The following is a 55999-nucleotide window of genomic DNA, read 5'->3' as shown; positions in this document are numbered from 1 at the left end:
AAAGCAGCCGGCGAACCATGAAAGAACGTGGATGACGGTCGTCGGCGACGATCAGGCTTTCATCCTTAACGGATATCTGACTGTTGCCGACGCCATCGCGAACAGCGGTTCAATCCGGCGTCTGACAGCCGGAGCAGATGCCGTAGACAACCAGCGAGTGCTCCTTGATCCGGAAGCCGTGTTCAGCGGCAATGGCGCGCTGCCGCTCCTCGATCATGGCATCGACGAACTCGACGATTTTACCGCATTGGATGCAGACCAGATGGTCATGGTGACCACCGCCATCCAGTTCGAAAACGGACTGGCCCCCTTCAAAATGGCGCCGACAAACCAGTCCGGCGCTTTCAAACTGGGTCAGGACACGATAGACCGTCGCCAGCCCGATGTCTTCATCGTGACTGAGCAGTTCGCGGTAAACATCCTCGGCGCTCAGATGGCGCTTGCCGCTGTGTTCCAGAATGCTCAGGATCTTGACCCGAGGCACCGTGACCTTGAGTCCGGCCTGTTTGATCTGTTGATTGCTCAATTCGGTCTCCCCATCGCCCGCTGGAGCGGATAAATCCACCCGTTCCAGTCTTTGTTGACATGCGCTCCCCCTGTGATCGGGAGTCAACGCTGCTGTATGATGCTGTGGTTTATCGCCAAGTCGCTGTCAGAATTAAACCGTGTCTCAAGTCAGGCCATGCATGACAGCAAGCTCAAGTGCTGCCACAAAACGACGAATTTCACTCTGGACGCAGTTTAAGATGCGAAAGATTTTCAGTTTTCCGATGATCCTTTGCCTGGCGGCCTGTGCCGCCAGCGGTTGCGCACGGGACAAAAAGCCGGATGGCGACCAGTCATCCATGCTTGAAGACCTGCCATTCGTTTATAAGATGACGGTGCAACAGGGAAATATCCTCACCGAAGAGATGGTGGACAGTCTCAAGCTCGGCATGACCAAACGTCAGGTGATTTTTGTGCTCGGCACCCCGCTGCTGACGGATTTTTTCCATACTGACCGCTGGGATTACGCCTACACCATCCAGCGCGGACATCAGCCCATGGAGAAGCGCATGCTGACCCTGCATTTCCAGGATGATGCACTGGTTCGCATGGAGGGCGACATGCAGCCGAATCCTCAGCGCGGCGAATCACGGGAACGTCAGGAAATCGTGGTGTCGGTTCCGGATTATCAAGAGCGTAAAGGATTTTTGACACGGGGTCTGGAGGCCGTCGGTCTCGAAACCAGGGATTAGCCCGGCTGACCCGCTGTGTTTTCGAGCACCCTGCTGTCTGCGGCCCGGCGTTTGCGTGCCGTCTTCGGGTCGGCGATCAGGGGACGATAAATTTCCACCCGGTCGCCATCCTCCAGCGCCTGATCCAGTTTCGCCATTTTACCGAATATCCCCACCTTGTTGACAGCCAGATCGATCTCCGGACACTGCGACAGAATCCCCGATTGCTCGATCACCTCCATCACACAGGTTCCGTTGCGCGCCTCAAGGTTGCGCAGGATCTGTTCACTGGCACCGACATAGGCGACCGACACATGCAGATATTCAGTCACCATAGACCTCTTCGGCGCGCTTGCAGAAGGCGTCCACCAGCGTGTTGGCAATCTGGTTGAAGACGGTGCCGAATGCCCGATCGATCAGACGCCCCGAAAACTCGAAATCCAGTTCCAGTTCAACCTTCGAGGCATCCGCACGCAGAGGCGTGAAACACCAGGCGCCGGTCAGTTTGCGGAAAGGACCGTCGAGCAGATCGATATCCATGCGCCGATCCCGCTCGAAACGGTTGCAGGTACTGAAGGTCTGGCGAATACCCAGACGGGCCACTTCGAGCAGTCCGCAGATCTTCTCGTCGGTCTCCGAAATGACCTCGGCGCTGTGACACCAGGGCAGAAATTGAGGATATGACCTGACATCGTAGACGAGGTCGAACATCTGCGATGCCGAGTAAGGTACCAATGCGCTTTTTCTAACGATAGCCACAATAAATCCAAGGCTTAAAGACTGATCTGTTCGCGAACCGCAGCGGCCAGCCATTCGGCAAGCCGACTGACCTGATCACCATCGACACCCTCGACCATGACCCGCACCAGCGGCTCGGTCCCTGACGGACGCAGCAGCACCCGCCCGCGCCCATCAAGCTCATGCTCGGCGGTCGCCAGCGCATCCTGGACGGCGGGCAGCCCCAGGATGTCACGGCGGGCATCCAGACGCACGTTGATCAAGACCTGCGGGTAGCGTTCGACTTCGGCGGCGAGGTCATCGAGACTGACATCGAGCCGCTGGAGCGCGGCCAGCACCTGAAGCGCCGCCACGATGCCATCGCCGGTCGTGGTGCGGTCGCGGCAGATGATGTGCCCCGACGGCTCGCCGCCGAGGATGCCATCGGCGCGCTTGAGCTGCTCCATGATGTAGCGGTCGCCGACCTGGGTGCGCACAAAGCCGATCCCCAGTCGCTGCAGGGCATGCTCGAACCCGAGATTGCTCATCAGGGTGCCGACCACCTCGCCGCGCATACCTCCCGCCAGCAGACGGGATTTGGCGATTACATAGAGCAACTGGTCGCCATCGATCAGGTTGCCCCGCGAATCGGCCATCAGTACCCGGTCGCCGTCGCCATCGAAGGCGATGCCCAGATCGGCCCCGTGGTCAACCACGGCGCGGCAGAAGGCATCGGGGCTGGTTGAACCCACCTCGCGATTGATATTGAAGCCGTCCGGCTCGGTGCCCATCCGCACCACGCTGGCGCCGAGTTCCTCGAAGACATGGGGAGCGGTGTTATAGGTCGCGCCATGGGCGCAATCGACCACGATCTTGAGCTCGCGGAAGTTGATGGACGAGGGAATGGTGCCCTTGCAGAACTCGATATAGCGCCCGTTGGCGTCCTCCACCCGCTGCACCTTGCCCAGCGCGCTGGACTCGACGGTGCGCAGCGGTTTGTCGAGTTCGGCCTCGATGGCCAGCTCCACCTCGTCCGGCAGCTTGTCGCCCTCGGCGGAGAAAAACTTGATGCCGTTGTCGTGATAGGGATTGTGCGAAGCAGTGATGACGATCCCGGCACTGGCCCGGAAGGTGCGGGTCAGATAGGCCACGCCGGGCGTCGTCATGGGACCGAGCAGGCGGATGCCGACACCGGCTGCCACCAGTCCCGCCTCCAGCGCCGACTCGAACATATAGCCGGAGATGCGGGTGTCCTTGCCGATCAGTATCTTGCCGCGACCATTGCCCAGCACGCGCCCGGCGGCCCAGCCGAGCTTGAGCACGAAATCCGGGGTGATGTGTCCCTCGCCGACCCGCCCGCGAATCCCATCGGTTCCGAAATAGTGACGCATCGGGATCAATGCTCGCCCGCCGGACGACCGACCTTGGCGATTCCGGCAAAATCCTGAGTATCATCGGAATGCGCCGCCGGTCGGCGCGGCTCGTCGTCTTCCCAGTCCTTGGGCGGACGGGGCGTGCGGCCATCCATGATGTCATCGATCTGATGGGCGTCGATGGTCTCGTATTTCATGAGCGCATCCGCCATGGCGTGGAGCTTGTCCAGATGCTCGGTCAGCAGCACCCGCGACCGCTCATAGTTGCGCTCGACCAGATGACGGATCTCTTCATCAATCAGATGCGTGGTCTCGTCCGAGACGCTTTTGTGCTGGGTCACTGAGTGTCCGAGGAAGACCTCCTGTTCGTCTTCACTGTAAGTGAGCGGCCCCAGTTTGTCGGACAGCCCCCACTTGGTCACCATGTTGCGCGCAATCTCAGTGGCGCGATGGATGTCATTCTGCGCGCCGGTCGTCACGCTCTCGGGGCCAAAGATCAGCTCCTCAGCCACACGCCCGCCAAAGAGACTGGAGATATTGCTTTCCAGACGCTGCTTGCTGTAGCTGAAACGGTCATCCTCAGGCAGGAAGAGCGTCACACCAAGCGCCCGCCCGCGCGGGATGATGCTGACCTTGTGCACCGGATCGTGATCCGGCACCAGTCGCCCGACGATGGCGTGCCCCGACTCGTGATAGGCGGTCAGACGCTTTTCGGCCTCGGACATCACCATGGAGCGCCGTTCCGCGCCCATCATGATCTTGTCCTTGGCCTTTTCCATGTCGTCCATATCGACCAGCTTCTTGTTGAGGCGCGCGGCGAACAGCGCCGCTTCGTTGATCAGATTGGCCAGATCCGCCCCCGAGAAGCCGGGCGTGCCGCGCGCCAGCACCGATGCCTTGACGTCTTCCGCCGCCGGAATCTTGCGCATGTGGACCTTGAGGATCTGCTCACGTCCGCGCACATCGGGCAGCGGCACCACCACCTGACGGTCAAAGCGACCGGGACGCAGCAGCGCCGGATCGAGCACGTCAGGCCGGTTGGTGGCGGCGATCACGATCACGCCCTCGTTGCCCTCGAAGCCGTCCATCTCGACCAGAAGCTGGTTCAGCGTCTGTTCGCGCTCGTCATGACCGCCGCCGAGACCGGCGCCGCGATGACGGCCCACGGCGTCGATCTCATCGATGAAGATGATGCAGGGCGCGTGTTTCTTGGCCTGCTCGAACATATCGCGCACCCGCGAGGCGCCAACGCCGACAAACATCTCGACGAAATCCGAACCCGAGATGGTGAAAAAGGGCACCTTGGCCTCGCCCGCGATGGCGCGCGCCAGCAGGGTCTTGCCGGTGCCGGGCGGGCCGACCATGAGCACGCCCTTGGGGATCTTGCCACCGAGCTTCTGGAACTTGGCCGGATCGCGCAGGAAATCGACCATCTCGGTGACTTCCTCCTTGGCCTCCTCGGCACCGGCGACATCCTGGAAGGTCACTTTGACCTGATCCTCAGAGAGCATGCGCGCCCGGCTCTTGCCGAAGGACATGGCACCACGACCACCCGCCCCGCCCTGCATCTGGCGCATGAAGAAGATCCAGAGACCGATGAGGATCAGCAGGGGGAACCAGTTGATCAGGATCTGCATCAGGATCGACTGCTTCTCCGGTGCGGCGGCCTTGATGATGACGTTATTGTTCAGCAGATCGCCCACCAGACCGTCGTCGCCGGGACTGTAAGTGGTGAAGCGCTGACCGGACGTGTTGACGCCTTCGATGGTCCGTCCCTGGATGACGACCTCTTTCACCCCCCCCTGCTTGACCTGTTCGATGAAATCCGAATAGTTCAGGCTGCGCGGAACCGTTTGGGTGGTCGTGAAATTATTGAAGACGGACATCAGCACGACAGCGATGACCACCCAAAGAAGTATGTTTTTCGCCATGTCACTCACGGCTTTTGACCCCTGCTGGTTGTGGATCGACGCAACGACGCCGACATCATGCGGTGGAAACTAGCATCGACGGCTTACGGATGAAAGCCTTTCGCGACCAAATAGACTTCGCGGCTCTCCGCTCTGGAGGATTTGGGCTTGCGACTGACGACCCGGTCGAAGCTCCGGCGCAGATCGCGGAGATAGGCATCAAAGCCCGCGCCCTGGAAGGCTTTGACCACCAGTGCGCCACCCGGTTTCAGTTGCTCGCGGGCCAGTTCGAGGGCCAGTTCCAGCAGATACACCACTCGCGCCTGATCGGTCACGGTCGTCCCGGTGATATTGGGGGCCATATCCGACATCACCAGATCGAGCGGCAGTCCACCGAGGGTTTCGCGCAATTGCGCCAGCACTGCATCCTCGCGGAAATCGCCCTGCAGGACGGTCACGCCATCCAATGGAACCATCGGCAGCAGATCGAGCGCAATCACCTGTCCGCCCGGACCCACAGCCCGGCTGGCGATCTGTGACCAGCTACCCGGCGCCGCCCCCAGATCCAGCACTCGCATCCCCAGCGCCAGAATCCGATCCTTCTCCTGAATCTCCAGGAGTTTATAGGCGGCGCGCGAGCGATAGCCGTCCTGTTGAGAGCGCTTCACATAGGGATCATTGACGTGACGGTCAAGCCAGCGTCGGCTGGATTTGCTTTTGGCCATTTAAACCGCGTTCAGAGCGAGAGCATGAGTTTCGAGTGAATTCGACGCTTGGCGCATCGACGGCTCTTGGTGGGGCGTCGTTTAAACCGCGTCTGGAGTAAAACGAGAAACGGGGCCAGCGGCCCCGTTTCAACTGACCTCAGTGGATCGAGTCAACCGGGATCAGCCGGCCTTCAGGGTCCAGGACTGGCACCAGCCGTTGGCAGAAACCAGCTTGCCGGGGAACAACTGGCAACCCAGCCATTCAGCCGAGGCACCGGCGGCGTCGGCCTGCGAGAACTGGCAATTGGCGCAATGCTGCTGGTCGGCAGGCAAGCCGGGACGCGCCTGCGCCGCACGGTCGGACTCGGCAGCGTTTGCATGATACTTGAGCGCAACCGCCGTCGCATCGTCGGCGGCAACTGCGGTTGCGGGAGCCTGCGCACGCGCGGTACCGAAGCCGACCAGGTTGATCATGGGGATGGCGGCGGCGGCGCCCAGCATCACTTTGACAGCGTCGCGACGGCTCTTGCAGATTGGCTTATCGGACATGGAGTCACTCCTAATTGGTTTGTCACATGGTGAACTCAAACACTCCCAGCCTGATTGACGCCGGAAGCCGCTCAACATTGTGCAACAGGCGACTGAAAAAGGCGACCGAAAATCGGCGGACGCCTCAATTCAGATAGGTTCCCGCGCCAAGATAGCGCGCCTGCCAGTAGGGTTTGTCCAGCCGATCCAACCGCACCTGACCCCGCGAGGTCGAGGCATGCACGAAACGCTCCTTATCCACCATCAGGCCCACATGATAGGTGCTCGGGCCGGTCTTGAAAAAGACCATGTCGCCGGGACGCGGGCGGTTCCCCTTGACCGGTTTCGACGCCTGCTGCTGCTTCCGCGCCACCCGAGGGATCGTCAGACCGGCTGAGTGATGGGCGTAATAGGTCAGGCCGCTACAGTCGAACCCCTTGGCCGGACTGGCCCCGCCATAGACATAAGGTGTGCCGATCTGCGCCAGACCAGCCTGTACCACTTCGGCACGCCGGCCATCCACCTTGGTCGCGCAGCCGGACAGACCGGACAGCGCCAGCAGCAGCGACCCCACAACCAGCACTCGCCAGGCGAACCTCTTCATCAATCACACTCGATTTATGCTCTAACAACCTGTCTTGATAGGTTTTAGACTGCACAAACCCAACTGTCAATGGCGGCCCGTCAATAGAGAGCATCGAGCCCTGCGGCAGCGCCTGCTTTACGCCATTTCGGCCAACCTTTACAGTTGCCCAACTTGAAGGCAGCCCTGCCTGCCATCCAATTCGGCCTGCGATGCGCTGCCCGCAGGACCGGCCACGCGCTTTGGAGTGCTCTGCATGCTCGAAACCAAACACTGCCGGCTGCTGATCCTCGGCTCCGGACCCGCTGGCTATACGGCTGCGGTCTATGCAGCCCGCGCCAATCTCCACCCGGTTCTCGTCACCGGACTGGAACAGGGCGGCCAGTTGATGACCACGACCGATGTCGATAACTGGGCCGGCGATCCGGACGGCGTTCAGGGACCGGAGCTGATGGAGCGGATGCGCCGCCATGCCGAACGATTCGAGACCGAGATCCTGTTTGATCATGTCAACGCGGTCGATCTCGGCCAGCGCCCCTTCCGACTCACCGGCGACTCGGCGGTCTATACCTGCGACGCGCTCATCATCGCCACCGGCGCCAGCGCCATGTATCTCGGCCTGCCGTCGGAGCAGGATTTTCGTGGACGCGGCGTCTCTGCCTGCGCGACCTGCGATGGCTTTTTCTATCGCAACCAGAAGGTCGCCGTCATCGGCGGAGGAAATACGGCAGTCGAAGAGGCGCTGTATCTCTCGAACATTGCCACCGAAGTCACCCTCATCCATCGCCGCGACGCGCTGCGCGCCGAAAAGATCCTCCAGCGCCAGCTCTTTGAGAAGGTTGAACAGGGCAGGATCAAGATCGCCTGGAATCACATCCCGGATGAAATTCTCGGCGATGCCACCGGCGTGACCGGCATCCGCATCAAGAGCACGCTCGACGGATCGACGCAGGATCTGGATCTGCATGGCGTCTTCGTCGCCATCGGCCACAAGCCCAACACCCAGATCTTTGAAGGCCAGATCGACATGGCCGGGGGTTACATCAAGGTTCGCAGCGGCAGTCAGGGCAACGCCACCGCCACCTCGGTGCCCGGCGTCTTTGCCGCCGGTGATGTCATGGATCCGATCTATCGTCAGGCCATCACCTCCGCTGGCTCAGGCTGCATGGCGGCACTGGACGCGGAAAAATATCTGGATGCGCTGGCGGTGACTTCGGAATAGACCGGTTTAAACCGCTCCCGCGCGAACGGTCGTCGATTCTGCCAAGGCCGACTCAATCCTCAACGATCACATACCGCACCGGGCGCGGTTTAACAGGATTTCACAGGCTGGACAGGATCTTTCAAGTGATTGTTTTGATCCTGTCCAATGACGGTGTTTCAGGGGCATGAAGCTTCCCGGAAAGCGCCTCAGTCCGCCGCACCGATCTCCAGCAAGACCTCATCCGGATTCACCACATCGCCCTTGATCACAAAGACGGCGGTGACGGTGCCGGCGATGGGCGCCTGGATCTCGGTCTCCATCTTCATGGCCTCGGTGACCAGAACCGGCTGACCGGCAGTGACCGTGTCACCCTCCTTGACCAGCACATCGACGATGTTGCCCGGCATCGAGGTCGTGACATGACCGGGCAGGCTCGGCTTGGGACGACGACCGGAGATAGCGCGCTGAACCCCGCCATCGGCACCGCCGGTCAGCACCAGCTCGTCGAGCGTTTCGACCACCACCTCTTCCGGAACGCCGTCAATGGCGAAATAGAAATGGCGCTCCGCCTGATTCTTATGGCCCGCGCCCGTCACCTTGACATGGTAGGTCTCGCCATGGACGGCGATGTTGAATTCAGTCGGTGCGGTCTGTGATCCGGCATTGCTGGGCGGCGGCTCCAGTGGCTCCGGGGTCAGGGTACCGGCAGCACGCTGTTCGAGAAAGGCGCGACCGATCTCGGGGAACATGGCATAGGTCAGCGCATCCTCATCCGAGGTGGCGAGTTCGCCGATGTCGGCGATGAGCCGCTCCAGTTCCGGTTTCAGCAGATCCGCCGGGCGGCAGTCGATCAGATCCTCGTTGCCGATAGCCTGTTCCTGTAACGTCGGATTGACCGCTGCCGGCGCCTGTCCGTAGCGCCCCTGAAGATAGAGCTTCACCTCGTTGGTGATGGTCTGATAGCGCGTGTCGGTCAACACATTGAGCACCGCCTGGGTGCCGACGATCTGCGAGGTTGGCGTGACCAGCGGCGGATAACCGAGATCCTCGCGCACGCGCGGAATTTCTTCCAGTACGGCGCTCATGCGATCCAGCGCGTTCTGTTCCTTCAACTGGTTGGCCAGATTGGAGATCATGCCGCCCGGCACCTGATTGATCTGAACCCGGGTATCGACGCCGGTGAAATCGCTCTCGAACTGATGGTATTTCTTGCGCACCTGATAGAAATACATACCGATTTCCTGGATCGCCTCCAGATCCAGCCCGGTGTCGTACTGGGTGCCGCGCAGCGCCGCGACCATGCTTTCGGTCGGCGGATGCGAGGTGCCGCCGGCCATCGACGAGATCGCGGTATCGATGGTGTCGCAGCCGTTCTCGATTGCCTTCAGATGACACAGATCGGCCAGACCTGAGGTCGCATGCGAGTGCAGATGCAGCGGCAGATCCACGCTGTCCTTGAGCGCCTTGACCAGTTCCGCCGTGACATAGGGCGTCAGCAGTCCGGCCATGTCCTTGAGCGCGATGGAGTCGCACCCCATTGCTGCCAGCTCCTTACCCATCTGCACGAAACCGGCCACGGTGTGAACCGGGCTGACGGTATAGCAGATGGTGCCCTGTGCATGCTTGCCAGCGGCCCTGGTCGCCTCAATGGCGGTTTTGAGATTGCGCAGGTCGTTGAGCGCATCGAAGATGCGGAAGACATCCATGCCGTTCTCGGCGGCACGACGCACGAAGGCGCGCACCACGTCATCGGAATAATGCCGGTAGCCGAGCAGATTCTGACCCCGCAGCAGCATTTGCAGGCGCGTCTTCGGCAGCGCCTCGCGCAACTGGCGCAGACGCTCCCAGGGGTCTTCTTTCAGGAAGCGCACGCAGGCATCGAAGGTCGCACCGCCCCAGCATTCCAGCGACCAGTAGCCAATGGCATCGAGCTTGGGACAGATCGGCAGCATGTCTTCGGTGCGCATGCGGGTCGCCAGCAGCGACTGGTGCGCATCGCGCAGGATGACATCGGTGATATTGATCTTTGGCATGATGTGTCGCTCTCGGAAAACCAGGTTCGGACAGGGTTTTGATGCGCGATTATACCTGGATGGCAAGAAACGCGGCGATGTACAGGACGGCGCGTCAACCAGCCTCGTTTTGGATGCCGACTGGACGGACGCCATATCGACGCCACTGCGCTGGTCATCGGACCTTCATCGCCAATAGAATTGGCTCAATCATCAGTCACTCAGGACATGGCGCGTGAGCAAAGCGTTCAATATGGAGCTGAACAGTACGCAGATCGGGGTCGTCGGTCTCGGCTATGTCGGGCTGCCGTTGGCAGTCGAATTCGGCAAACGCTATCCAACCATCGGCTTCGACATCAATTCGGCACGCATCGCCGAGCTGCGCGCGGGCCGGGACAGTTCGCTGGAGGTCGAGCCAGCGGAGCTGCTGGAGACCACCGGGCTGCGGTTTGCTGACCGGATTGATGAACTGGCCGACTGTCAGGTGCTGATCGTCACGGTGCCAACCCCGGTCAACGAACACAAGCAGCCCGATCTGCGCCCGCTCGAATCAGCCAGCCGCGCGCTCGGCGGCGTCATCCGGCCCGGCGCGGTCGTCATCTTTGAATCGACCGTCTATCCCGGCGCGACCGAGGAGATCTGCATCCCCATCATCGAAGCGGTCTCAGGACTCCAGTACAATCAGGATTTTTTCGCCGGCTACAGCCCCGAGCGCATCAATCCGGGCGACAAAGAACACCGGCTGACGACCATCAAAAAGATCACCTCCGGCTCCACGCCCGAGGTCGCCGCCTTCGTCGATGCACTCTATCGCTCGATCATCACGGCGGGCACCCATCTGGCGAGCAGCATCCGGGTGGCCGAAGCGGCGAAGGTCATCGAAAACACCCAGCGCGATGTCAACATCGCGCTCATCAACGAGCTGGCGCTCATCTTCAACCGGCTCGGGCTCGACACCCAGGAGGTGCTGGAGGCCGCTGGCAGCAAGTGGAACTTCCTGCCGTTCCGTCCCGGTCTGGTCGGTGGTCACTGCATCGGCGTCGACCCCTACTATCTGACCCACAAGGCGCAGGAGATCGGCTATCACCCCGAGATCATCCTTGCCGGGCGTCGGCTCAACGACAGCATGGGTGCCTATGTGGCACGCGAAGTCATCAAGCTCATGACCCGGCGCGGCTGTCTGTCCCAAGATGCCCGCATCCTCATTCTCGGCCTGACCTTCAAGGAAAACTGCCCGGATCTGCGCAACACCCGCGTGGTCGATATCCTCGCCGAGTTTCGGGACTATGGCATCGCCTGCGACCTGCATGATCCCTGGGCGAATCCAGCCGAAGCCAGGGCGGAATATGGCATTGATCTGATCGAGCAGCCGACAGCCGGCGCCTACGACGCCATTGTCCTGGCAGTCGCCCACCGTCAGTTCGCCGCACTCGGCGCCCAAGGCATCCGCGCCTTCGGCAAGGCCGATGCCGTTCTCTACGATGTCAAGCAACTGCTGCCGCGCGAGGCGGTGGATGGGCGGCTCTGAACTCAGAGGGAGTCTCAAATGGCCCGGCCAATTGGCGGCTGGCTCCTGCTGGCGCTGCTGACGGTCTGTCCCACGTCTGTCCTGGCGCTGCTCGGCGGACAGGTGGATACCGATGAGGCTTTCAGCGCGGTGGTGGTCCTGACCAAAGAGGGCGCACCGCACTGCTCCGCCACCAAGGTCGGCCCCGCAGCCTTTCTGACTGCCGCGCATTGTGTCGCGAACATCCGCACCGGCGACCTGGACGATGCCTTTCGGACGGGCAGCCGGCTGCCCGTCAGCCAGCGGACGGCGCCGAGGGCACCAGCGGACTTCGTCGGGCTGACGATTGAGCGCACCGTCCTGCATCCCGGCTATGAGGCGGCTTTGCGGCGTTTCCATGCCTATAAGGAAAAGAAGATTCAGGATTACCGGCAGCGTTATGCCGGAGACGATCTGGCCCAGCGCATTCGTCGGCTTGAGGCCGACAGCCATTTCACCTCCCGTTATCCGGATGTCGCGATCCTCCTGGTGCGTGAAGCGACCGATGGGATTCCAGTGATCGAAATCGACTGCGAACCGCTGCGTGCGGATGAGACGGTGCAGCTCGTCGGCTATGGCTATGAGAGCCTGAAGCATCCGGCGCTGGCGCGTCAGACACATCCCTTCGGGCGACGGAACTGGGGCACGACCCAGGTGATCCGGGTCGATCCGGTCAATTTCTACACCTATGGCGGGCTGATGCGGGCCGGGATGCCTTCGCTCAGTCCGGGCGATTCAGGCGGGCCGGTCCTGCGTGCGGGGCGTGTGGTGGGGGTGCATGGCACGGTCTATGGCTTGAGTCATCTCGACGCGGGGCGCTCCAATATGTCGGTCAATCTGAGCGGATTGGGAGCGACTCAGGATGGTCGTGACGGGTGCCGTCAATTCTTCGAGCGTTCTGGAACATCGCTTTAATCCGTCCGCACTTGCCTTGCGCTTCGCGATTGGTGGATGATCCATCAAACAACATGGAGCCCCGACCCGCATGGCGACACCAGAATCCAGTCTGATCGGACGTATCACGGATATTCAGGGCGGTCGCCTGATCGCCACACTCTTTCCCGGCGAAGACGGCTTTCCCTCGCTCATCAATCTGGGGCAGGAAACCCTGCCGGTCGGTCAGTTGGGCAATCTGGTGGAAGTACGCGACCGCTCGGGCCATGTGTTGGCCGAGGTGTCGCGCAGCCAGGAAACCGCCGTCGAGATGCGCGCCACGACAGATCCGAACGCGCCGGACAAACGCCGCGCCATCGTCCGCGAGCGGCGTCTGGAACTCCTGCCGCTGGGCGAGATCGGCGCGGATGGCCGTCTCGAACCAGGGGTCAGCCGCTTCCCGCTGATTGGCGCTGCCGTGCATCTGATCGGCAGTAGCCGTCTGGCTGCACTGCTGGTACGGGATCGCGAGGGCGCGCTGGAACTGGGCCGTCTTTCCACCCGTCCGGCGCTCAAAGGCTGTCTCGATCCCACCGCGCTCTTCAGCCGCCATCTGGCGATCCTGGGCCAGACCGGCGCGGGCAAATCCTGGACCCTCACCAGCCTGCTGCAACAGGTGGTCAGGAGTCTGCCGCGCTCGCACATCATCCTGCTCGATCTACATGGTGAATACGGCTGGCGCACCGGGCCGAATACGCCGCATGAAGGCGTGTTCCCGCCCCAGACAGCGCGTTATCTCGACGCCCGCGAGCTGGAAATCCCTTACTGGCTGCTGACCTACGCCGAACTGGTGGATCTTTTCATCGACCGCGCGGACGCCAACGCGACGGTGCAGATCGCCTTTCTGCGCGAGGCGCTCTACAACCTGCGTCGCGAATCGAATCAGCACATGGGACTGGAGCGGCTGTCGGTGGACTCACCGGTCTATTTTTCCATCGAAGAACTCTATCAGCGATTCAAAAAGGCCAACGAGGAAAAGCTGGATTTCGGCAAGGTCAAGGGACCGCTGCATGGCGCCTTCGACGATTTTCTGGTCCGCTTCCAATCGCTCTACAACGACGCCCGTTATGATTTCTTCCTGCGTCCGCGCAAGCACAGCAGCTCGGCCACACTCGAAGGCCTGCTGCGCGATTTCGTCGGTCTCGGCGAGCCCAAGCGTCAGGTCACGGTGATCGACCTCAGCCCCATCCCAGCCGATCTGCGCCCGGTGGTTTCGGCGCAGATCGGACGGCTCGCCTTCGAGTTCAATTACTGGAACCCGCGCCGTCACGATTTCCCGTTATTGCTGGTGTGCGAAGAGGCGCATCAATACATCCCACGCGACGCCGACACCCAGTATGTCGGCACCCGCAAAGCGATGGAACGCATCGCCAAGGAGGGGCGCAAATACGGCGTCAACCTCTGTGTCGTCAGCCAGCGCCCGACCGAACTCTCCGAGACGGTGCTGTCGCAGTGCGGCAATTATCTCTGCCTGCGCATCTCCAACGCCGACGACCAGGAATATGTCCGCCGACTCCTGCCCGAAGGCGCCAAAAACCTCGCCGACATGCTGGCCTCGCTGCGACGTGGCGAGGTGCTTGCCGTTGGCGACGCCGCGCTCCTGCCCTCGCGCATCCTGGTGCATCCCCCCAATCCCGCCCCGGCCAGCCATGACGCGCCGCTCTCCCAAAGCTGGCGCGACGGCCCCGAGGATCTGGACGTGGTCGATATCATCAATCGGTGGTGGAGACAGGTGCGGTGAGCGTTAAACCGCGTCCCCACTGTCGATGACATCCCCAGAACCAAACATAAACTGAAAATGACGTGATCGCGCTGGACGCGGTTTAATCCTGTCCATCGCGCGGGTCTTTGCCATCGCTCAGATTCAGCGCATTGAGATCAATGCGCGCCCGTTTCGGTGGCGCCTGCGGAGCCGTCTGCGCCGGGACGGACTGATCCTCCATTTCTTCACGCTCGCCTTTGATGACCTCGACCAGACGCAGCGCCTGCTCTTCCATATCGATCGCCAGTTGATCCACCAGACCATTGAAGTAACGGTGAAACATCAGGGCCGGGATCGCCACGCAGAGTCCGGCGGCGGTCGTGATCAGGGCCACCGAGATACCGCCGGCCAGCACGCTGGCGTTACCGTTGCCGGCCTTCATGATGACATCGAAGATATCGATCATGCCGAACACGGTGCCGAGCAGGCCGAGCAGCGGGGCGATGGCGGCGATGGTTCCCAGGGTATTGAGGAACCGCTCCAGATCGGCCACCACATGACGCCCGGTATCGGTGATCGCCTCTTTCATCACCTCACGCGCATGATGGCGGTTGACGAGCGCGGCGGCGAGGATGCGCCCCAGCGGGGAACCGGCGCGAATCTCCTCGATCCGCGCATCCGTGAGTCGGCGCTCGCGATGCCATTTCCAGATCCGCGCCAGCAGATGCGCCGGCATGATCCGGGCACGGCGCAGCGTCCAGGCGCGTTCGAGCACGATGGCGGTCGCCACGACTGAACAGATCAGGATGGGCGCCATCAGCCAGCCACCGGCATAGATCAATTCAAGCAAGGGAAGCACTCCTCAGGCGGGTCGCCGGTTCTATCGTCGTCTTGTCGCGGCATGATACTCGCCACGCACAGTGGTTGCAGCCGCAGCAGGTGATCAAGGGTCAGATCTGACACATAACGCGGACAACCGACCATCGGTCTGGACAACCGGAGATGACCAGGGTAGTTAACCGGAAATGTACACTTTAATCCGGACGAGGCGGCGTTCCAGCCGCCAAAACAGGTTCATTCGAGACAAATAAACGCCAAAAAAACACAATCCGGACTGATCGTCGAGTTGGCTCGGCCTGACTCAATGACCAGTCGCCACCCGCCGTAAACACGCAGCGAGACAGTCCAATGGGCTTAAGATGCCAGACCAACAACCTTGGCTTCACCCTGATGGAACTCATGATCGTGGTGTCCATCGTCGCCATTCTCGCCACAATCGCCCTGCCCTCCTACCAGGATCAGGTGCGTCAGGCGCGACGCGCGGATGGTCAGGTGGCGCTGATGGAAATCGTCCTGGCCCAGGAAAAATTCCGCGCCCACTGTCCCCATTACGCCGGATCCCTGACGGGCGATCGTCACTGTCACGCCGATCAGGCCGCCAGCTCCGCACTGGGACTGAGCGCGACCAGTCCTGAAGGTTATTACCGCCTGTCGCTCTCTGAGGCGAACGCCACCGGCTTCATCGCCAGGGCCGACCCTCTCGGCAATCAGGCGTTCGACGATTCGCGCGGGGTGATCTGCGCCCCCCTGACCATCGATCAGAACGGTCAGCGGGAGCCCCGCGCATGCTGGTGAATCTGACCCAAGTTGGGCTCTCGGCGCGCCATCGCCTGCAAAACGCTGGCGGCGGCTTCACCCTGCTGGAACTCCTGATCGCGGTGTCGGTACTGACCATCCTGCTGGCGATTGCCATTCCCTCCATGCAGGCGCTGCTCACCCGCAATCACCTCAAGGCAGCGGCCCAGGCACTCGCCGAGGATCTGCAATGGACGCGCTCGGAATCAATCGCGCGCAACCAGATGCTGCGCGTGGTTTTCAATATGAATCACTGGTGTTATGGCATCGACGAGAACGCCAGCGCAACCGCCCATTGCGATTGCCGGCTGTCTCCGGGCGAGACCAGCGCCTGCTCGCTCAAACAGGTCTCCGGCGCGGCCTTCCCCGGCATTGGTCTCACCGGCACATTTTCGGCCACCCGCTTCGAGCCGCGTCGCGCCACCGCCATCAACGGCAGTCTGAACCTCACCGCCGCCAATGGTCCGGCGTTGCGGGTGGTGCTGTCGCGACTGGGGCGCGTGCGGATCTGTGCGCCAACAGGCAGCGTTGCAGGTTACGAACCATGCGGCGGCTAAGGCGCTTGTGAGGAAAGCATCTACGCCAGAAAGACCGTCAACGGACAGGATTAACAGGATAAATCAGGATTAAAAATAATTTAAACAATAGCTTGAGAAATCCTGTTAATCCTGTCTATTTGAGGCGTGCATCAGGTATGCATTTTTCAGGAAATCGATCCACCAGGCATCCGGCCCGCCAGTCGGGCGTGACCCTCATCGGTCTGATGATCGGTGTGGCGGTCGGCATCCTGGTGCTCGCCGCCACGCTGTCGCTCTATCTGATGATTGCCAAGGGCTCGCGCGAAAACATCCGGCAGGCACGGCTCAATCAGGAGCTGCGCGCGGCGCTGGAGGTGATGCAGCAGGATATCCGGCGCGCGGGCTATTGGGATTTTGCCGATACCAACGGGGACGGGGATGCCAATGGCGACGGCGCTTTCACCTGGCAGGATCTCGGCATCAGCGCCGACGGTTCAGGCACCTTCGATACCGACCGCGACGGACAGACCGATGCGCGGGATCTGCATCCGCTCAACAATCCCTTTCAGCGCCAGTATGGCCGGGTCAACAATGACCTGTGCATCAACACCGATGCCGACACAGGCGCCTGTGTCGCGGCAGTCTGTACCGAAACGCACGCCTCGGGACACTGTCTGTCCCTGGTCCAGACCGGAGACTGCGTGACCTACAGCTATGACCTGGATCAGGATGCACGGATCGGGATCCGCGCCTGCGACCGGAACAAAAGCGTCAGCGACTGCCCCAGACCGGACGGCCCGCCATTCGACGCCGTCGGGCACGAGCCCTATGCCTGGAGTCGCACCAGCACGGACAGGGATCTGGAGATGGAGATGTTCGGCTTTCGTCTGCGTCAGGGCGGAATCGACATGCGCACCGGACGCGCCAACAACCAGGATGCCGGCTTCGGCTGCAACAGTGGCCGCTGGGAGGCCATCACCAGCGCCGACATCCGCATCACCCAGCTCGATTTCAGACTCACCACGCTGATCCGCAACGCCAATCCGGCGAAATCCAGAGTCGCCGGCTGTGCGTCCGGCGATCTCTGCCAGCACATCCGCCGTCTTGACATCAGGATCAGCGGATACATCGCTGGCGATCCCCGGACAGCGCAAAGCGTCTCCGCGCTGGTCGCCGTGCGCAACGACCGCTATCTGGTGACGCCATGATCACCGGGCACCGCCTGACAGCATCCGTGAGGCATCCGCGCAGGCATCAGTCCGGCTCCATGACCCTGCTGGTCGGACTCGTCCTGCTGGTGGGCGCCGGGATCCTCACCTTCAGCGCCGGACGTACCGGCGTGGTCGAACAGCGTATCGCCAACAATGAATTTCGCGCCCAGGAGGCGCAGCAGGCGGCGCAGGCCGGGCTCGACTATGCGCTTGCCTGGCTGGCTGAAAACATCTGGCGCAGCGGCGACGCAGAACCCGCACCACCCGAGATCACCACCTCCAGCGGCGAAATCTATCGCACGGCGCTGATCTTCACCAAAACCGCTCAGGGCGTCTGCGTGCGGGCGCAGGCACGCGCCACGACCGAGCAGCGGATCTCGGCGAGCGTCCGGGAGTGCGTCCAGCAGCAGGGTCTGTTCGATCCGGCGGCGACCAGCGCCATGCCGCCGCCGCTGGTGCTGGCCGGCTGTCTGGGCGCACCGGACGAGACCGCGAACCTCTTCTTGCCGGATGACGCTGCCCGCTCAGTCATGAGCGGCCACGCGGCAAATAACGTCTGTCTGCCGCAGGGCGCGCTCAGTGTCTCCGTGTGGCACGACCGCAACGGCAATCTCGTCAAGGACGCCGACGAGGTGGGATCGGGCGCGACCTATCGCCGCGCATCCTTTGGTGGCTGTCCCGGCGACCAGTGCGCCTGGAAGCGCGTCTTTGCGATGCCACTGGAAGACGCCAAAGCAGCGGCGATTCAGGCCGGTCATCGGTTCGATGACAGCATTCCCTGTGGCGCCACGACGCCCCCCGGAATCTATCTGATCGAGCATACCCGCCCCATCCATGCGCTCGACATCAGCGGCTCCTGCACCGGCGCCGGGGTCGATAACCGGACGCTTGGCACACCGGAGCGCCCCATTCTCTTCATCGTCCCCCGCGAGACTGGCTGTCCGCTCTTCGAGCCGGGCATCAGCATCCACGGCATGGTCTATTACGAATCGACCACGGCCTGCGCCGTCCAGGGCTGGGGCGGGGCGAGGATTCATGGCGCCGTGATCTGGGAAGGCGATGCCGGGCCACCGCCGGTCAACACCGAATTCATCGCTCCGGGCGACAGGGCCGGCAGCGAATTGAACGACGACTATCAAGTGATTCGCGGCGCCACACGCCTTCCGGGCACCTGGCGTGATTGGGAATGATCGCCTGCACCACCGCCTTTCATCGACGACAACCTCGGGAGCGCAGTCATGATGATCAGACACAGCAGATGGATACAGCGCGGCTTCAGTCTTCATGAGGCCATGATCTCGCTTGCGGTTCTCTCGTCCGGACTCCTCGCACTCGCGCAGTTTCAGGGCCAGATTCACGAAAACAGCGGCCAGACCAAGGCCCAGACCACAGCGGTCAATCTGGCGCAGCAGAAACTCGAAGCGCTCCGCGATCAGGCAGGCACTGATTACGCGAGTATCGCCGAGGGCCGCGACACACCGCCCATGCAGACCGGCGACAACACCCGCTTCAGTCGCCACTGGACCATCACCCATCATGATTCACCCAGCTACAAAGCAGTCAGCGTGACCACTGACTGGCAGTCCGTTGACGGCGAGACCCAAAGCGTCAGCATCGCCTCCCTGTTGGCGCCAGGCACACCCTATCGGAGCCAACTTGGCACCGAACCGGATGCACTCAGCGAGACGGGCGAACAGGACGAATCATCGGATCAGGACCGCAAGACACCGGATGACGCAGCGCGAACGGAACAGGCGGATACGCCAGTTGCTGACCAGGAAACAGCCGAGATCAGACCGCCGGCCACCTGCCTCTGTCAGCGGCGCGATGGCGGCGGGCGACTCGACGACCGCAACAGCCATCCGAACTGCACGGATGACTGCTGCCAGAGCGCCTGGCAGCAAAGCGCAGAAGGTCTCTGCCAAACGGACGACTGCACCTTTGTCGCGCAATGCCTGAGGTCATGAAAATTGAGATTGAAGGCGCTGGCGCAGGCGTTCCGCCGTCCTGCCGTCACCAGCAATCTCCCGCCGTGACCTAACCACGCCAAAGCGATCACGCCCCGGTCTGGCTGAATCAGAGCGGAATGGCGTCTGCCGCCAAGTCCCGCACACCCGAGCCTGATCTCGCTCCATTAAAATTCAAATACTTAAAGCCGGCTCAGGCAGTCTGAACCGGCTTTTTTCGTTTCTCAGGGCGCCGCACAGCCTGACCCCGGCTCGTCGAATTTCGATACGACGACAGAAGCCGGGGGACAGGGCGATGCCGGTAGATCTGGATTTCATGGACCGCAGGCCTGGACGGGGCAAACCCATCCGGAGAAGTAGCGATCAGTCAAAATAAGTACAAACACGTACAAAATAAATCCAAAACAAAAGTTAACTGTCATTTTTACTTGACAGGATCCAGTGTAAAGATAAACTAACACGTATAAACACTAGCTAAGCTTGTTGCTAAAACCTGAAAATACTGATTTTCAGGTCAGGCGCGAGGCAAGCGCGGCTCCTGCCGCAATGGGAGCCGGTTCCGCACACACCCCATGCCGCCCCGGGATTTGCGGCGACCGGGTCAACGTCGCCTCAGGGACGAACCTGCGAACAAAATGACACGAAAAGCGAGTCTGAACCGATGAAAGCACCTCTATTTATTCGCCCGCTGAGTGCTGATGAACGACTGGTTCTGCAAACCGGCCTGCATTCACGCGACACATTCACGCGACGCCGCTGCCAGATCCTGCTGGCCAATGCCGAAGGCAAAACCGCCCCGAAAATCGCGACACAGCTCGGCTGCGCGACGCAAACCGTGCTCAACGCCCTGAATGCCTTCGTTACTGAGGGAATGGAGTGCCTCAGGGAAAAGTCGCACCGGACAAAAAGCGCCCGGACATTCCTGATTCAGGATACGTCAGCTGAGCAAGTCTTTGGCTTGCTGCGCAGCAATCCGAGCGAATTCGGAAGAGATCCCGGTTTGTGGACATTAAGCGCGGTTGCCGAGGTCGCCTTCGAGCAGGGACTGACCTCACGGCCAGTCTGCGAGGAAACGATCCGCCAAACCTTCAAGCGATTGGGAGTCGATTGGATGCAGGCCAAGAGCTGGGGGTACCCCAATTTGCACGATGCCCGCCAGGCGGCGGGTCTGGCCGGCTGACCCGGCGCTTTTCACAAGTATTTTTCCAGATCAAACACGTAAATAATCTGTCAGATATACTTGACATTCCAGAGCGTCAAGCTATCATGACACGTAAGATCACTGGCAGATACTATTATCTCCTTTGATCCCCCTGATCTCCGGCAAGGCAAGACGGAGTAAACGGCTCTCGCTATGGGCGGCATCGGTCCTCCATCTGCAAGATGCCAAGGCAATGTCATCACATTGGGAGGCCAACCATGGCTGAACAGCAGAAAAGCATTTCGGGACTCACCGAACAGCAGGCAAAAGAATTCCACGAGCAATTCAAAGTGACCTATACCGCTTTTGTTGCCCTGGCTGCATTGGCGCACATGATGGTCCTTGCAAACAATCCCTGGTTCTGAACGCCAAACAGATTTAAGAGGTAATTGAAAATGGAAATCATGGGTTACAAACCGCTTGAGCAGGATTATCGTTTTTGGATGGTCGTGAATCCGTCCACCTGGATGGTGCCGATTCTGATTGCCATCGCGGCAATCGCGGTGATCATTCATTTGTATGCATTCTCCTTGCCGGGCCAGGGCTTTGCGTCCAAAGCGGAAGCTCCTGCGGCTCCGGTTGTTGAGGCCGCTCCGGCAAAGTGAATGATGTGTCATGACGGATTTCGTCATGGCCTGGTCGTCGCCTAATGCCACGGCATGAAGCGGCAAAATATCAATCCCTGAAGGGGAAGCGAATCAATGAATGGCTTAAACGAACAGCAGGCGAAAGAGTTCCACGCACAGTTCAAAGTGACCTATACCGCCTTTGTTGCGCTGGCGGCACTGGCGCACCTGATGGTGCTTGCCAACAATCCCTGGTTCTAATCCGTACCACCTGACGAGATCAAAACAATGAGCGAAGTCGCAAAGCCCAGCAATCCGAATGACGATTGGAAATTCTGGATGGTTGTGAATCCGTCGACCTGGTTGATGCCCATCTTTTTTGCCGTCCTGCTGATCGTGCTGACCATTCACGTCACCGTTCTCAAGCTCGGCATCTTCACCTGGGGCTGAGTGCGTTCCGTCGAGACTGCGATCACCGTGACGGGATCGCGGTTTCATGCGAGGCGCGCTCTGCGCGTCTCGCAGCTTCAGTGCAAAGGACTGCCGCAAATCGGGAAAAGATTTGATCAGCAAGGGTTTTTCAGCAAGTCTCCTGAGCAGCTCTCAGCCATCTCTCAAGACATGCCCTCTGTCATCACCTTAAACGGGCGTGTGTTTCGATAACACATGCCTGCGCTGAAGGTCGCGTCTCTCGCCTGTTTATCATTTGGTGTTAGCATGTCCCGTGGCTTCGGGCTGATTTCGATGTCGCCTGCACAGCCACGACTGTCACTGCGCAATGCGCCCTCACCCGTTACGGGGCGCGTCAGCGGCAGGTGAGCTTCGTTCTCAGGCGCAAGGAAACTGACCCATGCAGACTGGACCACAAGCTGTCAGCCATTCTCCGGGCTTGGCAAAATGTCGAACCGGTATCTGCGGCCTTGACGAGATCACTGAAGGCGGGCTGCCGCAGGGTCGTCCGACCCTGGTCTGCGGCGCGGCGGGTAGCGGCAAGACCCTGCTGGCGATGGAGTTCATCGTTCGCGGTGCGCGCGACCTTGACGAGCCGGGTGTCTTCATCGCCTTCGAGGAGACCGAAGGCGAGCTCATCGCCAACGTCCGGTCACTCGGCTTCGATCTCGATGACTTAATCGCGCAGAACAGGGTCGCGCTCGATTATGTCTATATCGAGCGCAGCGAGATCGAAGAGACCGGCGATTACGGACTCGACGGTCTTTTCATCCGGCTTGGCTGCATGATTGAGCAGGTTGGCGCCCGTCGGGTCGCCCTTGATGGCGTCGAAGCCCTGTTCACCGCGCTCTCCAGTGAAGGGATTCTGCGCGCAGAGCTGCGCCGACTCTTCCGCTGGCTGAAGGAGCAGGGGGTAACCGCCGTCATCACCGGCGAACAGGGACAGGGGACACTGACGCGCCATAATCTGGAAGAGTACGTCAGCGATTGCGTCATTTTCCTCGACCACCGCGTGAATAATCAGGTGGCCACGCGCCGCCTGCGCATCGTCAAATATCGCGGCTCCCGCCACGGCACCAACGAATATCCCGCGCTGATCGATGAGTGCGGACTCAGCGTGCTCCCGATCAGCTCCGTGAGTCTGGACCATCGGGTGTCGCGCGAGCGCGTCTCCACCGGAATCCAGCGACTGGACGCCATGCTGGGCGGTCAGGGTTATTTCAAGGGCAGCAGCGTGCTCGTCTCCGGGACCGCCGGCGCCGGCAAGAGCAGCCTCGCGGCCGCGTTCGCCGACAGCGTCTGCCGGCACGGCGGTCGCTGTCTCTACTGGTCGTCCGAAGAATCCTCCGCGCAGATCCTGCGCAACATGAGCTCAATCGGATTCGATCTCGGTCGGCACATCCAGAGCGGACTGCTGCATTGTTTTGCCATCCGGCCCACCCTGTACGGGCTCGAAAACCATCTGGTGAGACTGCATAAACTGGTGGTCGAGCAGCGCCCCGAAGCGGTCATCCTCGATCCCATCACCAACTTCGCCGCAGTCGGGGATGCCGCTGAAGTCAAGATCATGCTGACGCGGGTAATCGATTTTCTGAAGAAAGAAGGCATCACGGCGCTCTTTACCAGCCTGGCCCCGGGTACCGGCCATGGTCAACTGGAGCACACCGACGAGGGCATCAGCACCCTGACCGACACCTGGCTGCTGCTCCAGATGGTGCAATCCGCCGGGGAGCGGAACCGGCTGCTCTATGTGCTCAAGAGTCGCGGCATGGCGCATTCCAATCAGGTGCGGGAATTGCTGTTCAGCGAACGCGGCATCGATCTGGCCGATGTCTACACCGGCGCCGGCCAGGTCTACGCCGGCTCAGACCGGCTCGCCCAGCAGGCGCGCGATCAGACCGCTGCACTCGCCCAGCGCCAGGCCGCTGAACGTCGCCGACGCACCCTGCAACAGAAGCGAAGCGGTCTTCTCGCCCGGATCCACGCACTCCAGGCACAGCTTGACGGAATAGAGGAAGACGCGGCCCTCGCCGAGGCGCAAGAGCTTCAGCGTCTTGCTGCGGCGGCCTGCGCGGAGGCCGAACTGGCGCATGCACGTTATGCCGATTGAGACGGAGGATCTGAATCATGAAGCCTGCCGCCACGGAATCGCCTGCCCCGGATCAGGGCGCCGAGTGCTGGTGTCTGCGTCTCTATGTCGCGGGCCAGAGTCCGCGCTCGATTCAGGCCTTCCAGAACCTCAAAGACCTGTGCGAGACCCATCTCGCCGGACGTTATGAGATCGAGATCATCGACCTGATCGAGAATCCACGACTCGCACGGGGCGATCAGATCGTTGCCGTGCCCACCCTGGTGCGCAAACTGCCCGAGCCAGTACGCAAAATCATCGGCGATCTCTCGAATACTGATCGGGTGCTGGTCGGGTTGGATCTGCGCCCGCGAGGCTGAATCTTCGCTCATCAACCAAGAGTCCGCCATGACCGCAAGAACGCCTCGGGACGAAACCGATTCGTCAGGATCGGTCCAAAGGAATGACGACCGGAGCAATTTCGAGGCCGCCGCCCAGGCCTGTGGCAGCGCCGGCTACATCCTCCGGCTCTATATCGCCAGCCTGACGCCGCGCTCAATGGTCGCCATCCGCTCGGTCAAAGAGATCTGCGAGAAACATCTCCAGGGTCGCTATGAGCTGGAGATCATCGACATCTACGAACACCCGACCCTGGCCAAAGGCGAACAGATCGTCGCCGCGCCCACACTGATCAAAGAATTGCCCCTGCCGCTACGCCGCCTGATTGGCGATATGGCCGACGAACAGCGCGTCCTGGTGGGGCTGGATCTGCGGGCCAGGGGCACAGGCTCCCGAGGCTAGCCCCATGCCACACCCGGCCAGCCGCCCCAGTATCGCCCGGCTCCAGGCCGAGAACATGGCGCTGCGGGCGCGCCTCGACGAAGCCGAAGAAACCCTGCGAGCGATTCGCGAGGGTGAGGTCGATGCCATTATTGTCAGCGGCAGTCAGGGTGATCGCGTGTTCTCGCTGATGGAAACCGAGAACCTGCATCGTCTGATGGTCGAGACCATGAACGAGGCCGGTCTGGCCGTCACCCCGGACGGTCTGCTGCTTTACTGCAACGAACGCACCGCCACCCTGCTCAAGCGACCACGCAACACGCTATCAGGCTGCCGACTCGACGCATTCGTGGTACCTCGGGATGTCGGCAGACTGCATGCACTGCTGGCGACCCCTCCCGAAGGGATCGCGGATGACCGCGTGGTGTTTCTTGCGGCGGACGGCTCGACCGTGCCGCTGCACCTCTGGGCCAGCCGGCTTGACCGCCCGCAGGAACCGCTCATCTGTCTGGTCGGCACCGACCTGACCCGGCTGGAGGCCGATCAGGCGCTGGTCGCCCAGCTCGAACAGCAACAGCGCGCGATCTTCGCCTCCCGCGCCGAGGCGCTCGACTTGATGAATCAGGCGATGCTGGCCCAGGAGCAGGCGGCGCAATCCGCCCGCGAGCTGCGCGAGAGCGATCAGCGCAAGGACGCTTTTCTGGCCACGCTCGCCCATGAATTACGTAATCCGCTCGCGGCGATCCTCCATGCGCTTGAGATCCTGCGCGTGCGAGACCTCACCGATCCCATCGCCCTCGATGCACAGGACGTCATGGCGCGTCAATTCGCCCACCTGGTGCGGCTGGTGGATGACCTGATGGAGGTCTCACGCATCACCCGTGGCAAGATCGAACTGCGCAAGGAGCCGGTGGAACTGGCGACCGTCATTGACAGCGCCGTGGAGACGGTGCGTCCGCTGGTCGAAGCAGCCAGTCAGCGGCTCACCGTCAGTCAGCCGTCGCAGCCGCTGTGGCTGGAGGCCGATCCGATGCGTCTGGCCCAGGTCTTCGGCAACCTGCTCAACAATGCCACCAAATACACAGGCAATGGAGGCGAAATCCGTATCGAAGCCCGACAGCAGAACGATTCGGTGCGGATAGCGGTGAGCGATACGGGGATGGGGATCCCCGCCGATCTCCTGCCATGCGTGTTCGACCTCTTCCGGCAGGGCGATCCAGATCAGTTGCAGGTCCATGGCGGTCTGGGGATTGGATTGTCGCTGGTGCAAAACCTGATCGAGCTGCATGGAGGACAGGTTGAGGCGCACAGCCCCGGACCAGGACAGGGTAGCGAGCTGGTGGTCCAGCTTCCGCTGGCGCCGCAGCAGGAGCGGACGCCGTCGGCGAAGCCCACGACCGCCGCGCTCCCCGCATGGCTGAATCTTGCGGCGGACTGTCGCATTCTGGTGGTCGATGATAATCGGGACGCGGCAAACAGTCTGGCCCAGCTCCTTGAACTCAAGGGCGGCAGGATCCAGATCGCCTATGACGGGTTATCGGCCCTGGCGCTGCTGGATGAACAACGGCCACATCTGGTGATCCTCGATCTCGGTATGCCCGGCATGGATGGCCACGAGGTGGCCCGCCGCATCCGTGCGCGCCCTGACTGTCAGGACATCACACTGATTGCGATGACAGGGAGAAGTCAGGAAACGGATCGGCAGCACTCGTTGGAGGCCGGATTCGATCACCATCTCGTCAAACCAGTGCCGCTCGACGTCCTTGACTCGCTATTGATGGCGTTTGGCGATCCGCAAGCGGGGGCGTCCGGGCCGGACCCTTTCCGGGCCGCCGCAGAGTGCCCGTCACCGCAGCCGGTTCCCAACCTGATGCAAACAGTCAGGCACGACGTGACCGACGCGGAACGGGGCCATCAGCTCGACGCCATTGGCCCGACCGCCGCCTCCTTGATGCATGACCTGGCCCAGCCTTTGAATACCGTTGGCTGTTATGCCGTCGCGGCGCGTAATCTGGCCAGAAAGCTGGGGGGCGACACGAATCGTCTGTGCGAAGCGTTAAGCGGGATCGATCAGCAGATGCAGCTTGCCGGCGCAGCCATGGATCGCCTGCGCGAGCTGTTTCGCGGAACCTGATGGCTGAGTCCTGAACCGCGCCGGCATACGCGGTCATCGATATCGTTCCAGGGATTGCCAAGAAACCACCTTATTGCCCACAATCATGGCTTGGTTTGGCAATCGCCCCGAGGCGCAAACAGCGATTGCCCCGATGCTATCCACACCACCATGCAAAAAATGGATCGAATGCACACCGAACCGATCACCTACATTGTCGATGACGATCCCGCATTGCGCGATGCACTCTGCATGCTGATGGAATCGGTGGAGATTCACGCCAGCGCCTTTGCCCGCGCCGAAGATCTGCTGGAGTCGGGGGTTCTGGAACAATCAGGTCCCGCGTGTCTGCTGGCCGATGTCCGCATGCCCGGCATCAGCGGCATTGCGCTGATGGAACATTTGCGCGAGGCGGGTATCGCCATCCCAACCATTCTGATCACAGGTTACGGCGACATACCGATGGCGGTGCGCGCGATGAAGCTTGGCGCCGTCGATTTCATCACCAAACCGGTGAACCATCAGGCGCTACTGGATCTGATCCAGAATACACTGCGCGACTACACGCCGGCATCCGAGCCGGACGCGGATTCGGACGAGGATGCCCTGCTACAGCGCTTTCATGACCTGACAGCACGCGAACGCCAGGTCTTCCACTGCATCACCGCCGGACAGACCAACCGCATGGTGGCCGAAGAGCTCGGAATCAGCGTCCGCACGGCGGAGTTTCACCGCGCACGCATCATGAAAAAAATGCAGGTCCACAATCTCGCCGACCTGACGCTCGCCCGGGTGACCATCCAGGCGCGACTCTCGCAACAGGCGGGATAATCTGCTCACCGACGCAGGATCTCGGCATAGATGTCATGCAGCACCAGGCTGCGGAATTTTCTGGCACAGAGCAGATCGGCGTTGCTCCATGGTTCCGAGTGGCTGGAACTGGTCTCGATCCAGCGTTCGAAGGATGAGCGCGGCGACAGGATCTGGCGTTGCGGATCAAAGAGATTGGTCTTACGCGGATCACCCGCCCAATAAACGGCCTGCGGCTGTTCCGGACGCCACCAGAGAAAGGCGCGCTCGTTCGTTTCCGCGAAACGGCCAACCCGAACCGCCAGCAGACCGCTGGCGCAATCAGCGCAGGCCGCAGCAGGCGGAAAGACCAGCGACAGCGCGTGGGTGGCAAAAATCGGGGCACTGACCTGGCGTTGCAGCCAATCGACCTGGGCACGGATGGCGGCCCGATCCGGCGTGATCCCGAAAGACACGATGCTCCGGTCTTCCACCAGCGCCGCCCCTGTCGCGCCAACCATGGCCAGCAGCGCCTCGCCGAGCATCGGGTCAGTATCCTCGGCGTGACCCATGCCGCGCCGCCGGCGGAGATCGGTCTGATGCAGCGCATCGATCAGGCGCGCAATGGCGTCGTCGCTCTGGCCGATATCCAGCAGGCTGCGGGTGCTCTGATAACCGCTGATGGCCAGCGTAAAGACCTGCGCCAGATCGGCGCAGCGCTCGCGTACCGGCAAGGGCAGGGCGCGCGGCAGGCGGTGATGGCAGGCGATGAGCCCCCAGAGTCGTTCCTTCAGCACGAGCGAAAACGACAACGACGCCGTCACCCCCATGTTCTTCAGATAGTCGAGATGTACCGGCGACACCGCCCGCAGGTCTGACAGGGTCAGATCCGCCAGCACGCCCTCGTCAGCCAGAATCGGCACCGGGATTGCCTCCGCATCCGCGATCTGACGATGACGATTGCTGAGATAGATCTGCCGCGCAATCTGCGGAATATCCGAGGCCGGATAGCGCAATCCAAGATACGGGGCGAGTCCGTCGATGAGACTTTCGCTGATGACTTCGCCACAGCCATCGTCACGAAAGCGATAGATCATGACACGCTCGAAACCGCTTGCGACACGCAGCTCGTCTGCCAGATACTGACAGTAGCGCGTCCAGTCGGTCTCCGTATAAGGCATCCGATAGAGACGATGCGTCACCGGACGGTAGGCTTCCCGTTGCTGTGAGGCAGGCAGCGCGGTCTCCAGCTCCAGCAGCCAGTTGCGCCCGTTGCAGGAGAGCAGTCCGTCCAGGCTGCCGCGAGGACCGCTGCACAGATCCGGATAGAGTCTCTTGCCGGTGGCGGGATGCATCCAGGCATCGGCCGGGATGTCGGTCGATGGCGGAAAATCCGGCAAGAGTTCGACCAGTGACCGCCCCAAGGCCGCCTCGGCCGGATAGCCGATCCAGTCGGCGAGATTGACGCTCGCAAACCGCAGCCGGGAATCGCCCGTCATCCCGCCAAGCAGCGCACCATTGGGCTGGATCGCCTGCGCATGATGCAACTGCTCGCGCTCGCATTCGGTCAGAAACCCTTGCCGTGAAAGCTCGCTCATGGAGGCCGTACCTGGGGTTTGGATCGGGTTGCCGGACATCTTAAATCGCGACTGAATTCGATACCACACCAGGCAGTGAACATGACGAGTACCCCATCATCTTCCGAGCTGCACCGTCGTCTCCGACAGGCGACCCGCCTGCCTCACCACGCCCTCGATCACCACCCGCTGCTGGCGCCGCTGGTCAGAACGGGTCTCTCGCTAGATGGGTATGGTGCTGCACTCGAAGCGCTTCACGGCGTCCACACCTATGCCGAAAAGGGCATTCTGGCGTTTCTCGGCAAACATCCCCTGCCCTTCGATTATTCTCCACGCCGCCAGATACCGGCCCTTGAGTCTGATCTGGCGGCGCTCGGACGCACGCCCATTCGGCTCGCCGTGGACTTTTTCCCGGTCCCGCAATCGGTCGGCGCCCTGGTTGGCGTGCTCTACACCCTGGAAGGATCGGAGCGTGGCGGTCAGGTCATTGCGCGAATCCTTCAGGAACTCCCGCTGGTCAATCTGCCGACAGCCTTTTTCAGCGGCTACGGAAGTCTGTCGCACCAGCGATGGGATGAGTTTCTTGAGTTTGCCGAAGCGCATTGTCCGGCTGACGAGCAGGAGATCGCCTGTGCAACCGCGATCTCGATGTTCGCGGCGATTCAACGCTACCTGGATGCGTATCAGAGCCATCCTGGCAAATCATGAACGCTTCCTGGAAAAGCCGTCTGCGCCCGGATCGCGCAGAAGGCACAATCTCATGAAGAAGGCGTGTGCTCCCCGGTGGATGCAATGTGATGCGCCAGTTTTTTATCCGAGCAGGTGGTGTGCAGGGCAAACCACTGAAACAGGAAATCGACAAGCTCGCTTAAGGTCGCGGCATCGAGCCGATAGTCATGAAACCGCCGGTCAAGCTCGCACAGCAGTCTGATATGTTCCTGTCTGTGCGTCTCATATTCCGGGAAATCATGATCGAGCATGATATTTTCTTCGCTGTAGAAATGAAATTCGGCGTATTTCCTCAACTCGACCAGGAGACGCATGACACGGTCTTTCGATGAGTGCCGATCTTCCGCGCGCGAGACATTGATGATCAGATCGACGAAAACCTGATGCTCGTGATCGATCCGCGCATGTCCAACTGAATATTTTTCATCCCACTTGATATTGATCATGGCGTTCAGTCCGTTCGAGCTGAAAATGAAGCATCGAGCTGGCCGGCACCCGTTCAATCCGCCATCGGGCGATGGCCTGCTGCCAGAATGCACTGAGCGAGCAATCTGAGCGCGGCGGCTCCTGACCCAGCAGTGTCCACACCCGTTTCAGCACCGCGAGCGGACTGGACGGATCGACCGGCGCGGCGGCGAGCGATTTGCTGAGTTTCCGTCCGGCGTCATCCACCAGCAGCGGCACATGGGCATAATCCGGCTGAGGCAGTCCCAGTGCCTGCTGAAGCAGAATCTGGCGGGGCGTCGAGAGCAGGAGATCCGCCCCGCGCACCACATGCGTCACCCGCTGCCAGGCGTCATCAATGATAACAGCGAGCTGATAGGCGTGAATCCCATCGGCGCGACGCAGGACGAAATCGCCGATGCTGTCTCCGACGACCTGACTCTGCATGCCCTGAATCCGGTCGCTGAAATCGATGCGCTGCGTATCGGTGCGGCAGCGGATGGTGCGTGGATGGCGTCCGTGCGGAAGTCCGCCACGGCAGGTACCGGGATAGATGGGGCCATCGATGCCGGGCGGGCCGAGCCGGGCAATCTCGGCGCGGCTGCATCCGCAGGGATAGGTCAGACCCAGTGCCGTGAGTCGATCCAGCGCGGCCTGGTAGGCGTGCGTGCGATCACGCTGGAAGACGACCGGTTCGTCCCAGCGGAAACCGAAGGCGTAGAGCGTGCGCAGGATGTCGTCAGCCGCGCCCGGCACCTCACGCGGGCGATCCAGGTCTTCCAGGCGCACCAGCCAGACACCGCGATGGGCGCGGGCATCGGCGTAGCTGGCGACCGCTGCGAGCAGCGAGCCAAGATGCAGTGAACCGGTCGGAGAGGGCGCGAAGCGCCCCCGATAGCCATTGGTCGATACGGGCGCTGAGTCGGGCATTCAACCAGTCGCCCCGCATCCGTTAGCTTGAACCGTCAAGGCGCAAAGAGCGGAAGCCGTTTAGCCGCGCTGCTTTTCGCGGATCTCGTCGAGCGTCTTGCAGTCGATGCAGAGGGTCGCCGTGGGTCGCGCCTCCAGACGCCGGATGCCGATTTCGACGCCGCAGGCCTCGCAATAGCCGTACTCGTGCTCGTCGATGCGGTCGAGTGCCTCGTCGATCTTTTTGATCAGCTTGCGTTCCCGGTCACGGGTGCGCAGCTCCAGGCTGAATTCGGATTCCTGGGTCGCACGGTCATTGGGATCCGGGAAATTGGTCGCCTCATCCTGCATATGATGGACGGTGCGGTCCACCTCTTCCATCAGCGATTGCTTCCAGTCCAGGAGGATGGCGCGGAAATGCTCCTCCTGGGCGGCATTCATGTATTCCTCGTCACTGTCAGCGTTGTAGGGTGCGAATCCGAACGTCGCGACTTCTTGTGCTCTTGCTTCGGCCATTGATGTCTCCCGAAGGCTCTGTTTTTGTGGAACGCTTGCGGCGTGGACACCCCGTTTTAAGAGACCGCGCCGCGAAAGGCGCCCTTAAGTACCAGATTGGCGTCCGGGGGGCAACCATATTACAGATTGCAAACGATGCGCGGGGGTCTCGTGTCGGGTAATCTTCGCGCTCGCGGCCATGACGTGCAGGCCGCTCACACCATGTGGAGTCGTTGCATGTGCGGATTCAAGGCGCTGGTCGGTGATCCGGGCGAACAGGCCCGGGGCGATCTGGCGGTGCTCGACCGGATGCATTCCGGTGTCGAGGGGATCGGCCACCGTCGTTTCGCGCCACGCGCCGAGGCGGTCGAACCCTTTCATGTGATGCGTCTGCTGGCCCAGGCGCGCGACCTGGAGGCCGCCGGGCGCTCCATCGTCCATCTGGAGATCGGCGAGCCGGATTTCCCGACCCCGTCGCCGATCCTGGTGGCGGGACAGCGGGCGCTCGCGGCGGGACAGACCCATTACACGCCAGCGGCGGGTCTGCCGGCATTGCGCCAGGCCATCGCGGACTATTATGGGCAACGCTATCGGGTGACGGTCGCGCCGACGCGGATTCTGGTGACGCCCGGCGCGTCCGGGGCGCTGCAACTGGTGTTCGCCGCGCTGCTGGAGCCGGGCGACCGGGTGCTGATCGGCGATCCCTCCTATCCCTGCTATCGACAGGTGCTGCGGCTGATGGGCGTCGAGCCGGTCGCGGCGCCGCTGGGGCCGGAGGATGATTTCCAGTTGACCGCCGCGCGTGCGGCGGCAGCCTGGACGCCGGGAATCCGTGCGGTGGTTGTCGCCTCGCCCGCCAATCCCACCGGATCGGTTCTGAGCGCGGACACGCTGGCCGGGCTCCATGCGCTCTGTCGCGCACGCGGGGCGGCGCTGATCGTTGATGAGATCTATCAAGGGCTGATCTACGAGGCGTGCGATGAGACCGCGCTCGCGCTCGAATCGCGTGATCTCTATGTCATCAACAGTTTCTCGAAATATTTCGGCATGACCGGCTGGCGGGTCGGCTGGATCGCCGCTCCCGATGCGTCAGTGGAGTTGATGGAACGTCTGGCGCAGAATCTCTTCATCGCCACCAATACACCCGCACAACACGCGGCGCTGGCCGCTTTCGACGCGGAGACACTCGCGATCATTGAGGAACGGCGAGAGACCTTCCGGGAGCGGCGCGACCGGTTATTGCCGGCGCTGCGCGAACTCGGCTTTGTCATCCCCAATCGTCCCGCCGGCGCCTTTTATCTCTACGCCGGGCTGCCCCCACAGGTCACGCTGGACGCGATGGACTTCGCGACCCGGCTGCTCACAGAGGCCGGCGTCGCCGTCACCCCCGGTCAGGATTTCGGCGCGCTGGCGGCGGGGCGTCATGTCCGCTTCGCCTACACGCGCGATCTGCACGAGCTGGACGAAGGCATCCGGCGACTCGGTGACTATCTGTCCGGCGGCGTGTCAGGCTGACGCCGGGCGTCCGGATGTCTGGTCGGTTATCCCGTTTTTTCCGTCGCCCAGATCTTTGCCTGAATGGGCGCCGGCTCAAAGACGGGGGGCGGCACACGATGGCTGACCGGCTCCGGCACAACGAAATAGAAGCCGCAGGTCTGCGTGGTCAGATTCTCCGCCGCGATGCGCGGATATTTACGGCAACTGGGTGGACGCAGGTGATAGACGGCGCAGCGGCTCAAGCCTTCCGCATCGAATTGCAGAAAGGGGCAGGGATAGGGCAGCTTGCAGCAGTCGCCGCAGCGGTTGCAGTCGCCGCGCCGACCGGCATCGACCGGCAGGAAGAGCGAGGTCAAAAAACGCTTGATTTTATTGAACATGAATCGGTTTCTCGGGGGCGGATGCGTGCCGGTGATGACCGGTGTCGCAGGATGGTTAGCATGCTATGCAAAAGCGTCATCGCTGTCACGGATCGACAGCGTCTGGTGGTCACATTATCTGGGCGTCCACAATGAATCAAAGCAGTTCCACGATCCCATTTCAGCCACGCGATGAGGCACAGCGGGAGGCGGGCGATCTGCTGCTCACCCTGCATCAGCGGCTGCTCAACGAGCCGTCGCCGCGTCGCGGACTCTGGGAACAGGTCAGGACAGGTTTCTCCCGGCCACCTCCGGTGCGCGGGCTTTATCTATGGGGCGGCGTCGGGCGCGGCAAGACCTACCTCATGGACTGGTTTGCTGAGGGTCTGCCGCTCCCCGACAAGCGACGCATCCATTTTCATCATTTCATGCGCGAGGTGCATGGTGTGATGTCCACGCTGCCCAAGCAGCCGGATCCGCTGGAGATCGTCGCCGACCGGCTGCGCAAGGAGGTGCGGGTGCTCTGTCTGGACGAGTTCCTGGTCACCGACATCACCGACGCCATGATCCTGCACGGTCTGCTGCGGGCGCTCTTCGCGCGCGGCATGACCCTGGTCACGACCGCCAACACCCGGCCCGACGAACTGTATCGCAACGGTTTGCAGCGACAGTTGTTTCTGCCCGCCATCGATCTGCTCAAGGCGCACACCCAGGTCTTCGAACTGGACGGCGGCATCGATTATCGCCTGCGTACCCTGACCCAGGCAGGTGTTTTTTTTCTGGAGGACGATACCGGCATCATCGACCTGGCAGCCTATTTCGAGCGGCTCACCGGCGGTCATGAGGTCGCATCCAGCGCGATTCAGGTCAATGGCCGGACGATTGCCGTGCGCCGGCTCGGCATGGACGTGGTCTGGTTCGATTTTGCGGCGCTCTGCGGAACGGCGCGCTCGGCCTCTGACTATATCGAGATCGCCCAGGAATTCCATACGGTCCTGCTGTCAGGCGTGCCTGTGCTGGGTCCGCAACAGGATGCCGCCGCCCGGCGCTTTCTCCATCTGGTCGATGAATTCTATGACCAGCGCATCAAGCTCGTGCTCTCGGCGGCGGCACCTGTTCAACAGCTTTATGGCGGGGGTCTGATCGACTTCGCCCATGAGCGGCTGGTGAGCCGGCTGATCGAGATGCAATCGACGGCCTATCTCGCTACGGCAATGCCTGATGGCGCGACCCCATGATGACAGAGGATCCGATGAGCGACGCCCGCCGTGACGACAGACTTAGGCAATGCCTCTGCCAGTCGGCTGAATCGATGTTCGCACTGATCGGCGAGGGAATGATCGTCACCGATACGACGCCGCGTATCCTGGCAGCCAATCCGGCCTTTACCCGCATCACCGGCTATACCGAGGAGGAGGTGAAAGGCCACAATCCCGGCATCTTCAAGTCCGGGCGTCATCCGCTGGTTTTTTATCAGCAGATGTGGCAAAGCCTGATGGATCAAGGGTACTGGCGCGGTGAGGTGTGGAATCGCCGCAAGAATGGCGAAATCTATCCCGAATGGCTCACCATTCAGGCGATCCGCGATGAGCAGGGAGAAACGCAGCATTATCTGGCCGTGTTCACTGATCTGAGTCAGGCGAAACGCGAGCAGGAACTGGAAGAGGCCCGGCAGGCGGCCGAAGACGCCGCGCACGCCAAGGCGCGGTTTCTGGCCAATATGAGTCACGAGATCCGCACGCCCCTGACCGCCATCATCGGTTTTGCCGAGTCCATGATCGACAGCCGTCAGACACTGGCCGAGCGCGCCCATGCCGTGGATACCATTATCCGCAACGGTCGCCATTTGCAGTCGCTGGTGAATGACATTCTGGATTTGTCCAAGGTCAAGGCCAACCGGATCGAGCTGGAATATCTGGAGACCTATCTGCCTGACCTGCTGGCGGGAATGGTGGAACTTGCGCGGGCGAAAATCGATGAGGACAGAAGCCTCGAACTCGAGGTGCATTACCTCCCGCCTCTACCCCTGCGTATCCGCACCGATCCAACCCGTGTCAGACAGATTCTCATCAATCTGCTGGACAATGCCATCAAGTTCACCGAAACCGGCACGGTGCGTCTGATCGTGAGCTTCAACCCGGAACTGGAGCAGCTGGTGATTGCGGTGCAGGATACCGGCATCGGCATCGCGGAAGACCGACTCACGACCCTGTTCGAGCCCTTTGCGCAGGGTGACAGTTCCACCACCCGGCGTTTCGGCGGCACCGGTCTTGGGCTGTCCATCGCCAAAGAACTGGCCGAACTCCTGGGCGGCAACATTCAGGTAACGAGCACCCTGGGGCTGGGGTCAATGTTCGTGGCGACGCTGGCGACCGGCCCGGAGGCGGCGGAGAATCTGGTCTGGGACAATCAGTCCTTCGACGCCGCCTATGCGGCGCGTCCGATCCGGGCGACCCGTCCGCTGGCGCTCATGGGCAAAGTGCTGGTAGCGGACGACAATCGGGCCAATCAGGATCTGATTTCACTGTATGTCCGGCGCTGCGGGCTCCAGCCCGTGATCGCTGAAAACGGTCAGGACGCAGTCGAAAAGGCGCAGTTGGAGGCATTCGATCTGGTCCTGATGGATATGCAGATGCCGGTCATGGATGGATTCGACGCCACGACTCTGCTGCGGCTGACCGGCTTCGATCAACCGATCGTGGCGCTCAGCGCCAATGTCGCCCAGTCTGATATCGAGGCGGCACTGGCGGCGGGCTGCAATGCCTATCTGTCGAAACCCATCAATCTGGATGCCTTTTTTCAAATGCTGGCACACTATCTGCCGCCCGGCGAATCGGCTCAGTCCACGCCGGATCTGACCGGCGGCATCCCGGATGACGACCCTGAACTGCAACGCCTGCATGCCGCATTCCTGGCCGAGCTGCCGGCGCGCATGGCGATCATCCGTAATGCACGCATGACGCAGGACTGGAAAACCCTGCGCGTTCAGGCCCATCAGATCAAGGGCGTCGGGACGAACTTCGGCATGCCGGAGCTGACCCGCCTGGCGGGCGCCCTGGAATTTCAACTGCTGCGGGGCGATCTGATCGAGGTCGCTTCGTTGATCGAGGATTTGGAAAAGCTATGGCCCTCATAACCTGGATGGCCCCCGTGGTCACGACGGACATCGTCGCCGGGGAACCCCTGCCCTATCCACTGTATCTGGCCAGTGGGGTGTTGCTTGCCAGACGGGGTCAGATCATACGCGATCCGGACCAACTGGAGATTCTGCGTCGTCAGTGCTGGCGCGGGCTGGCCGCCGACGAGACCCCGCCTGCCGACGCCATCACCCTGGACGAGACGGCGCTGCGCCTGGACCGGCAGCCTCCGGTACGGTTCGAGCCGCAGTCACGTCCGCCCTTATCCGACGCCACAGCCCTGGTGGCGGACGATATGATCGTGTCGCAGAAATTGCTGGTGGGGTTGCTGCGTCAGCAGGGCGTCAGCCAGGTGGTCAGAGCGGAAGACGGGGAGCAGGCCGTGAATCTGTTCTTTCGGCAACGCCCGCATCTGGCCTTTCTGGATATCGAGATGCCCGGCGTGGATGGCATTGGTGCGCTCAGGCAGATCAAGTCCTGGTCGCCGGAGACCTTCGTCTGTCTGGTGACCGGCAATGCCACCCTGGTCAACGTCAAGGCGGCCAAGTCTTATGGGGTGGACGCCTTTCTGGTGAAACCGATCAGCGGTTTGAACCTGAAGCGGGTCTTGTCAATGTATGCACCGACAGCGCGGAGTGAGGAGCGACAGGGCGCTTAGATTGACAGGACAGATCCCAGGTGAAATATCATGCACTTAACTTTGCATCTCAATGAAAACGCCTTGGTCGATTTCTGTGAGCGGCATTTCATCCGTCGCCTGTCGCTGTTTGGTTCACAGTTGACTGGACTGGCTCGACCCGATAGCGATATCGATCTGTTGGTCGAGTTTGATCCTGAGCATACTCCCGGCTTGCTTGGTCTGGCCGGAATGGAAGATGAGTTGTCGGAAATGCTCGGCGGATGCGCGGTCGATTTACGCACGCCGGGCGATCTGTCACGCCATTTCCGCAATGAAGTCTTGCGAACCGCTGAGGTTCAGTATGCACGATAAGGATCGCATTCGCTTTCTGCATATGATCGAGGCGGCGGAGGATGTGTGCCGGTTCATCAATGGACGCCAGCGTTCTGAACTGGATCGCGACCGGATGCTTTTGTTTGCGCTGGTGCGTGCCATCGAGATCATTGGCGAAGCGGCGAGCAAGGTCTCGGACGACACCCGGCAAATCTGTTCGGACATTCCCTGGAAAGCCATGGTCGGGATGCGTAATCGGCTGATCCATGCATATTTCGATATCGACGCGGATATTCTGTGGGTGGCGGCAACGCAGGAGATTCCGGCGCTGCTCGTCACCTTGAAAGCGCATACGAAAGCGTCATAGCTCTCATCCCTGGAGCGCCGGTGGCGTGTAACCTCCTTGCCGGAGTTCAGCAACCGTGTTGCGGACGATCTCCGGCAGCCCCGTCATCACCGTGCCCACGGTGGCGGAATCGCCCACCCGTGCGTGACGCTCCAGTGTTGCTGCCGCCACTGACAGGACGCTCGCGCCCAGATTGCCTGCACCACCCTTGAGCGAATGCGCGATCCGGGCAACCCCCGGCAGATCCGCCTGATTGCAGCACTGCGCCAGATCATGTAATTCAGCGTCCAGTTGAGCGACGAAACCGGACGTGATCGCATGAAGATCGTCCTCGCCCAGAATGTCCAGCAATTCGTCCAGAGTCTGTTGGTCCAGGTAGTTCATTGCGCGGCCCCAGCCTGATTTGCGATGGAGTTTGGATGACCGGTTCACCGTCACAGGCTTCCCTGATCTGTGAATGTTGATATAGTGCCGGACAGATACGAACTGGAATCTGGCTCATTGGCCTGGTGGGCAGAGGGTAATGATGGCTGATCTCGACGCTCGTCAGGAACATCGTGGCCGCCTGCTGATTGTCGATGACGATCACTCCACACGCCAGTTGCTGAGGGGCGTTTTAGCCCGCCAGGGATTCGCGATCATTGAGGCCCGCGATGGCGCCGAAGCGGTCAGGCTCTTCGAGCAGCAACGTCCCGAACTCGTCCTGCTGGATGTCATGATGCCGGTCATGGATGGCTTCGAGGCCTGTTTTCGCATGCGTGTGATCGATCACGACCAGGGCACGCCGGTCATCATGCTGACCGGGGCCGACGACATGCAGGCCATCGACAGCGCCTTCAACGCGGGTGCCACCGATTTTATCACCAAACCGATCAACTGGACCCTGCTGACTCAACGTGTTCGCTATGCCCTGCGTGCGGGTCGCCTGAACCGCGAGGTGCGCCAGAACCGGCTGCGTCAGACCTCGGCCCGACGCATCGCCAGACTGGCGTTCTGGGAATGGCGGCTGACCGACGATTCGCTGCACTGGTCCGACGATCTGGAGGCGCTGACCGGCATTGCCGGTCAGCGTTTCAGCCATCTCCATGAGTTTCTCGCCGCCATCCACCCTGATGACCGGGGACGGGCGCAGCGGGCGCTGAATCTGATTCGCGAGACCGAGGGCCAGCTTGAACTCGAACTCAGGCTGATTGCCGACGGCGGCGAGCGGCTGGTGCATCTGGTCGGCGAGCGTGGCGGGCACGGCAGCGATGGCAATCTGTTTGTCGGCGCCTTTCAGGATGTGACCGACATGCGCCGGACGGCGGCGCTGGTGGATCATCTGGCGCTGCACGACGAATTGACCGACCTTGGCAATCGCCGGCTGTTCCTGCGGCAGATCGGCGACGCACTGAAATCCATCGCGGCGGATGCAGGCGGCGCCCTGCTGGTGGGCTGGATCGATATCGTCAGTTTTCACCGTCACAACGACGCCCTGGGCGAAGCGGTCGGCGACCGGCTGCTGACCGAGATCGCGCACCGCTTGCAGCGTCTCCTGCTCAGTCCGGATGCGGTCGCCCGGGTCGGGGGAGACGATTTCGCCCTGCTCCTGCATGCCCCTGATAAGGATGCAGCCATTGAGCGCCTCGAATCGATCCTGTTCAGCCTGCGTCGCCCATTCCATCTTGTCGAACAGGACACCATCCTGACATTCTCGTCCGGGATCGCCTGCTTTCCTGATCATGGCGCTGAGGCCAATCAGTTGCTGACCCAGGCGCAGGAGGCGCAGCGTCTGGCACGCGTCCAGGGGAGACCCGTGGTCATGGCCGCCCCCAAGGCGGACTCGCACGCAGCGTTCAGCGAGACGCTGGCACTGGAACATGCACTCCACGAGGCGCTCGACAGAGAGCAGTTTTTTCTCCTGTATCAGCCCCAGATGGATCTGCGCGCCGGACGGATCGTCGGTGTGGAATCCCTGCTGCGCTGGCGGCATCCGACCCTGGGGCTGGTTCCGCCTTCACGCTTCATCCCGCTGCTGGAAAATCTGGGGCTGATTTCAGCCGTGGGTCAGTGGGTTCTGGAGGAAGCCTGCCGACAGTCCTGCCGCTGGACCCAGGCCGGAATCGATCTGCGTGTCGGCATCAATCTTTCGCCGCAGCAGTTTCTTGACGCGGCGATGTTTGAAAGGATCCTGGAAACCATTCAGCGTGTCGGCGCCAGACCGGCCAGCATCGAACTTGAAATCACCGAAAGTCTGGCGATGCAGGATCCGGCCAGCGCCATCGGTCTGTTGGGGCGTCTGCGCAACGCGGAGATCAAAATCGCCATCGACGACTTCGGCATCGGACATTCCTCGCTGGAATATCTGCTGCGCTTTCCCATCGACACCATCAAGATCGATCAGGCCTTTGTCAGGAACATCACCCGTGTTCAGGCCGACCGCGCCATCGTGCGCGCCGTCACCGCCATCGGCCAGACACTGGGTCTGAGCATTATTGCCGAAGGCGTCGAGACCCTGCGCCAGTGCGACTTCGTCGAAGCCCTGGGGGTGACCGAAATTCAGGGCTATCTGATCGGCAAGCCGATGGAACCGGCGCTGATCGCCGCGCTGTACGCCGATTTTATCCGTCCCGGAACCGAAACGCCCTGCCTGTAAATCCCGCTCGCGGATACGCTCAACGCCCTGGATGCCCGGCACCCGGAGCACGGACAGACCCTCGAATGAAACGGCGTCCAGAACGGAATGCCGGGTGTCGAGCACATGCGACGTCTGGCGCATTCGCGGCTTTTGGTCGGGACGCGGCCTGAGTTGCGCTGACCAGAAATCGGGTGTCAATTTCAGCGTAATATTCCGCTCTCAACCGCAACAGACACATGCACTGGAATCGAGGACGACCGATGAAAACTCAATACGTCATTCAGTTTTTTGCCGCGCTCCTGTTGACAGCAATGGTCTCCGCCAGTCTGGCGGCCGATCTCGACGAGATCAGGTCGCGCGGCGAGCTGCGTCATCTCGGTATCCGCTACGCCAATTTCGTCACCGGCGCCGGCGATGGCTTCGATGTGGAACTCGTGCAGGGTTTCGCCAAGCATCTCGGGGTGAAATACACCCTGGTCTATTCGGATTTTTACAATGTGATCCGGGATCTGCTGGGCAAGGATGTAGTGCGCAAAGATGGCGAGGTAACACTGGAAGGTGATTATCCGGTGAAGGGCGACATGATTGCCACGGGGTTCACGGTGCTGCCCTGGCGTCAGGCCGTCCTGCTCTATTCCAAACCGACCTTTCCATCGCAAGTCCTGCTGATCGCCCGCTCCGATTCGAATTTCACCCCGATCAAGGGCAGCGACGATCTCGCCCTGGACATTCAGGAGACCAAGGCGCTCATCGGTCATCACAGTCTGCTGGTCATGGAGCGCACCTGTCTGGACCCGGCCAACTACGGTCTGAAAGGGGTCGGGATTGATCTCAAATCCTATACCCGCAACACCAATCTGAATGAAATGGTTCCAGCCCTGCTTAATGAAGAGGCGGAACTGTCGCTGCTGGACGTGCCTGACGCCATTCTCGACCTGAGAAAATGGGCGGGACAGATCAAGGTCATCGGCCCCATCTCCGAACATCAGGATCTGGCCGCCGCCTTTCCCAGGGATGCGCCCGCGCTGCGCGACGCCTTCGACGAATACCTTTTGAAAATCAAGGCGGATGGCACCTACGACCGCTTGGTCGATCAATATTACCCCGGCATTCGCCGCTATTTCCCTGACTTCTTCACCCGCCGGGATTAAGCGTCAGCATGGTTCAAACGCCATAGAATCCGCCGGATGACGGATTAAACCGCGTCACAGCTAAGGGGCGTCGATGCGCCAAACATTGAACTCACTCGAAACTCAGCCTCTCGCTCTGGACGCAGTTTAGTGATGCGGCTTTTTGATCGACTCCTGCCGCGCTGGCCGCTGATTCTGGCGGCCGTCTTCTGCGCCTATATCTTCATCCTGCTGTGGAATGTTTACACGTCTCAGGATTTGCTGCGTCTGGCGGCAGATGCGCGGCTGGTGGCGGACAGTCAGCGGCGGTCGGCGGCCATCAGCGATTTTCTCGCCGAGCGTCGCAATGCCGTGGCGGAGCTGGCGGAGAGCCATGACATCAATGCCTATCTGATCAACCGCGCCCTCGGGATGTCGCTCCAGTACGGACTCAATGCCAACCTGGACGCCATCGACGCGCATTTTCGCCAGAAGGTCGCGAAAAAAAAGCTGCGCGGGATGCCGATTTACAGCCGCATTGTTTATCAGGACGAGACCGGAGCCATCCTGTCCGATCTGCAACCCTCGGCCCCCCCGGTCAGTCTGCCGCCCGGTTTTGAGCACGAGGTCAAGGTGATCATCGACTCCGCACAGCGCCAGATCGTCACCAGCGCCCCGGTTGTTTACAAAGGCATGCCAAGCGGTGTGGTGGTCACGGTAGGTGATCTGCGTCAGCTTGCCTGGCTGCTGATCTCCTCCGGAACCGGCGGCGAGGCGGGCGAACCCTATCAGGAATTGCTGCTGTCCGCCGACGGGCTGGATATTCCGGCGCCGGAGAGCCGGATTGCACCGGATCGGGCGTTTGCCCGGGCGCTGGTTCAACTGCCCGAAAACACCCTGGTGCCGGTGCGGGACATGACCGATGGCAGCACCACCTTTGCCGACAGTCTGGCGCTGCGCACAACGGTCGAGGGGACGCCGCTGTCGCTGGTGACGCTGATTGCGGAACGCAGCGTCTATGGCCACATGCGTTCGCGCGCCTTTCTCTATTCGCTCAGCATTGTTCCCTTCATTCTGATCTTCGCTGCCATCGTCATCGACCGTCTGCGCTTGCGCGCCATCAAACTGCAGGCCGAGTACATTGAGTCGGATCGTCTGCGCCATGAGCTGGAGCATCACAATCGGGAGCTGTCGGTCGAAATCGCCCGGCGCGAGGCGCTGGAAAGCGAGCTGCGCGAGAACACCGCACGTCTGGAGGAGATGACCGTCGCACTGCGGCGCAGCGCGGAGAAAGCGGAAGAGGCGAGTCGGGCCAAGTCCGATTTCATGGCTACCATGAGCCATGAAATCCGCACCCCCATGAACGGCATCCTCGGCATGACCGAACTCGCGCTGGAAACGCCCCTGACGGACGAGCAGCGCGACTGTCTCAACCTCGTCAAGCTGTCCGCCGACGGTCTACTGACCATCATCAACGATATTCTGGATTTCTCGAAGATCGAGGCCGGCAAGCTGAGTGTGGAGGCCATCGACTTCAATCTGCACGGACTGATCAACGAGGTCATGAAGACCCTGGCGGTCAAGGCGGAGGAAAAGCATCTGGAACTCCTGTGCCAGATCGTGCCCGGCGTACCACAGCGGGTATTTGGCGATCCGGGACGCCTGCGCCAGATCCTCATCAATCTCATCAATAACGCGATCAAATTCACCGCAAGTGGCGAAGTGGTTCTCCGCGTCTTGCTGGAAGAGACGCTTGGCGAGCGGATCAACCTGCATTTCTCCGTGCGCGATACCGGCATCGGCATCCCGCGCGAACATCAGCAGCGCATTTTCGATGCCTTTTCGCAGCAGGACAGCTCCACCACCCGTCGCTTTGGCGGAACCGGACTGGGGCTCACCATTTCCAGACGGCTGGCGGAACTCATGGGTGGGCGGATCTGGATGGAAAGCCAGACCGGGGTGGGCAGCACCTTCCATGTCACACTCTGGCTGGGCCTGAGCCAGCGTGAGGTCGTCGCCCCGCCACCCCAGGATCTCCACGGCAAACGGGTGCTCCTGGTGGATGACAATGCGACCAATCGGCGGGTGTTGAGCGGACTGGTTCTGCAATGGGGCATGCACCCAACCGAAGCGGAAGACGGTGTGGAGGCACTCAAAATCCTGGAGGCCAATGCCTCCACTCCATTCGATCTGCTGCTGATCGATTATCACATGCCCCGCATGGACGGCTTCGAACTGACCGCCGCGCTCAAACAGGATCCACGACTGCGCGGATTGAAGATGATCATGCTCTCCTCGGCATCCATCCGGGGTCACGGCGCCCGCTGTCGCGAACTGGGCATCGACGCCTTTCTCACCAAGCCGGTGGCGCAGCACGAACTTCTGGAATCCATTCATACCCTGCTGGGTCGAACCTGCCTGGGTGATGCGCCCTCCCCTTTGATCACACGGCATTCGCTGCGGGAAGAGCGGGTTGTGCTCAAGATTCTGCTGGCGGAAGACAACGCCGTGAATCAGAAGCTGATGCTGACCCTGTTGAGTAAGTGGGGGCATGAGGCCACGCTGGCGCAGAACGGACAGGAAGCCGTGGACTGGTTCGCGCGCGAAAACTTTGATCTGATCCTGATGGACATGCAGATGCCCGTCCTGGGCGGACTCGACGCCACCCGCCAGATCCGCGCCCGTGAGGCAGCCGATCCGTCACGGCCACGCACGCCCATCCATGCACTGACCGCCGCCGCACTGCCCGAAGAACGCGAGTCGGGAATGGCGGCCGGTGTCGATGGCTATCTCACCAAGCCGCTCAACAAAAAGGAGCTGCTCGACCTGCTGGCCAGGATCAAAGCCTGATGGCGGTCGATCAGGACGATCCAGGCGCCATGTTGTTGCAAAGCCCCGCCAACGCCACGATTTCGGTCACACTCAATCATCCGCACAGGAGCTGTCCATGACCGCCGTCCATTTGACTGCACCCAGTATCGATCCGGATGAGGTCGCCTATTTCGAGCGGCTGGCCCATCGCTGGTGGGACACCGATGGGCCATTCTGGCCGCTGCACCGGCTGAACGCCTTTCGGGTCGATTACATCCGTCAGCGGCTGGCGGCGGCGCTGGGACGCGATGCCAGCCTGGAGCGTCCTTTCGCGGGCCTGCGGCTGCTCGACATCGGCTGTGGCGGCGGCATTCTGAGCGAGTCCATGGCGCGTCTCGGGGCGCAGGTGACGGGCATCGAGATCACTGCAAAAAATGTCCGGGTGGCCGAGATGCACGCCCAGTGGAGCGGGCTCCAGATCGCGTATCGACTGGCGACGGTCGATCAACTGGTACGCGAAGGCATCCAGTTCGATGCGGTGCTCAACATGGAGGTCATCGAGCATGTGGAGCATCTGCCCGATTTCCTGGCCGATTGCAGTCGGCTGGTGCGACCGGGCGGGGTCATGTGCGTCGCCAGCATCAATCGCACCCTCGCCGCCTGGCTCATCGCCATCATCGGCGCCGAGCATATCCTGCGCTGGCTGCCGCGCGGCACCCATCATTTCCGCAAACTGGTCAGGCCGCAGCAGGTGCTCAATGGTATGGGCGGCGAATTCACGCTCCTGCACCAGACCGGCGTGCGGGTCAATCCATTCACCCGCGTTTTCGGTCTGACCCGCTGGATGGGCGTGAACTACATGCTGATGCTGCAACGGCGCCCAACCTGAGCTTTGCACCAGAACGCGCGAAGAACGGTCATCTTTTCGACTTAAGATCCGCCTGACCGATCAGCAATCGTTCTATGAGCAGAGACACCGCAGCGGCGCCCGGCAGATCAGTCCTGCCCGCCACGGTGATTCAAGCGGAGTACGCGCAATGGAAAACAAATACCAGGAACTGCACGACTGGGTGGCGTCGATGATCCGGGGCGATCTGGGTTATGTCTATATCCGGCTGTATGCGAACGCGCCTGAGCGGATACGCGACATGGCGATCAACCATTTCGGCAAGAAAACGGTCTTCCTGCCCCCGATGGAAGTCAGACCGCGCGCGGCCTGAGCCGCTTTCTCAAAACCGTCTCCCGCCAATCGTCTCACAGATCGCCACTGGCGCCGGCCTGCATGATCTCGTTCATGGTGTCGCGCACCTGAATGGCGAGCGCCTGGAGATCCGGCGGCAGATCGGCCATCTGAATGACCGGATCCAGATCCAGCGTCACCAGCCAGGGCTTGCCGTGCTCATCCTCGATGAGCGTGATGCGGCACGGCAGATAGGCGGCGAAGTCCAGATTGACCGCCAGCATGCGCGCGGCGATGCGGGCATCGCAGAACTGGAAGATCTCGACCCGTCTGGTCGGTACACTCATGGCCTCCAGCTCCTTGTAGAGCGGCAGCCGCGCGACCAGCTTGAAGTTCAGCGCATTGGCGCGCAGCAGCATGGAATCGACCGCGTCATCCATGGAAACGCCCTCGGCCAGCGGGAGCTTGAAAACGGTGTCGGCGATCTTCATTCCCTCCGCACGGAGGGTCGAGGCCAGAATGAGCAACGGCAGGCAAGCGAGCAGAGCCAGCCAGGGGGCGGTCAAGCGGATGGATGAACGCATATCGCGATCCTCTCTGTGGGCAGATTCAGCCGAAACGGTAATGTTTTTCAACCGACTCCAGTATCTCCCAGGTGCATGACAACCCGGCAGGAAAGGTGATGAGATCACCGCGTCCAAAGGTTTGCGGCATGCCGTCATCGGGCGTCACAATGAATCGCCCACGCAGTACATAGCAGGTTTCGGTTTGCGCATAGCGCCACGGGAAACTTGAGGGCTCTTTTTTCCAGATCGCCCAATCATCGACCCCCATCACCTCCAGCTTGGCGGGAGATGGCTTATGTTCGCAGCGGATGTCCAGATCATTCATGTCGATGGTGGCTCCAGTCATTGCCGCCGAGCAGCAGCGATTATCCTGAATTCTATGACAGATCAAGCCACCCCTGAATCGCTCATCTCTCTCGCCGCACGCATCGGCGAGCGGCTGCTGGCTCGCGGCTGGATGCTGACGACCGCTGAGTCCTGCACCGGCGGCTGGATCGCAAAAACGGTCACGGATGTAGCCGGTAGCAGCGCCTGGTTCGACCGGGGATTCGTGACCTACAGCAACGCCGCCAAACAGGAAATGCTCGGCGTCGCGCTGGAGACACTGACCCGGCATGGCGCGGTCAGCGAGCCAGTGGTAAAGGAAATGGCGGCTGGCGCACTGGCGCAGAGTCGGGCGCAGGTCGCCATTGCCATCAGCGGGATCGCGGGGCCGGGCGGGGGCAGTGCGGAGAAACCGGTGGGGACGGTGTGGTTTGCCTGGGGGCTGCCCGGACGGATTGTGACGCAATGCATGCAGTTGGCGGGCGACCGTGAGTCGGTTCGTCAGCAGGCGGTACGGATCGCCCTTGACGGCTTGCTGGAACAGCTTTAAATCGCGACCAGCGCGGTATGCGCTTCCAAACCAAAAACATCAGATGCCGCACCGGGCGCGGTTTAGATCCATGACGCCCGGAAACGGCTATGCCATAATCCGCGCCTTTCCAGTTTGGCATCAGGCTTGACGGAGGCGAAATGGACGAGAACCGCAAAAAGGCGTTGGCCGCTGCGCTGAGTCAGATCGACAAGCAGTTCGGCAAAGGCACGGTCATGTGTATGGGCGACACCGGCACCGTGCGCAATATCGAAGCCATCTCCACCGGCTCGCTGGGCCTTGATCTGGCACTGGGCATCGGCGGCGTGCCCAAAGGGCGTGTGATCGAAATCTATGGCCCCGAGTCCTCCGGCAAGACCACGCTGACCCTGCATATCATCGCCGAATCGCAGAAACTGGGCGGAACGGCGGCCTTCGTCGATGCCGAGCATGCGCTTGATCCGGTCTATGCCGAAAAGCTCGGCGTCAACATGAAGGAACTGCTGGTTTCCCAGCCGGACACCGGCGAGCAGGCGCTGGAAGTCACTGACATGCTGGTGCGTTCGGGCGCGCTGGATGTGGTGGTCGTGGACTCGGTCGCGGCGCTCACGCCCAAGGCCGAGATTGAGGGCGAGATGGGCGACTCGCACATGGGCCTTCAGGCGCGGCTCATGTCACAGGCGCTGCGCAAGCTCACCGGCAACATCAATCGTTCCAACTGCTGCGTCATCTTCATCAACCAGATTCGCATGAAACTGGGCGTGATGTTCGGCTCGCCCGAAACCACGACCGGCGGCAACGCGCTCAAGTTCTATGCCTCGGTGCGGCTTGACATCCGCCGCACCGGCAGCATCAAGAAGGGCGATGAGGTCATCGGCAGCGAGACCCGGGTCAAGGTGGTGAAGAACAAGGTCGCGCCGCCCTTCCGGCAGGCCGAATTCGACATCCTCTATGGACACGGCATTTCGCGTGAGGGCGAGATCATCGATATCGGCGTGGCCGAGGGCTTCGTCGAAAAATCAGGCGCCTGGTACAGCTACGACGGCAATCGCATCGGTCAGGGCAAGGACAACGTGCGCAATTACCTCTGCGAGAATCCGGCCATTGCGCAAGCCATCGAGGCGAAGATCCGCGACAAGCTGCTGCATCGGGCCGATGGCGAGCCGGTCGTCGAGACGCCTGAGCCGCCAGCCGTGTCCGCGCCGCGCTCACGCGCCCGCGCAACCCCCGCACCGGTTGCAGACGAGCCGGGCCTCCCGGCGGAGGACGAATCCTGAGCTCCCACGTCCAAGCCATTTTCCAGCCGATGACCGCTGCGGATCCGGCAACCGAGATCGCACAGCGGGCACTGAAACTCCTGGCGATGCGCGAGCACTCGCGGCGTGAACTGGCGCATAAGCTCGCAGCACGCGGCTTCGACAGCGCAGACATTGATGCGGCGCTGGATCGGCTCATGGCAGAGGGCTCCATTGACGAGTCGCGTCTGGCCGAACACTATGTCGCCGAGCGCGTCGGCAAAGGCTTCGGTCCACTGCGCATTCGCGGCGAACTGCGCGAAAAAGGGCTGGCAGACGAGCTGATCGACCGTCACCTGGAACCATTGAGAGACGATTGGGCAGACGCCCTGGCTGCTGTCCATGATCGACGTTTTGGCAACGAACCGCCCACGGATCGCACTGACCTCGGTCGGCGTGCGCGTTTCCTGGAACAGCGCGGTTTTCCCACCGATTCAATCCGGCGCTTCCTGCGTCGGCATGACTGACCGTTCACCACCAGCGGTTCATCGAGACCTTCCCCATGACCACCAGTGCCGAGCTTCGAGCGAGCTTTCTTGATTATTTCGCACAGCGCCAACATGAGCGGGTGGCGTCCAGCCCCCTGATCCCCGGCAATGACCCCACCCTGCTGTTCACCAATGCCGGCATGGTGCAGTTCAAAGAGGTCTTTCTGGGTCGTGAGCGCCGCGCCTACAACCGCGCCGTCAGCTCGCAACGCTGCGTGCGCGCCGGCGGCAAGCACAATGACCTGGAAAACGTCGGTTATACCGCCCGCCATCACACCTTTTTCGAGATGCTCGGCAATTTCAGCTTCGGCGATTATTTCAAGCGCGAGGCCATCGAATACGCCTGGGATTATCTGACCCGTGTGCTGGCGCTGCCGCCCGAGCGTCTGTGGGTGACGGTCTTCACCGAAGACGACGAGGCCGCCGACATCTGGCTCAAGGAGATCGGCGTCGATCCCGCCCGTTTCTCGCGCTGCGACGCCAAGGACAACTTCTGGTCGATGGGCGACACCGGCCCCTGCGGTCCCTGCTCCGAGATCTTCTACGACCACGGCCCCGAGATCCCCGGCGGCCCGCCCGGCTCGCCCGACGCGGACGGCGACCGCTATGTCGAGATCTGGAATCTGGTCTTCATGCAGTTCAACCGCGACGCCAGCGGCACCCTGACCCCGCTGCCGCATCCCTCGGTCGATACCGGCATGGGTCTGGAGCGTCTGGCGGCGGTCATGCAGGGCGTGCACAGCAATTACGAGATCGATCTCTTCAGTCATCTGATCGAGGCGGCGGCGACCGTGACCGGCTGCGCCGATCGCGCCGACAAATCGCTGCGCGTCATCGCCGACCATATCCGTTCGGCGGTCTTTCTGATCATCGACGGCGTCACCCCCGGCAACGAGGGACGCGGCTATGTGCTGCGCCGCATCATGCGCCGGGCCATCCGTCATGGTTATCGGCTCGGCTGTTCCGAACCCTTCTTTCATCGCCTGGTGGCGGCGCTGGTGGCCGAAATGGGCGCGGCCTATCCCGAGCTGCGCACCGCCCAGGCGCATGTCGAGCGCATCATTCTGCTGGAAGAAGAGCGGTTCGCCGAGACGCTTGACAATGGCATGCGCATTCTCGACGAGGCCATCGCCGGGCTGAAGGATGGTCGCATCCCCGGCGAAACCGTGTTCAAGCTCTATGACACCTATGGTTTTCCGACCGACCTCACCGCAGACATCGCCCGTGAGCGTGACCTGACCCTCGACATGGAGGGTTTCGAGCAGGCGATGGGCCGACAGAAGGAGCGCGCTCGCGCCGCGAGCCAGTTTGGCGCCGGTCAGACGCTGGAGATCCAGATTCAGGGCGAGACCGATTTCTGCGGCTATGAGCGGCTCCAGGAAGAGGCGACGGTCGTGGCGCTTTACCGCGACGGCGATTCCTGTGATGTGCTGGAAACGGGTGAAGAAGGTCTGGTTATCCTTGATCTCTCGCCTTTTTATGGCGAATCCGGCGGACAGGTCGGCGACCACGGCTGGCTGACCGCCGAAACCGCCCGCTTCGAGGTGCTTGACACCCAGAAGAAAGGCGACGGTGTGCTGATTCATGTCGGGCGCGTGACCGAGGGTCAACTGACGGTCGGCGACCGGGTCGAGGCCCAGGTGGATGCCGAGCGGCGACGCGCCATCGCGCTCAATCACTCCGCAACCCATCTGCTGCATGCGGCGCTGCGTCAGGTGCTCGGCGAGCATGTGCAGCAGAAAGGCTCGCTCGTCGGGCCGGAGCGTCTGCGCTTCGACTTTTCGCATTTCGAACCGGTCTCGCGCGAGCAGCTCCTGACCATCGAACGGATGGTCAATCGCGAGGTGCGCGCCAATCATCTGGTCGAGACCCGGATCATGAATCTGGATGACGCCAAGGCGTCCGGGGCCGTGGCGCTCTTTGGCGAGAAATATGCCGAGCAGGTGCGCGTGCTGCGCATGGGCGATTTCTCCACCGAACTCTGCGGCGGCACCCATGTCAAGGCGGTTGGCGACATCGGGCTGTTCAAGATCCTGAGCGAAGGCGGTATCGCCTCCGGCGTGCGCCGTATTGAGGCCACAACCGGCGCCAATGCCCTGGACTGGATCGAGGCGGACGAGGATCGACTGCTGCGTCTCGCCGGTCTGCTCAAGGGCGGACGCGAGGATGTCGATGAGCGCGTCATGCAGTTGATCGACCGCGCGCGCCGGCTCGAAAAGGAGCTGGAGCAGATCAAGTCGAAACTTGCCAGTTCAGCCGGACAGGATCTGGCCTCGCAGGCGGTTGTCATCGATGGTGTTCAGGTTCTCGCGGCGCGGCTCGACGGCGTCGATCCCAAGAGCCTGCGCGTCACCCTGGATCAGCTCAAGGACAAACTCGGTTCAGCCGTCGTGCTGCTGGCGACCGAATCCGAAGGCAAGGTCAGTCTGGTGGCCGGCGTCACCAAAGACCTCACCGACCGCTTCAAGGCTGGCGACCTCATCGGCGCGGTCGCGGCCAAAGTCGGCGGCAAAGGCGGCGGGCGTCCCGACATGGCGCAGGCTGGCGGTAACGATCCAGCCGGACTGCCAGCGGCGCTGGCGCTGGTCGAGGATTGGGTGAGAAGTCGTTGACAATCCTCAGATCAAGTTAGCGCCTCTAGCGCCTTAAGAAATTCCGAGGCCGTTCGTTGTCGTTGTCGTTGTCGTTGTCGTAATCGTCAGCTTGCGAATCCTCGATTACGACAACGACAACGATCAGAGGCGGTCTCGAAATGAGCTGGAGGCACGCCGTGTTTACTGCCAACTGCCAACTGTAGAGATAGAAACAATGCAAGACAGACAGGACAGGAAGAAACGATGGCCCTGATCGTGCAGAAATACGGTGGAACCTCGGTCGGCGCTGTCGAGCGCATCCAGGCGGTTGCCGAGCGCGTCAAACGCTGGCGCGAACAGGGACATCAGATCGTGGTGGTGGTCTCGGCCATGTCGGGCGAGACGGATCGGCTGATCGGACTGGCGAAACAGATCCAGGAGCGCCCCGAGCCGCGCGAGCTGGATGTGCTCATGTCCACCGGCGAACAGGTCACCATCGCCCTTCTGAGCATGGCGCTGGCAGCCAAGGGCTGTCCGGCCCGCTCCTATACCGGCGCGCAGGTGCATATCCTCACCGACAGCGCCCATAACAAGGCACGGATCCGCGACATCGACGCCGCACGCGTGCGCGCCGATCTGGATGCCGGACGGGTGGTCGTAGTCGCCGGTTTCCAGGGCGTCGATGAACAGGGCGACATCACCACACTCGGTCGCGGCGGTTCGGATACCTCCGCCGTCGCCATCGCCGCCGCGCTCAAGGCCGACGAGTGCCAGATCTATACCGACGTGGACGGGGTCTACACCACGGATCCGCGCGTCGAGCCCAAGGCCCGCAAACTCTCCCGCATCACCTTCGAGGAAATGCTGGAAATGGCCAGCCTCGGCTCCAAGGTATTGCAGATCCGTTCGGTCGAGTTTGCCGGCAAATACAAAGTCCCCCTGCGTGTCCTCTCCAGCTTTGGCGAGGGCGAGGGCACCCTGATTACCTTCGAGGAAGAAGTTGTGGAAGACGCCAAGATCTCCGGAATCGCCTTCAGCCGCGACGAGGCCAAGCTGACCGTGCTGGGTGTGCCGGATCAACCCGGCGTCGCCTATCAGATCCTGGGGCCGATTGCGGATGCCAATATCGAAGTCGACATGATCATCCAGAACATCGCCGCACAGGAGGCGCTGACGGATTTCACCTTCACCGTCCATCGCAACGACTATGCGCGGGCGCTGGAAATCCTCCAGGGCATTGCGCAGACTCTGGGCGCACGCCAGGTGCTGGGCGACACCCAGATCGTCAAGGTCTCGCTGGTCGGGGTCGGAATGCGCAGCCATGCCGGCATCGCCAGCCAGATGTTCGCCAGTCTGGCCAAAGAGGGGATCAACATCCGCATGATCTCCACCTCCGAGATCAAGATCTCGGTCGTGATCGATGAAAAATATCTGGAACTGGGCGTGCGGACACTGCATGAAGCATTTGGCCTGGCCGGAGATCCTGCGCCTTAGTCCCCCGCGCTCGCGGGCGACCGACGGACTGGCGAAAAATCTGTCACAATCTTGCAATCGATCAAATCGGCTAAATTTCATGCGATTGATCGAAAAGCTATGGATATCGCTTTGCGATTGTTAGAATTCCAGGGTGAGAAGCGTTTCTCATGCTTGGTCTGGGGGTGGTTGAGCCTCCCGGAGTACGGCACAGAAGAGGTCGGGTTGCCGGGCCGGGCAAATCATCAAGTCGGATAAGGGAAAAATAGGGAGAAATCTACGATGTTAATCTTGACTCGCCGCGTCGGCGAAACCCTCATGATTGGTGACGAAGTCACCGTCACTGTACTTGGCGTCAAGGGTAATCAGGTTCGTATCGGCGTCAATGCACCCCGTGATGTTGCTGTCCACCGTGAAGAAATTTACGAGCGGATCAAACGGGAGCAGGCCGCAGGAGGACCAGTCGCCGATCCGGGCGAGCATGTCGGTCAGCTTGATTGATTTGGCAAAAGAAAGCCGGGCGTGTTAACATGCCCGGCCTTCGGTGCTAGTCTTATAATGCTTCAAGACTTCCAGCCTTAGATGTACCCCGGAGAGATGGCCGAGTGGCTGAAGGCGCTCCCCTGCTAAGGGAGTATAGGCTAAACCCCTATCGAGGGTTCGAATCCCTCTCTCTCCGCCACATACCAAGCCCAAGCCCGTTCACGGGCTTGGGCTTTTTTATGTCATCTGCACCGGAATCCGCATGATCAATCGTGACAACGCCTTATGGCAGCAGTACTGGCGCGACCGCCGAACCGACTTTCACCAGAAAACGGTCAACCCGCTCCTGATCCGTTTCTGGCCCGGTCTCGGTCTGGCGCCGGGAAGTCGCGTGCTGGTCCCGCTCTGCGGCAAGAGTCTGGACATGCTCTGGCTCGTCGAGCAGGGCTATCGCGTCCTCGGCATCGAATTGAGCGCACTGGCGGTTCGGGCCTTCTTTCGCGAACACCAGATGCAGCCCACGCGACGGAACGAGGGGTTGCTCACCCGCTGGGGATACGGGAACCTTGGCATTCTCTGTGGCGACTTTTTCGCGATGACCGAGGCGGATCTGGGACCGGTCGATGCCATTTATGACCATACCGCCTTCACCGCGCTACCGGAGGACATCCGCCGCCCTTACGTCGCCCATCTGAATGCCATCACCCCGGCGGCCCGCAAACTCCTGCTCCTGACCGCCGAGGACGCCGACGAAGGCCAGTCACCCGCCCAGGCATCCGCCGCCGCACCAGAAATCGCCGCCCTCTACGGCGAGCGTTTCGAGATCGAACTGAGCCATGTCGAGCCCGTGATCGAAGACGCCGCGCAAGCGCCCGACGCGCCGCCAGAGTGCGTCTACTACAAGGTCTATCGACTCAGCCAGCGGAACGAAAGTCAGAAGGTGCTGGCGTAGGATGAGTAGAGCGCAGCGAAACCCATCATCCTCCTGCGCTGCGCCATCACTTTCCTGAGTCATTCCAGGCAACTGTCAGAATCGGTGGTCGATGGGTTTCACGGCCATCGGGCATCAAATGCAGATCAGGACGGTATTGCCACCGCTCTATCCATTCAACCTTGCTACGCCGGATTCACCGCCCGATCCTCCGAATAGATACCCGCTTCGACGAACCGGGAAAAGGTTGAAAACGGCCAATCCCGAGTTCGCTCGACATAGCCATGCTTCACCGGATTGATGTGCACATAGTCGCAATGCGTCGCGAAATCGCGGTCGTCGCGAATCGCATGCTCCCAGAAACGCCGCTGCCAAATCCCCCGCTCGCCGCGACGCATCCGCACCGCCGAGCGATATTCGGTCGATTCGATCGCGCGCGAGAAATGCTGCTTGATGGTCCGCCACCGATTGGCGTAATCGGCGTCACCTTCCGGCAAGGTCCAGATGGCATGCAGGTGATCCGGCAAAACCACCCAGGCGTCTATATGAAATGGATAGCGACGCCGAACCCGTCGCACCGACTCGCGCAACGCATCGATATGTCGGACCAGCAGATCGTTCGGGTAGCGTTCCAGCAGATTCACCGTGAAGAAATAGGTCCCACCCGGAATTCGAACGCGACGATAATCGGGCATTGCTCCCTCCTTATCGAATCCACCGACCCCGTTCATGGCGTAGCAATAGCGAAGCGTATTGCGCCGAAAGGAAGCAGCGCAGAGCGAGCAGGTTGGCGGCACCAGAAAAATCTCGAAGTTCGAGCAGTATGCAACGTCGGTCGAGCATTGAGACGCACCACCTGCCAACCATGCTCACGACGTAGGGCGCAATAGCGAAGCGTATTGCGCCGAAAGGAAGCAGCGCAGAGCGAGCAGGTTGGCGGCACCAGAAAAAACCTCGAAATTCGCGCAGCATGCAACATCTGTCGAGCATCGAGACGCACCGCTTGCCAACCATGCTCACGACGTAGGGCGCAATAGCGAAGCGTATTGCGCCGAATGGACATTGGCACAGGTCGATCAGGTTGGCAGCATCAGACGAAACCTCGAAATCCGAGCGGCATGCAGCGTTGGTGTGGCGTTCACGCGAACCGCTTGTCAACCATGCGGCGCAATACGCTATCGCTATTGCGCCCTACGCGGGCTCACTTCAGCCTACGCCCCTCACTTCGCCGGCGAATAACCGTAGCAAGCAATTGTTAAATCTCAGTATATTCAAGTGCGTACTTATCCAGTCTCTTGGTGGCGCGAAAAACTCTGGTACCTGGAAATCTTTTACGTACCAGTTCGATAATATACCGAGCTAATACCAATTTTTCGTTGACTCACTCACCGACAATGGCGAAGTTTTCCGTCAGCAACGATCGTAGATCACCACGATATTGGTTC

The 55999-nt window shown here is 61.3% G+C and carries 59 protein-coding genes and 1 tRNA gene (1 of these 60 cut by a window edge); 41 read left to right on the top strand and 19 right to left on the bottom strand.

Annotated elements, in window-relative coordinates:
- Window positions 1-2, top strand: partial view of a bifunctional diguanylate cyclase/phosphodiesterase gene (locus tag EDC35_RS17050; protein ID WP_243651760.1) — a 2-nt sliver only. 1945 nt of this gene lie to the left of the window's left edge; a 2-nt sliver of its 1947-nt coding sequence is all that appears in the window; the start codon falls outside the window, past its left edge; only part of the stop codon is in view: it crosses the left edge, with 2 bases visible at window positions 1-2.
- 107 nt (window positions 3-109) lie between these two features.
- Here the strand turns inward: EDC35_RS17050 and fur are convergent, their stop codons facing one another.
- Complete coding sequence (fur, locus tag EDC35_RS17045; protein WP_132978471.1) at window positions 110-526, bottom strand: ferric iron uptake transcriptional regulator; 417 nt, start codon at window positions 524-526, stop codon at window positions 110-112.
- Window positions 527-746: 220 nt separating this feature from the next.
- Between fur and EDC35_RS17040 the strand changes: the two genes are divergently transcribed.
- The gene (locus tag EDC35_RS17040; protein ID WP_243651759.1) at window positions 747-1238 is read left to right on the top strand and encodes an outer membrane protein assembly factor BamE; all 492 of its coding nucleotides are present in this window, start codon (window positions 747-749) and stop codon (window positions 1236-1238) included.
- Here EDC35_RS17040 and EDC35_RS17035 read toward each other — a convergent pair.
- From EDC35_RS17035 to EDC35_RS17005, 7 genes are all read right to left on the bottom strand, one after another.
- Complete coding sequence (locus tag EDC35_RS17035; protein WP_207896293.1) at window positions 1235-1552, bottom strand: RnfH family protein; 318 nt, start codon at window positions 1550-1552, stop codon at window positions 1235-1237. The genes EDC35_RS17040 and EDC35_RS17035 overlap by 4 nt on opposite strands.
- Window positions 1542-1976, bottom strand: coding sequence for a type II toxin-antitoxin system RatA family toxin (locus EDC35_RS17030; protein ID WP_132978470.1), 435 nt, complete (start codon window positions 1974-1976; stop codon window positions 1542-1544). The genes EDC35_RS17035 and EDC35_RS17030 overlap by 11 nt, the downstream gene beginning before the upstream one ends.
- Window positions 1977-1990: 14 nt before the next feature.
- Window positions 1991-3325 carry a phosphoglucosamine mutase gene (gene glmM, locus EDC35_RS17025; protein ID WP_132978469.1) on the bottom strand — a complete coding sequence of 445 codons (1335 nt, stop codon included), beginning with the start codon at window positions 3323-3325 and terminating at the stop codon, window positions 1991-1993.
- A gap of 5 nt (window positions 3326-3330) precedes the next feature.
- Window positions 3331-5238, bottom strand: coding sequence for an ATP-dependent zinc metalloprotease FtsH (ftsH, locus tag EDC35_RS17020; RefSeq protein WP_207896291.1), 1908 nt, complete (start codon window positions 5236-5238; stop codon window positions 3331-3333).
- 83 nt (window positions 5239-5321) lie between these two features.
- A complete protein-coding gene (gene rlmE / locus EDC35_RS17015; protein WP_132978467.1) occupies window positions 5322-5942 on the bottom strand; it encodes a 23S rRNA (uridine(2552)-2'-O)-methyltransferase RlmE in 621 nt (206 codons plus the stop codon).
- Window positions 5943-6104: 162 nt separating this feature from the next.
- A complete protein-coding gene (locus EDC35_RS17010; protein WP_132978466.1) occupies window positions 6105-6473 on the bottom strand; it encodes a high-potential iron-sulfur protein in 369 nt (122 codons plus the stop codon).
- A 124-nt stretch (window positions 6474-6597) separates the two neighbouring features.
- Entirely contained in the window at window positions 6598-7056 is a 459-nt protein-coding gene (locus EDC35_RS17005) for a C40 family peptidase (protein ID WP_132978465.1), read from the bottom strand.
- A 235-nt stretch (window positions 7057-7291) separates the two neighbouring features.
- Between EDC35_RS17005 and trxB the strand changes: the two genes are divergently transcribed.
- The gene (gene trxB / locus EDC35_RS17000) at window positions 7292-8257 is read left to right on the top strand and encodes a thioredoxin-disulfide reductase (protein WP_132978464.1); all 966 of its coding nucleotides are present in this window, start codon (window positions 7292-7294) and stop codon (window positions 8255-8257) included.
- Between the two features lie 188 nt (window positions 8258-8445).
- On the opposite strand, the gene oadA is transcribed toward trxB, so the two are convergent.
- The gene (gene oadA, locus EDC35_RS16995) at window positions 8446-10272 is read right to left on the bottom strand and encodes a sodium-extruding oxaloacetate decarboxylase subunit alpha (RefSeq protein ID WP_132978463.1); all 1827 of its coding nucleotides are present in this window, start codon (window positions 10270-10272) and stop codon (window positions 8446-8448) included.
- Between the two features lie 232 nt (window positions 10273-10504).
- Here oadA and EDC35_RS16990 point away from each other — a divergent pair, with 232 nt between their 5' ends.
- The 3 genes from EDC35_RS16990 to EDC35_RS16980 all read left to right on the top strand — a co-directional run bounded on the left by EDC35_RS16990 (window position 10505) and on the right by EDC35_RS16980 (window position 14471).
- Window positions 10505-11779 (top strand): nucleotide sugar dehydrogenase, encoded by a 1275-nt coding sequence (locus EDC35_RS16990; RefSeq protein ID WP_132978504.1) that lies wholly within the window; start codon window positions 10505-10507, stop codon window positions 11777-11779.
- A gap of 18 nt (window positions 11780-11797) precedes the next feature.
- On the top strand, window positions 11798-12712 hold the full coding sequence (locus EDC35_RS16985; RefSeq protein WP_132978462.1) for a trypsin-like serine protease: 915 nt from the start codon (window positions 11798-11800) through the stop codon (window positions 12710-12712).
- Window positions 12713-12782: 70 nt separating this feature from the next.
- Window positions 12783-14471, top strand: a complete 1689-nt coding sequence (locus EDC35_RS16980) for an ATP-binding protein (RefSeq protein WP_132978461.1) — start codon at window positions 12783-12785, stop codon at window positions 14469-14471.
- A gap of 82 nt (window positions 14472-14553) precedes the next feature.
- Here the strand turns inward: EDC35_RS16980 and EDC35_RS16975 are convergent, their stop codons facing one another.
- Window positions 14554-15282: a MotA/TolQ/ExbB proton channel family protein gene (locus EDC35_RS16975; RefSeq protein WP_132978460.1), complete on the bottom strand. Its 729-nt coding sequence runs from the start codon at window positions 15280-15282 to the stop codon at window positions 14554-14556.
- Between the two features lie 338 nt (window positions 15283-15620).
- Here EDC35_RS16975 and EDC35_RS16970 point away from each other — a divergent pair, with 338 nt between their 5' ends.
- The 15 genes from EDC35_RS16970 to EDC35_RS16900 all read left to right on the top strand — a co-directional run bounded on the left by EDC35_RS16970 (window position 15621) and on the right by EDC35_RS16900 (window position 27772).
- The gene (locus EDC35_RS16970; RefSeq protein WP_132978459.1) at window positions 15621-16067 is read left to right on the top strand and encodes a type IV pilin protein; all 447 of its coding nucleotides are present in this window, start codon (window positions 15621-15623) and stop codon (window positions 16065-16067) included.
- On the top strand, window positions 16058-16624 hold the full coding sequence (locus EDC35_RS16965; protein WP_132978458.1) for a GspH/FimT family pseudopilin: 567 nt from the start codon (window positions 16058-16060) through the stop codon (window positions 16622-16624). The genes EDC35_RS16970 and EDC35_RS16965 overlap by 10 nt, the downstream gene beginning before the upstream one ends.
- Before the next feature lie 137 nt (window positions 16625-16761).
- Entirely contained in the window at window positions 16762-17793 is a 1032-nt protein-coding gene (locus EDC35_RS16960; RefSeq protein ID WP_132978457.1) for a PilW family protein, read from the top strand.
- 59 nt (window positions 17794-17852) lie between these two features.
- Entirely contained in the window at window positions 17853-18986 is a 1134-nt protein-coding gene (locus tag EDC35_RS16955; protein ID WP_243651758.1) for a hypothetical protein, read from the top strand.
- Between the two features lie 48 nt (window positions 18987-19034).
- Window positions 19035-19763 (top strand): type IV pilus modification PilV family protein, encoded by a 729-nt coding sequence (locus EDC35_RS16950; RefSeq protein ID WP_132978455.1) that lies wholly within the window; start codon window positions 19035-19037, stop codon window positions 19761-19763.
- 661 nt (window positions 19764-20424) lie between these two features.
- The gene (locus EDC35_RS16945; RefSeq protein ID WP_132978454.1) at window positions 20425-20943 is read left to right on the top strand and encodes a helix-turn-helix domain-containing protein; all 519 of its coding nucleotides are present in this window, start codon (window positions 20425-20427) and stop codon (window positions 20941-20943) included.
- Window positions 20944-21182: 239 nt separating this feature from the next.
- Complete coding sequence (gene pufB, locus EDC35_RS16940) at window positions 21183-21329, top strand: light-harvesting antenna LH1, beta subunit (RefSeq protein ID WP_132978453.1); 147 nt, start codon at window positions 21183-21185, stop codon at window positions 21327-21329.
- Between the two features lie 30 nt (window positions 21330-21359).
- Window positions 21360-21569: a light-harvesting antenna LH1, alpha subunit gene (gene pufA, locus EDC35_RS16935; protein WP_132978452.1), complete on the top strand. Its 210-nt coding sequence runs from the start codon at window positions 21360-21362 to the stop codon at window positions 21567-21569.
- Between the two features lie 96 nt (window positions 21570-21665).
- Window positions 21666-21791, top strand: coding sequence for a light-harvesting protein (locus tag EDC35_RS16930; RefSeq protein ID WP_132978451.1), 126 nt, complete (start codon window positions 21666-21668; stop codon window positions 21789-21791).
- A gap of 27 nt (window positions 21792-21818) precedes the next feature.
- On the top strand, window positions 21819-21980 hold the full coding sequence (pufA, locus tag EDC35_RS16925) for a light-harvesting antenna LH1, alpha subunit (protein WP_132978450.1): 162 nt from the start codon (window positions 21819-21821) through the stop codon (window positions 21978-21980).
- Window positions 21981-22380: 400 nt separating this feature from the next.
- Window positions 22381-24090, top strand: a complete 1710-nt coding sequence (gene kaiC, locus EDC35_RS16920; RefSeq protein WP_132978449.1) for a circadian clock protein KaiC — start codon at window positions 22381-22383, stop codon at window positions 24088-24090.
- A gap of 17 nt (window positions 24091-24107) precedes the next feature.
- On the top strand, window positions 24108-24428 hold the full coding sequence (locus EDC35_RS16915; RefSeq protein ID WP_132978448.1) for a circadian clock KaiB family protein: 321 nt from the start codon (window positions 24108-24110) through the stop codon (window positions 24426-24428).
- Window positions 24429-24456: 28 nt separating this feature from the next.
- Window positions 24457-24849, top strand: coding sequence for a circadian clock KaiB family protein (locus EDC35_RS18910; protein ID WP_132978447.1), 393 nt, complete (start codon window positions 24457-24459; stop codon window positions 24847-24849).
- Window positions 24850-24853: 4 nt separating this feature from the next.
- Window positions 24854-26962, top strand: coding sequence for a hybrid sensor histidine kinase/response regulator (locus tag EDC35_RS16905; RefSeq protein ID WP_132978446.1), 2109 nt, complete (start codon window positions 24854-24856; stop codon window positions 26960-26962).
- 168 nt (window positions 26963-27130) lie between these two features.
- On the top strand, window positions 27131-27772 hold the full coding sequence (locus tag EDC35_RS16900) for a response regulator transcription factor (protein ID WP_132978445.1): 642 nt from the start codon (window positions 27131-27133) through the stop codon (window positions 27770-27772).
- Between the two features lie 5 nt (window positions 27773-27777).
- Here the strand turns inward: EDC35_RS16900 and EDC35_RS16895 are convergent, their stop codons facing one another.
- Window positions 27778-29328, bottom strand: a complete 1551-nt coding sequence (locus EDC35_RS16895) for a GAF domain-containing protein (RefSeq protein WP_132978444.1) — start codon at window positions 29326-29328, stop codon at window positions 27778-27780.
- Window positions 29329-29409: 81 nt separating this feature from the next.
- Between EDC35_RS16895 and EDC35_RS16890 the strand changes: the two genes are divergently transcribed.
- On the top strand, window positions 29410-30015 hold the full coding sequence (locus tag EDC35_RS16890) for a biliverdin-producing heme oxygenase (RefSeq protein WP_132978443.1): 606 nt from the start codon (window positions 29410-29412) through the stop codon (window positions 30013-30015).
- A gap of 50 nt (window positions 30016-30065) precedes the next feature.
- On the opposite strand, the gene EDC35_RS16885 is transcribed toward EDC35_RS16890, so the two are convergent.
- From EDC35_RS16885 to dksA, 3 genes are read right to left on the bottom strand one after another with little or no spacing between them, the layout of a single operon-like run.
- Window positions 30066-30482 carry a bacteriohemerythrin gene (locus EDC35_RS16885; RefSeq protein WP_132978442.1) on the bottom strand — a complete coding sequence of 139 codons (417 nt, stop codon included), beginning with the start codon at window positions 30480-30482 and terminating at the stop codon, window positions 30066-30068.
- Window positions 30460-31410 carry a tRNA glutamyl-Q(34) synthetase GluQRS gene (gene gluQRS / locus EDC35_RS16880; RefSeq protein ID WP_132978441.1) on the bottom strand — a complete coding sequence of 317 codons (951 nt, stop codon included), beginning with the start codon at window positions 31408-31410 and terminating at the stop codon, window positions 30460-30462. The genes EDC35_RS16885 and gluQRS overlap by 23 nt, the downstream gene beginning before the upstream one ends.
- A gap of 60 nt (window positions 31411-31470) precedes the next feature.
- Window positions 31471-31905 (bottom strand): RNA polymerase-binding protein DksA, encoded by a 435-nt coding sequence (dksA, locus tag EDC35_RS16875; RefSeq protein ID WP_132978440.1) that lies wholly within the window; start codon window positions 31903-31905, stop codon window positions 31471-31473.
- Window positions 31906-32193: 288 nt separating this feature from the next.
- On the opposite strand from dksA, the gene EDC35_RS16870 reads away from it, so the two are divergent.
- Window positions 32194-33399 (top strand): aminotransferase class I/II-fold pyridoxal phosphate-dependent enzyme, encoded by a 1206-nt coding sequence (locus tag EDC35_RS16870; RefSeq protein ID WP_132978503.1) that lies wholly within the window; start codon window positions 32194-32196, stop codon window positions 33397-33399.
- 26 nt (window positions 33400-33425) lie between these two features.
- On the opposite strand, the gene EDC35_RS16865 is transcribed toward EDC35_RS16870, so the two are convergent.
- A complete protein-coding gene (locus tag EDC35_RS16865; RefSeq protein WP_132978439.1) occupies window positions 33426-33761 on the bottom strand; it encodes a hypothetical protein in 336 nt (111 codons plus the stop codon).
- A 131-nt stretch (window positions 33762-33892) separates the two neighbouring features.
- Here EDC35_RS16865 and zapE point away from each other — a divergent pair, with 131 nt between their 5' ends.
- The 5 genes from zapE (at window position 33893) to EDC35_RS16840 (ending at window position 38196) form a co-directional block, all read left to right on the top strand.
- Window positions 33893-34978 (top strand): cell division protein ZapE, encoded by a 1086-nt coding sequence (gene zapE / locus EDC35_RS16860; protein ID WP_132978438.1) that lies wholly within the window; start codon window positions 33893-33895, stop codon window positions 34976-34978.
- A 74-nt stretch (window positions 34979-35052) separates the two neighbouring features.
- Window positions 35053-36876, top strand: a complete 1824-nt coding sequence (locus tag EDC35_RS16855) for a PAS domain-containing hybrid sensor histidine kinase/response regulator (protein ID WP_165903464.1) — start codon at window positions 35053-35055, stop codon at window positions 36874-36876.
- The gene (locus tag EDC35_RS16850; protein WP_132978436.1) at window positions 36864-37535 is read left to right on the top strand and encodes a response regulator; all 672 of its coding nucleotides are present in this window, start codon (window positions 36864-36866) and stop codon (window positions 37533-37535) included. The genes EDC35_RS16855 and EDC35_RS16850 overlap by 13 nt, the downstream gene beginning before the upstream one ends.
- A gap of 30 nt (window positions 37536-37565) precedes the next feature.
- Window positions 37566-37868 (top strand): nucleotidyltransferase family protein, encoded by a 303-nt coding sequence (locus tag EDC35_RS16845; protein WP_132978435.1) that lies wholly within the window; start codon window positions 37566-37568, stop codon window positions 37866-37868.
- A gap of 22 nt (window positions 37869-37890) precedes the next feature.
- A complete protein-coding gene (locus EDC35_RS16840; RefSeq protein ID WP_243651757.1) occupies window positions 37891-38196 on the top strand; it encodes a HepT-like ribonuclease domain-containing protein in 306 nt (101 codons plus the stop codon).
- Between the two features lie 3 nt (window positions 38197-38199).
- Here the strand turns inward: EDC35_RS16840 and EDC35_RS16835 are convergent, their stop codons facing one another.
- Window positions 38200-38559 (bottom strand): Hpt domain-containing protein, encoded by a 360-nt coding sequence (locus EDC35_RS16835; RefSeq protein WP_132978433.1) that lies wholly within the window; start codon window positions 38557-38559, stop codon window positions 38200-38202.
- A gap of 139 nt (window positions 38560-38698) precedes the next feature.
- On the opposite strand from EDC35_RS16835, the gene EDC35_RS16830 reads away from it, so the two are divergent.
- From EDC35_RS16830 to EDC35_RS16810, 5 genes are all read left to right on the top strand, one after another.
- Window positions 38699-40810: a putative bifunctional diguanylate cyclase/phosphodiesterase gene (locus EDC35_RS16830; RefSeq protein ID WP_132978432.1), complete on the top strand. Its 2112-nt coding sequence runs from the start codon at window positions 38699-38701 to the stop codon at window positions 40808-40810.
- Between the two features lie 242 nt (window positions 40811-41052).
- Window positions 41053-41943 (top strand): transporter substrate-binding domain-containing protein, encoded by an 891-nt coding sequence (locus EDC35_RS16825; protein ID WP_132978431.1) that lies wholly within the window; start codon window positions 41053-41055, stop codon window positions 41941-41943.
- 132 nt (window positions 41944-42075) lie between these two features.
- Window positions 42076-44751: a response regulator gene (locus tag EDC35_RS16820; protein WP_132978430.1), complete on the top strand. Its 2676-nt coding sequence runs from the start codon at window positions 42076-42078 to the stop codon at window positions 44749-44751.
- A 97-nt stretch (window positions 44752-44848) separates the two neighbouring features.
- A complete protein-coding gene (gene ubiG / locus EDC35_RS16815) occupies window positions 44849-45601 on the top strand; it encodes a bifunctional 2-polyprenyl-6-hydroxyphenol methylase/3-demethylubiquinol 3-O-methyltransferase UbiG (RefSeq protein WP_132978429.1) in 753 nt (250 codons plus the stop codon).
- A 148-nt stretch (window positions 45602-45749) separates the two neighbouring features.
- Window positions 45750-45932, top strand: coding sequence for a hypothetical protein (locus tag EDC35_RS16810; RefSeq protein ID WP_132978428.1), 183 nt, complete (start codon window positions 45750-45752; stop codon window positions 45930-45932).
- A 34-nt stretch (window positions 45933-45966) separates the two neighbouring features.
- Here EDC35_RS16810 and EDC35_RS16805 read toward each other — a convergent pair whose 3' ends face one another.
- Window positions 45967-46476: a DUF302 domain-containing protein gene (locus tag EDC35_RS16805; RefSeq protein ID WP_132978427.1), complete on the bottom strand. Its 510-nt coding sequence runs from the start codon at window positions 46474-46476 to the stop codon at window positions 45967-45969.
- A gap of 25 nt (window positions 46477-46501) precedes the next feature.
- Complete coding sequence (locus EDC35_RS16800) at window positions 46502-46783, bottom strand: cupin domain-containing protein (protein WP_132978426.1); 282 nt, start codon at window positions 46781-46783, stop codon at window positions 46502-46504.
- Window positions 46784-46837: 54 nt separating this feature from the next.
- On the opposite strand from EDC35_RS16800, the gene pncC reads away from it, so the two are divergent.
- From pncC to EDC35_RS16760, 8 genes are all read left to right on the top strand, one after another.
- Window positions 46838-47332, top strand: coding sequence for a nicotinamide-nucleotide amidase (gene pncC, locus EDC35_RS16795; protein WP_132978425.1), 495 nt, complete (start codon window positions 46838-46840; stop codon window positions 47330-47332).
- A 140-nt stretch (window positions 47333-47472) separates the two neighbouring features.
- On the top strand, window positions 47473-48588 hold the full coding sequence (gene recA / locus EDC35_RS16790) for a recombinase RecA (protein WP_165903463.1): 1116 nt from the start codon (window positions 47473-47475) through the stop codon (window positions 48586-48588).
- A 29-nt stretch (window positions 48589-48617) separates the two neighbouring features.
- The gene (locus tag EDC35_RS16785) at window positions 48618-49073 is read left to right on the top strand and encodes a regulatory protein RecX (protein WP_132978424.1); all 456 of its coding nucleotides are present in this window, start codon (window positions 48618-48620) and stop codon (window positions 49071-49073) included.
- Window positions 49074-49108: 35 nt separating this feature from the next.
- Window positions 49109-51706 carry an alanine--tRNA ligase gene (alaS, locus tag EDC35_RS16780; protein WP_132978423.1) on the top strand — a complete coding sequence of 866 codons (2598 nt, stop codon included), beginning with the start codon at window positions 49109-49111 and terminating at the stop codon, window positions 51704-51706.
- A gap of 225 nt (window positions 51707-51931) precedes the next feature.
- The gene (locus tag EDC35_RS16775; protein ID WP_132978422.1) at window positions 51932-53161 is read left to right on the top strand and encodes an aspartate kinase; all 1230 of its coding nucleotides are present in this window, start codon (window positions 51932-51934) and stop codon (window positions 53159-53161) included.
- Between the two features lie 261 nt (window positions 53162-53422).
- Complete coding sequence (gene csrA, locus EDC35_RS16770; protein WP_132978421.1) at window positions 53423-53641, top strand: carbon storage regulator CsrA; 219 nt, start codon at window positions 53423-53425, stop codon at window positions 53639-53641.
- A 90-nt stretch (window positions 53642-53731) separates the two neighbouring features.
- Window positions 53732-53822 (top strand) — tRNA-Ser (locus EDC35_RS16765).
- A gap of 63 nt (window positions 53823-53885) precedes the next feature.
- Complete coding sequence (locus EDC35_RS16760) at window positions 53886-54575, top strand: thiopurine S-methyltransferase (protein ID WP_132978420.1); 690 nt, start codon at window positions 53886-53888, stop codon at window positions 54573-54575.
- A gap of 164 nt (window positions 54576-54739) precedes the next feature.
- Here the strand turns inward: EDC35_RS16760 and EDC35_RS16755 are convergent, their stop codons facing one another.
- Window positions 54740-55249: an REP-associated tyrosine transposase gene (locus EDC35_RS16755; protein WP_132978419.1), complete on the bottom strand. Its 510-nt coding sequence runs from the start codon at window positions 55247-55249 to the stop codon at window positions 54740-54742.
- Window positions 55250-55999 lie beyond the last annotated feature (750 nt).

The organism is Thiobaca trueperi (genome assembly GCF_004342175.1).
GTDB lineage: Bacteria > Pseudomonadota > Gammaproteobacteria > Chromatiales > Chromatiaceae > Thiobaca > Thiobaca trueperi.
Note: the sequence above shows the minus strand (reverse complement) of the source record. Positions and strands in the feature narration are given on the sequence as shown.

Excerpts from the sequence above, each read along its gene's own strand:
- EDC35_RS17040 (WP_243651759.1), top strand. The coding sequence starts at position 747 with ATGCGAAAGATTTTCAGTTTTCCGATGATCCTTTGCCTGGCGGCCTGT.
- EDC35_RS17035 (WP_207896293.1), bottom strand. The coding sequence starts at position 1,552 with ATGGTGACTGAATATCTGCATGTGTCGGTCGCCTATGTCGGTGCCAGT.
- glmM (WP_132978469.1), bottom strand. The coding sequence starts at position 3,325 with ATGCGTCACTATTTCGGAACCGATGGGATTCGCGGGCGGGTCGGCGAG.
- ftsH (WP_207896291.1), bottom strand. The coding sequence starts at position 5,238 with ATGGCGAAAAACATACTTCTTTGGGTGGTCATCGCTGTCGTGCTGATG.
- rlmE (WP_132978467.1), bottom strand. The coding sequence starts at position 5,942 with ATGGCCAAAAGCAAATCCAGCCGACGCTGGCTTGACCGTCACGTCAAT.
- EDC35_RS17010 (WP_132978466.1), bottom strand. The coding sequence starts at position 6,473 with ATGTCCGATAAGCCAATCTGCAAGAGCCGTCGCGACGCTGTCAAAGTG.
- EDC35_RS17005 (WP_132978465.1), bottom strand. The coding sequence starts at position 7,056 with ATGAAGAGGTTCGCCTGGCGAGTGCTGGTTGTGGGGTCGCTGCTGCTG.
- trxB (WP_132978464.1), top strand. The coding sequence starts at position 7,292 with ATGCTCGAAACCAAACACTGCCGGCTGCTGATCCTCGGCTCCGGACCC.
- oadA (WP_132978463.1), bottom strand. The coding sequence starts at position 10,272 with ATGCCAAAGATCAATATCACCGATGTCATCCTGCGCGATGCGCACCAG.
- EDC35_RS16990 (WP_132978504.1), top strand. The coding sequence starts at position 10,505 with ATGGAGCTGAACAGTACGCAGATCGGGGTCGTCGGTCTCGGCTATGTC.
- EDC35_RS16985 (WP_132978462.1), top strand. The coding sequence starts at position 11,798 with ATGGCCCGGCCAATTGGCGGCTGGCTCCTGCTGGCGCTGCTGACGGTC.
- EDC35_RS16980 (WP_132978461.1), top strand. The coding sequence starts at position 12,783 with ATGGCGACACCAGAATCCAGTCTGATCGGACGTATCACGGATATTCAG.
- EDC35_RS16970 (WP_132978459.1), top strand. The coding sequence starts at position 15,621 with ATGGGCTTAAGATGCCAGACCAACAACCTTGGCTTCACCCTGATGGAA.
- EDC35_RS16965 (WP_132978458.1), top strand. The coding sequence starts at position 16,058 with ATGCTGGTGAATCTGACCCAAGTTGGGCTCTCGGCGCGCCATCGCCTG.
- EDC35_RS16960 (WP_132978457.1), top strand. The coding sequence starts at position 16,762 with ATGCATTTTTCAGGAAATCGATCCACCAGGCATCCGGCCCGCCAGTCG.
- EDC35_RS16955 (WP_243651758.1), top strand. The coding sequence starts at position 17,853 with ATGACCCTGCTGGTCGGACTCGTCCTGCTGGTGGGCGCCGGGATCCTC.
- EDC35_RS16950 (WP_132978455.1), top strand. The coding sequence starts at position 19,035 with ATGATGATCAGACACAGCAGATGGATACAGCGCGGCTTCAGTCTTCAT.
- EDC35_RS16945 (WP_132978454.1), top strand. The coding sequence starts at position 20,425 with ATGAAAGCACCTCTATTTATTCGCCCGCTGAGTGCTGATGAACGACTG.
- pufB (WP_132978453.1), top strand. The coding sequence starts at position 21,183 with ATGGCTGAACAGCAGAAAAGCATTTCGGGACTCACCGAACAGCAGGCA.
- pufA (WP_132978452.1), top strand. The coding sequence starts at position 21,360 with ATGGAAATCATGGGTTACAAACCGCTTGAGCAGGATTATCGTTTTTGG.
- EDC35_RS16930 (WP_132978451.1), top strand. The coding sequence starts at position 21,666 with ATGAATGGCTTAAACGAACAGCAGGCGAAAGAGTTCCACGCACAGTTC.
- pufA (WP_132978450.1), top strand. The coding sequence starts at position 21,819 with ATGAGCGAAGTCGCAAAGCCCAGCAATCCGAATGACGATTGGAAATTC.
- kaiC (WP_132978449.1), top strand. The coding sequence starts at position 22,381 with ATGCAGACTGGACCACAAGCTGTCAGCCATTCTCCGGGCTTGGCAAAA.
- EDC35_RS16915 (WP_132978448.1), top strand. The coding sequence starts at position 24,108 with ATGAAGCCTGCCGCCACGGAATCGCCTGCCCCGGATCAGGGCGCCGAG.
- EDC35_RS18910 (WP_132978447.1), top strand. The coding sequence starts at position 24,457 with ATGACCGCAAGAACGCCTCGGGACGAAACCGATTCGTCAGGATCGGTC.
- EDC35_RS16905 (WP_132978446.1), top strand. The coding sequence starts at position 24,854 with ATGCCACACCCGGCCAGCCGCCCCAGTATCGCCCGGCTCCAGGCCGAG.
- EDC35_RS16900 (WP_132978445.1), top strand. The coding sequence starts at position 27,131 with ATGCACACCGAACCGATCACCTACATTGTCGATGACGATCCCGCATTG.
- EDC35_RS16895 (WP_132978444.1), bottom strand. The coding sequence starts at position 29,328 with ATGAGCGAGCTTTCACGGCAAGGGTTTCTGACCGAATGCGAGCGCGAG.
- EDC35_RS16890 (WP_132978443.1), top strand. The coding sequence starts at position 29,410 with ATGACGAGTACCCCATCATCTTCCGAGCTGCACCGTCGTCTCCGACAG.
- EDC35_RS16885 (WP_132978442.1), bottom strand. The coding sequence starts at position 30,482 with ATGATCAATATCAAGTGGGATGAAAAATATTCAGTTGGACATGCGCGG.
- gluQRS (WP_132978441.1), bottom strand. The coding sequence starts at position 31,410 with ATGCCCGACTCAGCGCCCGTATCGACCAATGGCTATCGGGGGCGCTTC.
- dksA (WP_132978440.1), bottom strand. The coding sequence starts at position 31,905 with ATGGCCGAAGCAAGAGCACAAGAAGTCGCGACGTTCGGATTCGCACCC.
- EDC35_RS16870 (WP_132978503.1), top strand. The coding sequence starts at position 32,194 with ATGCATTCCGGTGTCGAGGGGATCGGCCACCGTCGTTTCGCGCCACGC.
- EDC35_RS16865 (WP_132978439.1), bottom strand. The coding sequence starts at position 33,761 with ATGTTCAATAAAATCAAGCGTTTTTTGACCTCGCTCTTCCTGCCGGTC.
- zapE (WP_132978438.1), top strand. The coding sequence starts at position 33,893 with ATGAATCAAAGCAGTTCCACGATCCCATTTCAGCCACGCGATGAGGCA.
- EDC35_RS16855 (WP_165903464.1), top strand. The coding sequence starts at position 35,053 with ATGTTCGCACTGATCGGCGAGGGAATGATCGTCACCGATACGACGCCG.
- EDC35_RS16850 (WP_132978436.1), top strand. The coding sequence starts at position 36,864 with ATGGCCCTCATAACCTGGATGGCCCCCGTGGTCACGACGGACATCGTC.
- EDC35_RS16845 (WP_132978435.1), top strand. The coding sequence starts at position 37,566 with ATGCACTTAACTTTGCATCTCAATGAAAACGCCTTGGTCGATTTCTGT.
- EDC35_RS16840 (WP_243651757.1), top strand. The coding sequence starts at position 37,891 with ATGATCGAGGCGGCGGAGGATGTGTGCCGGTTCATCAATGGACGCCAG.
- EDC35_RS16835 (WP_132978433.1), bottom strand. The coding sequence starts at position 38,559 with ATGAACTACCTGGACCAACAGACTCTGGACGAATTGCTGGACATTCTG.
- EDC35_RS16830 (WP_132978432.1), top strand. The coding sequence starts at position 38,699 with ATGATGGCTGATCTCGACGCTCGTCAGGAACATCGTGGCCGCCTGCTG.
- EDC35_RS16825 (WP_132978431.1), top strand. The coding sequence starts at position 41,053 with ATGAAAACTCAATACGTCATTCAGTTTTTTGCCGCGCTCCTGTTGACA.
- EDC35_RS16820 (WP_132978430.1), top strand. The coding sequence starts at position 42,076 with ATGCGGCTTTTTGATCGACTCCTGCCGCGCTGGCCGCTGATTCTGGCG.
- ubiG (WP_132978429.1), top strand. The coding sequence starts at position 44,849 with ATGACCGCCGTCCATTTGACTGCACCCAGTATCGATCCGGATGAGGTC.
- EDC35_RS16810 (WP_132978428.1), top strand. The coding sequence starts at position 45,750 with ATGGAAAACAAATACCAGGAACTGCACGACTGGGTGGCGTCGATGATC.
- EDC35_RS16805 (WP_132978427.1), bottom strand. The coding sequence starts at position 46,476 with ATGCGTTCATCCATCCGCTTGACCGCCCCCTGGCTGGCTCTGCTCGCT.
- EDC35_RS16800 (WP_132978426.1), bottom strand. The coding sequence starts at position 46,783 with ATGAATGATCTGGACATCCGCTGCGAACATAAGCCATCTCCCGCCAAG.
- pncC (WP_132978425.1), top strand. The coding sequence starts at position 46,838 with ATGACAGATCAAGCCACCCCTGAATCGCTCATCTCTCTCGCCGCACGC.
- recA (WP_165903463.1), top strand. The coding sequence starts at position 47,473 with ATGGACGAGAACCGCAAAAAGGCGTTGGCCGCTGCGCTGAGTCAGATC.
- EDC35_RS16785 (WP_132978424.1), top strand. The coding sequence starts at position 48,618 with ATGACCGCTGCGGATCCGGCAACCGAGATCGCACAGCGGGCACTGAAA.
- alaS (WP_132978423.1), top strand. The coding sequence starts at position 49,109 with ATGACCACCAGTGCCGAGCTTCGAGCGAGCTTTCTTGATTATTTCGCA.
- EDC35_RS16775 (WP_132978422.1), top strand. The coding sequence starts at position 51,932 with ATGGCCCTGATCGTGCAGAAATACGGTGGAACCTCGGTCGGCGCTGTC.
- csrA (WP_132978421.1), top strand. The coding sequence starts at position 53,423 with ATGTTAATCTTGACTCGCCGCGTCGGCGAAACCCTCATGATTGGTGAC.
- EDC35_RS16760 (WP_132978420.1), top strand. The coding sequence starts at position 53,886 with ATGATCAATCGTGACAACGCCTTATGGCAGCAGTACTGGCGCGACCGC.
- EDC35_RS16755 (WP_132978419.1), bottom strand. The coding sequence starts at position 55,249 with ATGCCCGATTATCGTCGCGTTCGAATTCCGGGTGGGACCTATTTCTTC.